Origin of the sequence: Sediminibacillus massiliensis (assembly GCF_900156915.1) — a bacterium.
Lineage (GTDB): Bacteria > Bacillota > Bacilli > Bacillales > Amphibacillaceae > Sediminibacillus_A > Sediminibacillus_A massiliensis.
The window spans coordinates 2,477,643-2,535,313 of sequence record NZ_LT732535.1 but is presented as its reverse complement, the minus strand read 5'-3'; the positions used below and the strand labels follow the sequence as shown (position 1 = coordinate 2,535,313).

General features: G+C 42.2%; 55 protein-coding genes, 1 riboswitch and 2 other annotated features (1 of these 58 only partly in view). Of the genes, 35 read left to right on the top strand and 20 right to left on the bottom strand.

Annotated elements, in window-relative coordinates:
• A protein-coding gene (locus tag CZ434_RS13285; protein ID WP_077623590.1) for an Rrf2 family transcriptional regulator crosses the window boundary here: on the bottom strand, window positions 1-9 show its 5' end (the start). It extends 438 nt beyond the left edge of the window; only the first 9 of its 447 coding nucleotides appear in the window; the start codon lies at window positions 7-9; its stop codon lies beyond the left edge, outside the window.
• 195 nt (window positions 10-204) lie between these two features.
• Between CZ434_RS13285 and hmpA the strand changes: the two genes are divergently transcribed.
• The 4 genes from hmpA (at window position 205) to CZ434_RS13265 (ending at window position 3,471) form a co-directional block, all read left to right on the top strand.
• Window positions 205-1,431, top strand: a complete 1,227-nt coding sequence (gene hmpA / locus CZ434_RS13280; RefSeq protein WP_077623589.1) for an NO-inducible flavohemoprotein — start codon at window positions 205-207, stop codon at window positions 1,429-1,431.
• 107 nt (window positions 1,432-1,538) lie between these two features.
• On the top strand, window positions 1,539-2,369 hold the full coding sequence (locus tag CZ434_RS13275) for an aldo/keto reductase (RefSeq protein WP_077623588.1): 831 nt from the start codon (window positions 1,539-1,541) through the stop codon (window positions 2,367-2,369).
• A gap of 181 nt (window positions 2,370-2,550) precedes the next feature.
• Complete coding sequence (locus CZ434_RS13270; protein WP_077623587.1) at window positions 2,551-2,790, top strand: ferredoxin family protein; 240 nt, start codon at window positions 2,551-2,553, stop codon at window positions 2,788-2,790.
• 285 nt (window positions 2,791-3,075) lie between these two features.
• Window positions 3,076-3,471: a TlpA family protein disulfide reductase gene (locus CZ434_RS13265; RefSeq protein ID WP_077623586.1), complete on the top strand. Its 396-nt coding sequence runs from the start codon at window positions 3,076-3,078 to the stop codon at window positions 3,469-3,471.
• A 10-nt stretch (window positions 3,472-3,481) separates the two neighbouring features.
• On the opposite strand, the gene CZ434_RS13260 is transcribed toward CZ434_RS13265, so the two are convergent.
• Window positions 3,482-3,808, bottom strand: a complete 327-nt coding sequence (locus CZ434_RS13260; RefSeq protein WP_077623585.1) for a hypothetical protein — start codon at window positions 3,806-3,808, stop codon at window positions 3,482-3,484.
• A gap of 112 nt (window positions 3,809-3,920) precedes the next feature.
• Window positions 3,921-4,229 (bottom strand): thioredoxin family protein, encoded by a 309-nt coding sequence (locus CZ434_RS13255; protein ID WP_077623584.1) that lies wholly within the window; start codon window positions 4,227-4,229, stop codon window positions 3,921-3,923.
• A 686-nt stretch (window positions 4,230-4,915) separates the two neighbouring features.
• Between CZ434_RS13255 and CZ434_RS13250 the strand changes: the two genes are divergently transcribed.
• A complete protein-coding gene (locus tag CZ434_RS13250; RefSeq protein WP_077623583.1) occupies window positions 4,916-5,383 on the top strand; it encodes an NUDIX hydrolase in 468 nt (155 codons plus the stop codon).
• 17 nt (window positions 5,384-5,400) lie between these two features.
• On the opposite strand, the gene CZ434_RS13245 is transcribed toward CZ434_RS13250, so the two are convergent.
• Window positions 5,401-7,197, bottom strand: coding sequence for a solute:sodium symporter family transporter (locus tag CZ434_RS13245; protein WP_077623582.1), 1,797 nt, complete (start codon window positions 7,195-7,197; stop codon window positions 5,401-5,403).
• 193 nt (window positions 7,198-7,390) lie between these two features.
• Here CZ434_RS13245 and CZ434_RS13240 point away from each other — a divergent pair, with 193 nt between their 5' ends.
• From CZ434_RS13240 to CZ434_RS13220, 5 genes are all read left to right on the top strand, one after another.
• A complete protein-coding gene (locus tag CZ434_RS13240; RefSeq protein WP_077625192.1) occupies window positions 7,391-8,179 on the top strand; it encodes an SDR family oxidoreductase in 789 nt (262 codons plus the stop codon).
• 174 nt (window positions 8,180-8,353) lie between these two features.
• Window positions 8,354-9,328: a ring-cleaving dioxygenase gene (locus CZ434_RS13235; protein ID WP_077623581.1), complete on the top strand. Its 975-nt coding sequence runs from the start codon at window positions 8,354-8,356 to the stop codon at window positions 9,326-9,328.
• A 777-nt stretch (window positions 9,329-10,105) separates the two neighbouring features.
• A complete protein-coding gene (locus CZ434_RS13230; RefSeq protein WP_179107269.1) occupies window positions 10,106-10,978 on the top strand; it encodes an HAD family hydrolase in 873 nt (290 codons plus the stop codon).
• 137 nt (window positions 10,979-11,115) lie between these two features.
• Window positions 11,116-12,099: an aldo/keto reductase gene (locus CZ434_RS13225; protein WP_077623579.1), complete on the top strand. Its 984-nt coding sequence runs from the start codon at window positions 11,116-11,118 to the stop codon at window positions 12,097-12,099.
• A 129-nt stretch (window positions 12,100-12,228) separates the two neighbouring features.
• Entirely contained in the window at window positions 12,229-13,443 is a 1,215-nt protein-coding gene (locus tag CZ434_RS13220) for an ROK family transcriptional regulator (protein ID WP_077623578.1), read from the top strand.
• 113 nt (window positions 13,444-13,556) lie between these two features.
• On the opposite strand, the gene galT is transcribed toward CZ434_RS13220, so the two are convergent.
• From galT to CZ434_RS13205, 3 genes are read right to left on the bottom strand one after another with little or no spacing between them, the layout of a single operon-like run.
• Window positions 13,557-15,047, bottom strand: coding sequence for a UDP-glucose--hexose-1-phosphate uridylyltransferase (galT, locus tag CZ434_RS13215; protein ID WP_077623577.1), 1,491 nt, complete (start codon window positions 15,045-15,047; stop codon window positions 13,557-13,559).
• A gap of 1 nt (window position 15,048) precedes the next feature.
• Window positions 15,049-16,050 (bottom strand): UDP-glucose 4-epimerase GalE, encoded by a 1,002-nt coding sequence (gene galE / locus CZ434_RS13210; protein ID WP_077623576.1) that lies wholly within the window; start codon window positions 16,048-16,050, stop codon window positions 15,049-15,051.
• Between the two features lie 16 nt (window positions 16,051-16,066).
• Window positions 16,067-17,233, bottom strand: a complete 1,167-nt coding sequence (locus tag CZ434_RS13205; RefSeq protein ID WP_077623575.1) for a galactokinase — start codon at window positions 17,231-17,233, stop codon at window positions 16,067-16,069.
• 210 nt (window positions 17,234-17,443) lie between these two features.
• Here CZ434_RS13205 and CZ434_RS13200 point away from each other — a divergent pair, with 210 nt between their 5' ends.
• Window positions 17,444-18,001: a nitroreductase family protein gene (locus CZ434_RS13200; RefSeq protein WP_077623574.1), complete on the top strand. Its 558-nt coding sequence runs from the start codon at window positions 17,444-17,446 to the stop codon at window positions 17,999-18,001.
• A 1,482-nt stretch (window positions 18,002-19,483) separates the two neighbouring features.
• Window positions 19,484-20,299, top strand: a complete 816-nt coding sequence (locus tag CZ434_RS13195) for a LysM peptidoglycan-binding and 3D domain-containing protein (RefSeq protein WP_077623573.1) — start codon at window positions 19,484-19,486, stop codon at window positions 20,297-20,299.
• 50 nt (window positions 20,300-20,349) lie between these two features.
• Here CZ434_RS13195 and CZ434_RS22660 read toward each other — a convergent pair whose 3' ends face one another.
• The gene (locus tag CZ434_RS22660) at window positions 20,350-20,481 is read right to left on the bottom strand and encodes a hypothetical protein (protein WP_281252273.1); all 132 of its coding nucleotides are present in this window, start codon (window positions 20,479-20,481) and stop codon (window positions 20,350-20,352) included.
• A 219-nt stretch (window positions 20,482-20,700) separates the two neighbouring features.
• Here CZ434_RS22660 and CZ434_RS13190 point away from each other — a divergent pair, with 219 nt between their 5' ends.
• The 9 genes from CZ434_RS13190 (at window position 20,701) to trpA (ending at window position 29,484) form a co-directional block, all read left to right on the top strand.
• Window positions 20,701-21,810: a DEAD/DEAH box helicase gene (locus CZ434_RS13190; protein WP_425442046.1), complete on the top strand. Its 1,110-nt coding sequence runs from the start codon at window positions 20,701-20,703 to the stop codon at window positions 21,808-21,810.
• Between the two features lie 13 nt (window positions 21,811-21,823).
• The gene (locus CZ434_RS13185) at window positions 21,824-22,384 is read left to right on the top strand and encodes a C40 family peptidase (protein ID WP_095742925.1); all 561 of its coding nucleotides are present in this window, start codon (window positions 21,824-21,826) and stop codon (window positions 22,382-22,384) included.
• Window positions 22,385-22,478: 94 nt separating this feature from the next.
• Window positions 22,479-22,734: a binding site (T-box leader), on the top strand.
• Between the two features lie 36 nt (window positions 22,735-22,770).
• Window positions 22,771-23,021 (top strand) — a binding site (T-box leader).
• 78 nt (window positions 23,022-23,099) lie between these two features.
• A complete protein-coding gene (trpE, locus tag CZ434_RS13180) occupies window positions 23,100-24,506 on the top strand; it encodes an anthranilate synthase component I (protein ID WP_077623571.1) in 1,407 nt (468 codons plus the stop codon).
• The gene (locus tag CZ434_RS13175) at window positions 24,487-25,086 is read left to right on the top strand and encodes an anthranilate synthase component II (RefSeq protein WP_077623570.1); all 600 of its coding nucleotides are present in this window, start codon (window positions 24,487-24,489) and stop codon (window positions 25,084-25,086) included. The genes trpE and CZ434_RS13175 overlap by 20 nt, the downstream gene beginning before the upstream one ends.
• Complete coding sequence (gene trpD / locus CZ434_RS13170; protein WP_077623569.1) at window positions 25,070-26,098, top strand: anthranilate phosphoribosyltransferase; 1,029 nt, start codon at window positions 25,070-25,072, stop codon at window positions 26,096-26,098. The genes CZ434_RS13175 and trpD overlap by 17 nt, the downstream gene beginning before the upstream one ends.
• Window positions 26,098-26,868, top strand: coding sequence for an indole-3-glycerol phosphate synthase TrpC (gene trpC, locus CZ434_RS22525; RefSeq protein WP_245830987.1), 771 nt, complete (start codon window positions 26,098-26,100; stop codon window positions 26,866-26,868). Before trpD ends, trpC begins: the two co-directional genes overlap by 1 nt.
• 12 nt (window positions 26,869-26,880) lie before the next feature.
• Entirely contained in the window at window positions 26,881-27,504 is a 624-nt protein-coding gene (locus tag CZ434_RS22520; RefSeq protein WP_077623567.1) for a phosphoribosylanthranilate isomerase, read from the top strand.
• Complete coding sequence (trpB, locus tag CZ434_RS13155; protein ID WP_077623566.1) at window positions 27,501-28,706, top strand: tryptophan synthase subunit beta; 1,206 nt, start codon at window positions 27,501-27,503, stop codon at window positions 28,704-28,706. The genes CZ434_RS22520 and trpB overlap by 4 nt, the downstream gene beginning before the upstream one ends.
• Window positions 28,699-29,484 carry a tryptophan synthase subunit alpha gene (gene trpA / locus CZ434_RS13150; protein ID WP_077623565.1) on the top strand — a complete coding sequence of 262 codons (786 nt, stop codon included), beginning with the start codon at window positions 28,699-28,701 and terminating at the stop codon, window positions 29,482-29,484. Before trpB ends, trpA begins: the two co-directional genes overlap by 8 nt.
• Window positions 29,485-29,501: 17 nt before the next feature.
• On the opposite strand, the gene CZ434_RS13145 is transcribed toward trpA, so the two are convergent.
• The 6 genes from CZ434_RS13145 to CZ434_RS13120 all read right to left on the bottom strand — a co-directional run bounded on the left by CZ434_RS13145 (window position 29,502) and on the right by CZ434_RS13120 (window position 37,756).
• Window positions 29,502-30,881: an FAD-dependent oxidoreductase gene (locus CZ434_RS13145; RefSeq protein ID WP_077623564.1), complete on the bottom strand. Its 1,380-nt coding sequence runs from the start codon at window positions 30,879-30,881 to the stop codon at window positions 29,502-29,504.
• A 1,150-nt stretch (window positions 30,882-32,031) separates the two neighbouring features.
• Window positions 32,032-33,651 (bottom strand): ABC-F family ATP-binding cassette domain-containing protein, encoded by a 1,620-nt coding sequence (locus tag CZ434_RS13140; RefSeq protein WP_077623563.1) that lies wholly within the window; start codon window positions 33,649-33,651, stop codon window positions 32,032-32,034.
• Between the two features lie 630 nt (window positions 33,652-34,281).
• Window positions 34,282-35,082 carry a phosphonate ABC transporter, permease protein PhnE gene (gene phnE, locus CZ434_RS13135; protein ID WP_077623562.1) on the bottom strand — a complete coding sequence of 267 codons (801 nt, stop codon included), beginning with the start codon at window positions 35,080-35,082 and terminating at the stop codon, window positions 34,282-34,284.
• Complete coding sequence (phnE, locus tag CZ434_RS13130) at window positions 35,079-35,870, bottom strand: phosphonate ABC transporter, permease protein PhnE (protein ID WP_077623561.1); 792 nt, start codon at window positions 35,868-35,870, stop codon at window positions 35,079-35,081. The genes phnE (CZ434_RS13135) and phnE (CZ434_RS13130) overlap by 4 nt, the downstream gene beginning before the upstream one ends.
• Entirely contained in the window at window positions 35,854-36,645 is a 792-nt protein-coding gene (phnC, locus tag CZ434_RS13125) for a phosphonate ABC transporter ATP-binding protein (RefSeq protein WP_077623560.1), read from the bottom strand. Before phnC ends, phnE (CZ434_RS13130) begins: the two co-directional genes overlap by 17 nt.
• A 172-nt stretch (window positions 36,646-36,817) precedes the next feature.
• Window positions 36,818-37,756 (bottom strand): phosphate/phosphite/phosphonate ABC transporter substrate-binding protein, encoded by a 939-nt coding sequence (locus CZ434_RS13120; protein WP_077623559.1) that lies wholly within the window; start codon window positions 37,754-37,756, stop codon window positions 36,818-36,820.
• Between the two features lie 176 nt (window positions 37,757-37,932).
• Here CZ434_RS13120 and CZ434_RS13115 point away from each other — a divergent pair, with 176 nt between their 5' ends.
• From CZ434_RS13115 to CZ434_RS13075, 9 genes are all read left to right on the top strand, one after another.
• Window positions 37,933-39,495 carry a bifunctional metallophosphatase/5'-nucleotidase gene (locus tag CZ434_RS13115; RefSeq protein ID WP_077623558.1) on the top strand — a complete coding sequence of 521 codons (1,563 nt, stop codon included), beginning with the start codon at window positions 37,933-37,935 and terminating at the stop codon, window positions 39,493-39,495.
• Between the two features lie 391 nt (window positions 39,496-39,886).
• Window positions 39,887-40,210, top strand: a complete 324-nt coding sequence (locus tag CZ434_RS13110) for a hypothetical protein (RefSeq protein WP_077623557.1) — start codon at window positions 39,887-39,889, stop codon at window positions 40,208-40,210.
• A 91-nt stretch (window positions 40,211-40,301) separates the two neighbouring features.
• A complete protein-coding gene (locus CZ434_RS13105; protein WP_077623556.1) occupies window positions 40,302-40,715 on the top strand; it encodes a hypothetical protein in 414 nt (137 codons plus the stop codon).
• 347 nt (window positions 40,716-41,062) lie between these two features.
• Window positions 41,063-43,246, top strand: coding sequence for a DNA topoisomerase III (locus CZ434_RS13100; protein ID WP_077625190.1), 2,184 nt, complete (start codon window positions 41,063-41,065; stop codon window positions 43,244-43,246).
• 151 nt (window positions 43,247-43,397) lie between these two features.
• Window positions 43,398-43,736 (top strand): lmo0954 family membrane protein, encoded by a 339-nt coding sequence (locus tag CZ434_RS13095; RefSeq protein WP_077623555.1) that lies wholly within the window; start codon window positions 43,398-43,400, stop codon window positions 43,734-43,736.
• Window positions 43,737-43,756: 20 nt separating this feature from the next.
• Entirely contained in the window at window positions 43,757-44,380 is a 624-nt protein-coding gene (locus CZ434_RS13090; RefSeq protein ID WP_077623554.1) for a PspA/IM30 family protein, read from the top strand.
• Between the two features lie 679 nt (window positions 44,381-45,059).
• Entirely contained in the window at window positions 45,060-45,785 is a 726-nt protein-coding gene (liaF, locus tag CZ434_RS13085) for a cell wall-active antibiotics response protein LiaF (protein WP_077623553.1), read from the top strand.
• Complete coding sequence (locus CZ434_RS13080) at window positions 45,782-46,834, top strand: sensor histidine kinase (protein WP_077623552.1); 1,053 nt, start codon at window positions 45,782-45,784, stop codon at window positions 46,832-46,834. The genes liaF and CZ434_RS13080 overlap by 4 nt, the downstream gene beginning before the upstream one ends.
• On the top strand, window positions 46,827-47,456 hold the full coding sequence (locus CZ434_RS13075; RefSeq protein WP_077623551.1) for a response regulator: 630 nt from the start codon (window positions 46,827-46,829) through the stop codon (window positions 47,454-47,456). Before CZ434_RS13080 ends, CZ434_RS13075 begins: the two co-directional genes overlap by 8 nt.
• A 117-nt stretch (window positions 47,457-47,573) precedes the next feature.
• On the opposite strand, the gene CZ434_RS13070 is transcribed toward CZ434_RS13075, so the two are convergent.
• Together CZ434_RS13070 and CZ434_RS13065 are read right to left on the bottom strand one after the other, a co-directional pair.
• Complete coding sequence (locus tag CZ434_RS13070) at window positions 47,574-48,185, bottom strand: YpmS family protein (protein WP_245830986.1); 612 nt, start codon at window positions 48,183-48,185, stop codon at window positions 47,574-47,576.
• Complete coding sequence (locus CZ434_RS13065) at window positions 48,178-49,134, bottom strand: SGNH/GDSL hydrolase family protein (protein WP_245830985.1); 957 nt, start codon at window positions 49,132-49,134, stop codon at window positions 48,178-48,180. The genes CZ434_RS13070 and CZ434_RS13065 overlap by 8 nt, the downstream gene beginning before the upstream one ends.
• A gap of 445 nt (window positions 49,135-49,579) precedes the next feature.
• On the opposite strand from CZ434_RS13065, the gene rpiA reads away from it, so the two are divergent.
• Entirely contained in the window at window positions 49,580-50,278 is a 699-nt protein-coding gene (rpiA, locus tag CZ434_RS13060) for a ribose 5-phosphate isomerase A (protein WP_077625189.1), read from the top strand.
• A gap of 70 nt (window positions 50,279-50,348) precedes the next feature.
• Window positions 50,349-50,549 carry a DUF2188 domain-containing protein gene (locus CZ434_RS13055; protein ID WP_077623548.1) on the top strand — a complete coding sequence of 67 codons (201 nt, stop codon included), beginning with the start codon at window positions 50,349-50,351 and terminating at the stop codon, window positions 50,547-50,549.
• A 44-nt stretch (window positions 50,550-50,593) separates the two neighbouring features.
• Here the strand turns inward: CZ434_RS13055 and CZ434_RS13050 are convergent, their stop codons facing one another.
• From CZ434_RS13050 to rarD, 3 genes are all read right to left on the bottom strand, one after another.
• Window positions 50,594-52,360, bottom strand: a complete 1,767-nt coding sequence (locus CZ434_RS13050) for a PLP-dependent aspartate aminotransferase family protein (RefSeq protein WP_077623547.1) — start codon at window positions 52,358-52,360, stop codon at window positions 50,594-50,596.
• A gap of 135 nt (window positions 52,361-52,495) precedes the next feature.
• A riboswitch (SAM riboswitch) is annotated at window positions 52,496-52,602 on the bottom strand.
• A gap of 98 nt (window positions 52,603-52,700) precedes the next feature.
• Window positions 52,701-53,210: a DUF3231 family protein gene (locus tag CZ434_RS13045; protein ID WP_077623546.1), complete on the bottom strand. Its 510-nt coding sequence runs from the start codon at window positions 53,208-53,210 to the stop codon at window positions 52,701-52,703.
• A gap of 133 nt (window positions 53,211-53,343) precedes the next feature.
• On the bottom strand, window positions 53,344-54,276 hold the full coding sequence (rarD, locus tag CZ434_RS13040) for an EamA family transporter RarD (protein WP_077623545.1): 933 nt from the start codon (window positions 54,274-54,276) through the stop codon (window positions 53,344-53,346).
• Between the two features lie 180 nt (window positions 54,277-54,456).
• On the opposite strand from rarD, the gene CZ434_RS13035 reads away from it, so the two are divergent.
• The gene (locus CZ434_RS13035; RefSeq protein ID WP_077623544.1) at window positions 54,457-55,215 is read left to right on the top strand and encodes a class I SAM-dependent methyltransferase; all 759 of its coding nucleotides are present in this window, start codon (window positions 54,457-54,459) and stop codon (window positions 55,213-55,215) included.
• On the opposite strand, the gene CZ434_RS13030 is transcribed toward CZ434_RS13035, so the two are convergent.
• Window positions 55,212-55,388 (bottom strand): gamma-type small acid-soluble spore protein, encoded by a 177-nt coding sequence (locus CZ434_RS13030; RefSeq protein ID WP_179107268.1) that lies wholly within the window; start codon window positions 55,386-55,388, stop codon window positions 55,212-55,214. The two genes, CZ434_RS13035 and CZ434_RS13030, sit on opposite strands and share 4 nt — an antisense overlap.
• A gap of 195 nt (window positions 55,389-55,583) precedes the next feature.
• Between CZ434_RS13030 and cls the strand changes: the two genes are divergently transcribed.
• Both cls and CZ434_RS13020 read left to right on the top strand, forming a co-directional pair.
• Window positions 55,584-57,029, top strand: a complete 1,446-nt coding sequence (gene cls, locus CZ434_RS13025; RefSeq protein ID WP_077623543.1) for a cardiolipin synthase — start codon at window positions 55,584-55,586, stop codon at window positions 57,027-57,029.
• 51 nt (window positions 57,030-57,080) lie between these two features.
• A complete protein-coding gene (locus CZ434_RS13020) occupies window positions 57,081-57,608 on the top strand; it encodes an acyl-CoA thioesterase (protein WP_077623542.1) in 528 nt (175 codons plus the stop codon).
• Window positions 57,609-57,671: the final 63 nt, after the last annotated feature.

Below are 57,671 nucleotides of genomic sequence, written 5' to 3'. Positions count from 1 at the left end.
CAGTTTCATTTTGTGATCATCCTTTGATTGGATTTTGTACTTAGTTTATCACAATTAGTCCATCAGCAAAGAATGAAGAATACTTGAAAAGTTTATGATAATTATGTGTCCATTCCTGAAAACATGTATTTTAGATATTGCTTTTACTCAATAATAGTGAAAAGATGTATACAAAATACATGTTAAATAATAGGAGGCATAATCATGTTAGATCAAAAGTACATTTCCATTGTTAAGTCGACTGTTCCAGTATTAGAAAAGCATGGCACCCAAATTACGACAAGGTTTTATCAAATGTTGTTTGAAAACCATCCTGAATTATTGAATATTTTCAATCATGCCAATCAGAAGAAAGGCCGCCAACAACAGGCATTGGCAAATACTGTTTATGCTGCTGCACAATATATTGATCAACTTGAAACAATCGTGCCGGTTGTCAAACAGATAGCACATAAGCATCGGAGTCTTGGTATAAAACCTGAACATTATCCTATTGTCGGTGAGCACTTGCTCATGGCCATAAAAGATGTGCTTGGAGACCAGGCAACCGATGAGATTATCGAAGCATGGGGAGAAGCATATGGGGTAATCGCGGATGTCTTCATTAAAGTCGAAGCAGAAATGTATGAGGAAGCGGCAGCTGCCGAGGGTGGCTGGAGAGATTTCCGTTCCTTCGTCGTCGATAAAAAGGTGAAGGAAAGTGATGTGATTACCTCTTTTTACCTTATACCGGAAGATGGCGGCAAGCTTCCGACTTTCCTGCCTGGACAGTATATTTCCGTGAAAGTGGATGCTGAAGGGGAAGAATACACACAAATCAGGCAATACAGCTTATCAGACGCACCAGGCAAACCTTATTACCGAATCAGCGTGAAAAGAGAAGAGGGAGCCAACACTCCAGACGGGAAGATATCGAATCATTTACATGCTCACGTCCATGCAGGGGATAAGTTGGAAATCAGTGCTCCAGCAGGTGACTTTGCCCTTGATCTTGACTCAGATGAACCAGTTGTATTAATGAGCGGAGGAGTAGGGCTTACACCGATGATGAGTATGCTGAATACCATTGTTGAACAACAGCCGGAGCGAAAAGTTACTTTCATCCACGCGGCACAGAACAGTGGCGTGCATGCGATGAATGACCATGTCAAAGAGTTGACAAAAAGACATCCGCAACTGACAAGTTATGTGGTTTATGACCAGCCGACAGACTCAGACCGTGAACAAAGCCTCTTTCATAAAGAAGGGTACGTTACGCTTGATTGGCTGAAAAACATCCTCCCATCCAATGCTGCCGAATTTTACTTCTGTGGCCCTGTTCCGTTTATGAAAGCAGTCAACAGTGCGCTGAAGGAATGGCAAGTTCCTGATGAGAAAATTCATTTTGAGTTCTTTGGTCCGGCTTTGGATTTAGAAACGCAAGCTTCTTGAATGATTGATTGAACAGTAAGGTTTTCCTCCTTCCCATGAGCAAGATACGTTTAATTGTGAAAAGAGTATGGGAAAATACCTTTGTATAGAAAAAAGGAGGAATGAACATGCCAACTAGTTTACAAGATACCACTACCTTGCATAACGGTGTGAAAATGCCATGGTTCGGACTCGGAGTATTTAAAGTAGAAGAAGGCGACGAAGTAATCCAGTCCGTGAAAGCCGCTATTGCGAACGGCTATAAAAGTATTGATACAGCTGCAGCTTATCAAAACGAAGAAGGAGTCGGACAAGCAATCAAAGAGTCAGGGATTGCACGTGAAGACCTATTTGTCACGTCAAAAGTCTGGAATGCGGATCAGGGTTATGATTCAACCATCGAAGCTTTTGAAACAAGTTTAAATAAACTGGGTCTTGAATACTTGGATCTTTATCTTATCCACTGGCCAGTGGAAGGTAAATACAAAGATACATGGAAGGCAATGGAAAAGTTGTATAAAGACGGCCGCATCAAAGCTATCGGTGTCAGCAACTTCCATGTACACCATTTAGAAGATCTTCTTCAGGATGCTGAAATTAAACCTATGGTAAACCAAGTGGAGTTCCATCCTCATCTTGCCCAAAAAGAACTACGCGACTTTTGCAAGAAACAGGATATCCAGCTTGAAGCATGGTCTCCTTTAAAGCAGGGACAGCTATTAGAAGATCCTGTGATCAACGAAATCGCAGAAAAACACAGTAAATCTGCAGCCCAAGTGATTTTACGTTGGGACTTGCAGAGCGGAGTTGTGACAATTCCAAAATCCGCGAAAGAACATCGCATTAAATCGAACGCCGATATCTTCGACTTTGAACTTTCTGCTGAAGATATGGAAAAAATCGATGGACTTAATAAGGACGAAAGAGTCGGTCCGGACCCGGATAACTTTGATTTTTAAGTAAAAGTTTATAGTTTAAAAGCCGGATCCAATACAAGCGGTCCGGCTTTTGTTTTTCCTGCTGCATACAAAAGGCTTATCGTTATTTTTCCAAATGTGTTACCATAACTCTATAAAGATTTGTTGTTGGATACCTATTGGATTTGATGATTGTCAGTATATACTTACAGGAGGAGTTAGCATGGCTTTTGTTATTACAAGCCCTTGTAAAGATGAAAAAGCAGCAGAGTGTCTAACCGTATGTCCGGTTGATTGTATAGAAGAAGGTCCGGATCAATTTTTCATTGACCCGGATATCTGTATTGATTGTGGTGCATGCAAGGCTGTATGCCCGGTCGATGCGATTGAAGAAGAGTACGACCTCACTCCAGAGCAGGAAGTCGACCTCGAGCGAGCAGAAGCATTCTTTGCCAACCGGTAAACAAACAAGCTCCTTCCCAAAATGGGAGGAGCTTGTTTTGATAAAGGGCGGTTCCTGAACAGATTACAAACACTGCAATTAGATCGTAAAGATAACTGCTGCTTAGGTAATAACCATAAACCGCGACATAACTTTTATGTGACTTCCTACCATCCTTTTCGGATTAAGTGGTAGGCCGGCGCTGCGGAAAAATACTCCCTTTCCGGGGGCAGCACCTCAGCCTCCTCTTGAGCAAAAAGCGCGCTCACTGCGGGGTCTTCGGAAGCTGCTCTTCNTCTATTTGAATTGCCCTTTATAGACAGTAATGAATTATATCAGTTGGAAGAGGATAAAGGAAAGATCGTTGTCATCACTTTCTGGGTATCCTGGTGTCCTGATTGTGCTGTCGATCTGCCGAAAAAAGAACAGCTCTACCAAACGATGGATAGAGAAAAAGTCAAAATGATGACAATTAATGTAACTGGAAGAGAACGAGAAGAGAAAGCAGGGTTATCATACAAGGAAAAATTTCTAAAACAACCAACTCTCGCAGATGAGAATCGAAAGGTATATGAACGATACAATTGTGAAGGGGTTCCCTCCACCGTCATTATTGATCAGGATGGAGAACTAAGAGGACAGTTTGGAGAGAAAGCAAACTTCCTGGAAATCGTCAAAACCATCGGCGGCTTACTTGATTGACAGTCTGCAATCATGCCAAAAAGAGCAGTGTTTCAAAAAACAAACAATCCCGGTAACTTCCATTCCAACTGGCAAGTGTATTTGGAAATGAAGTGAGCCTTCCCTGGCCCTCAAACAGTTGGACTAATATGCCTTCGCTTACTTCAATAGATAAATCGGATTTCTCTACGAACCACTCTTTTGTAACAGTGATTACACCGGATTTAAAGATAATCCAGTACTCAAGGTCATTTCGGAGTTTCAACTGTACACAAAAGTTTTTATCATGATATAAAAATAGCAAATCACCATTTGCGCTCAATCGTTTCTGCCATTGATGGATGACGGCTTCGCCCATGTAAATCCCCCCTGTGAAATAATTCTACAAAGGGGGGATTTATCCTTTAATTAGTGGATCAATTCGTCAATAATGCAAGTCTCCATCAGCTGGTTAAAGAAATATATTCATCTCATTTTTCTCGAGAAAGATAGGGAGTAATTCTTTCGATGATATTTGGAATCGAGCGGAACGCATATATTTTTTCTTTCACAACCCCAGATTGCAGGATGATGAGACACGGAACACTTTCCACTCTTTGATTTTGCATGAACTCAGGAAATAAAGAAGCATTCATTTCATAAAAATTTATATCACTATCCATCTTTTCGATTGTAGCCAGCATCTTACTTGCCAGCTGACATGTTCCACAAAAAGGAGTCTGGACAAAAAGAAAACCAGTCCCCACGGAAGCTAGCGGATCTATATCAATTCGTTTCATAAAACCCTTCCTTTAAATGCCTTAAAATTGCCGCGATTACTCGTCCAACTAAAGATACCCCGCACTGACTCAATAACCATATACTGCGACATAACTACAGAGTGGCTTCCTTCCATCCTTTTCGGATTGAGTGATGAGCCGTCGCTGCGGAAAAATACTCCCTTTCCGGGGGCAGCACCTCAGCCTCCTCTTGAGCAAAAAGCGCGCTCACTGCGGGGTCTTCGGAAGCTGCTCTTCCCCCAGGACTTTGAAAAGACATCCATGCATTTACACCGCACGCAGAAAATCGAACTTTATTTTCAAGGAGTGTCGCATTTCCCCTCCGCTTTGGGTCGTTTTTCTGTTCAGGTGAGAAGTGATCCTATAATATCTTTAACATGGAATATTCGTAGCCGAGATTCAGAGAACTCCAACCAGCGGAGGTAGAATACGTAGACTCCTGCAGGAATAGCACGCGTCCGAAGATCCCGCAAGAAGCGCTTTTGCTTCTGAGGAAGCTGAGGCCGTGCCCGCGGAAAGCGAAGTGTTCTGCCGCAGCGAGATCATACCACTCCGTTATCAACAGAACTACAGGAACAACATGAGAATAGAATTTTCACTATGTCGCAGTTTCCCTCAACTATGAAATTTAAATAGTAAAAAGAAATGATTCAAAAGCTATAAAAGATCTTATAAGGGGTAATCGAATGGATTATATTAGTTATTTACGTTCAATGGTTGGACATGAAAAGGTAATCATGGTAGTTGCTGGTGTGTTGGTTTTTGATCTAGAAGACCGCATACTTCTCCATCTTAGAGCCGACAACCAGTCATGGGGCCTCCCTGGAGGGTTCATGGAAATGGGTGAAACCGTTTCGGAAACCGCCAGAAGAGAAGTCTTTGAAGAAACTGGCCTACGTCTTGGAAGTTTAGAACTTTTCAGTCTATATTCTGGCCCGAAAAAAGAGAAAACACTTCCAAGTGGTGATGAAGTAGCAATGGTCCAATTATGGTTCACCTGTAAAGACTTCCAGGGCGATTTGGTTAAAGAAAATGAAGAAAGTTTAGATACCGGGTTCTTCGCCCTTGATAATCTCCCCGAGAAACTATTTTCCAGCCACGCAGAAATAATCGAAGAGTATTTATCAGGGAAACAGTTCCCGATTATTGACTGATGATCCAAGTCTTCCAATTAATCCGATTGGGAGACTTTTGCTTCCTGCAAGGTTTTCTCTTCATCGCTTGCTTCTCTAAATAAATAAGCCTGATACTTTTTTGTCCAACGTTTCAAAGCCCATAGATAACAAATAACGGTTAAAAAGGCTAGCGCACCGATTGCGGGCCAGAATACCGGTGATACCACCCCGGCCGGGTAAGCCAGACCGACCGGGGAGAACACGATATAGACAGCGCACATGGACGCCAGTAAGACGACGGTTATCGGTAGGGCATGCTTCCACGGTGTCATCCCCACTTTTGGATCTTTCTTGAATACATAAGCTTCTTTTCTTGGTTTCCAATATCGTAAGACAAGCATGATCAATACTTCAATGGCAAACAAAATACCATATATATGAATGTAGTTGATATTGACAGGAAATCCGAACAGATGGTCTGTACCCCATACCAACATATAATAGGAAATGATATGGAAGATGATGACAACCTTTGCGGCAATTGCCGGGACAAATTTGGAAAGTGCGCCTGCTAGTAATATGGTGACAATCGGTATATTGAAGAAACCAGTAAATTGCCTGATCAAGTTCCACAAGCCAGTCGGTGCATTCATGAGAAGAGGAGATATAAAGAAAGTGATAAAGGCGATGATTGTTCCGAATATCTTACTGACTTTGATCAACTTTTCATCACTTACTTCTTCTTTTGCACGAGGTTTATACACATCAAGCGCGAACATGGTAGCGGCACTGTTTAACAAGGAATTATAGGAACTTAGGACAGTTCCCAGCAGGACTGCCAGAAAAAAACCTGATAAGTAAGTCGGCAGTAACGCATTAACAAGAGTCGGATAGGCAAGGTCAACATTTTGTAGGTTATCTCCATATAAATGGAAAGCGATAATGCCTGGAACCATCATCATGAACGGAACCAGCAATTTATAAAAGCCTGAAAAAATAACCCCCTTTTGCCCCTCTTTCAAACTTTTCGCTCCAAGTGTTCGCTGGATTACATACTGATTAGACGCCCAGTAGAATAGATTGGCAATGACAAGTCCGGTGAAAATACTTCCGAAGGGCACATCATCATCCGGTCCTCCAATCGCATTCAGTTTTTCAGCATTATTTACCGTGATTTCCTTCATGCCGTTCAAGATATTTCCATCTCCAAGGGTGAAAAACCCCAATACAGGCATCAGAAGACCGACAATCAAAAGTCCAATACCATTTAATGTATCAGATATAGCCACAGCTCTAAGCCCTCCGAAGATAGCATAGGCAGCACCTATTAATCCTACAACCCAGACAACCAGCCATACTGCGCTCGTGAAAGATATACCGAGCAGTTCCGGGACGTTGAACAGCCTTAAAACCGCTAACGCTCCTGAATATAGCATGGATGGTATCGTTACAAATATATAACCTAACATGAATAACACAACAACAAAGAGCCGGACCGTGCTGTCAAACCGTTTATGCAAAAATTCAGGTAAGGTGGTGACAGACCCTCCTAAGTAACGTGGAAGTAGATAAAGAGCCATTATGACTATTGCAATAGGCGCCGTCACTTCCCAGGCCATATTTGACAGATTTGCGCGGTATGCCTGGCCATTTAACCCTACCAGTTGCTCAGCCGATAGATTGGTGAGTAATAGTGACCCCGCAATAAATCCACCAGTAAGTCCACGGCCTGCCAAAAAATATCCTGAAGAGTCACTTACTTGATTTTTTGTTTTCCGGTAGGCAACAAAGGCTATAATTCCCATGAAAAACAAACAGGATAGTAAAGTAAACCAAAGACTTGTATAATCCATGAAGCTTCCCTCTAATCTTAATGAAATAATAGTTAAATGGAGAATACCCTTACTTGCTTGTCCTAACACTTCAAATAAAGTTGTTTAACTACGTTAAAAGGGGAAATATATAAGGAACAAAGAGAGACATACCTTTATTCGGGGTTCCATACGAGAAGTTCATTTGAATAGCCTGCAAAACAGAGGAGGAAATATATTGAAGAACCTGGAAGGTAAAGTTGCGGTGGTAACGGGAGCCGGTTCAGGAATAGGTAAGGCGTCTGCTTTAAAACTAGCAAAATCCGGCGCCAAGGTGGGCCTGATTGATTTAAAAGAAGAGAATGCTGCTGATGTAAGGGAGGAGATCATTTCATCAGGAGGGGATGCAATCGTCGTCGACACTGATGTATCCGATTCTAAAGAAGTGGCACATGCGATTGATGTCTTTGTAAAAGAGTGGGGAAGACTGGATGTGGTGTTTGCCAATGCTGGCATAAATGGTCGAGTTGCCCCTATTGAGGATCTTGAGCCGGAAGATTGGGACCAGACATTGACAACCAACTTAAAGAGCACATTTATGACAGTGAAATATGCTGTTCCTCATTTAAAGAAACAAGGTGGAAGCATAGTGATTACAAGCTCCATCAATGGCAACAGAACCTTTTCCGGATTTGGTATGTCAGCATACAGCTCTTCCAAAGCTGGCCAGATGGCTTTTGGAAAGATGGCAGCCCTGGAACTTGCGGAATATAAGATCAGAGTCAACATTATTTGTCCGGGAGCAATTCAGACAAATATCAGCAAAAATACATTTCCCGATGAGGAAAACTTGGATAAAATAAAAATTCCTGTCGAGTTTCCGGAAGGCAATCAGCCGCTTGAACATGGAGCGGGGAAACCGGAACAAGTTGCAGATTTGGTTCATTTCCTGGCCTCTGACGCTTCTTCTCACATTACTGGAACAGAACTGTTTATTGACGGTGCTGAATCGTTGCTAAGATAAATAATTGTAGGGATGGCCGCATTTCCATGCGGCTATTTCCCGGGAAATGTCTGAAGGACAGAAATAGTGTCGATAACTGGGGATATTTTCCTGTTTGACATCCGTTACAATCTGTATTAATATATATCTTGAAATCGAGATAATTACAAACATTGAAAAGAAAGAGGGATGGGAATGGAACTGAAGGGAATTCACCATGTTTCCGCCATCACTGCTAATGCAAAAAACAATTATGATTTTTATACTAACGTTATGGGGATGCGCCTTGTGAAAAAATCAGTCAATCAGGATGATACAAGCATGTACCATTTATTTTTCGCAGATGAAAAGGGCCGTCCTGGAACTGATTTGACATTCTTCGAAATTCCAAGGGCAGGACACACTTATGAAGGGAATAATAGTATTTCTGCCACATCATTGCGAGTTAGAAACGATGAGTCGTTACATTTTTGGAAAAAGCGTTTCGAGGAAAAAGGGGTAGAACACGAAGAAATCAAAGAACAATTCGGTCGTAATGTTTTATCTTTCACTGACCCGGAAGGACAGAGACTTTTGTTGGTTTCTGATCAGAATAATCAAGGGGTGGAAGCTGGCATCCCATGGGACAGGAGTCCAGTACCACAGGATAAAGGAATAACCGGCTTGGGGCCTTCGAAACTAACGGTTCCAAATGCAGAAAAGACTGTCCAAGTACTAACAAGTATCCTTGGCTTCAAGAAAACGGGAAGCTACTCCTCGCCCGTCGCAGGAAATGCTGATATTCAAGTATTTGGGACTGGAGAAGGCGGAACAGGTGCAGAGGTGCATGTCGAGGAAAGGGTAGATGTTCCGAAAGAGCGACCTGGTCGCGGAAGTGTCCATCATGTGGCATTCCGGGTGGAAAATTATGAGGAACTTGGACAGTGGGAACAACGAATCAAGCAAGCAAGATTTCCTAATTCCGGCCTTGTTGACCGTTATTATTTCCAGTCCTTATATTTTCGGGAGCCAAACGGCATATTGTTCGAGTTGGCTACAGATGGACCGGGATTTGCGACAGACGAAGATATTGAACATCTTGGCGAAACCGTCGCCTTACCGCCATTTTTGGAAGATCAGCGCGAACAAATCGAAGCAAAACTTACCCCTTTGGATACAAGTAATCATTAAGAACAGGAGCAAAAATCCCCGCTCCTGTTCTTTTTGAAATCACTTATTATTTCAGAAAATCCATAAACTGCGGCATAACTTCAGTTTGACTTCCTTCCGTTCTTTTTAGATTGAGTGGTAAGCCGACGCTCCGGAAAAATACTCGCTTTCCGTGGGGAACGCTCCAGCCTCCTCGCCGGAAAACCACCGGCTGTGGGGTCTTCAGACTGTTCCTTTCCCACAGGAGTCTCGCATTTTTCCGCAGCTCGGTATAGGTTTCTAATTAGGTGAGAAGTGATCCTGAAATGTGTCTAACTTGGTTCTCCATATCAAATACGGAAAAAAAAACATTTACTAGGGAGGCATAGCCAGACACCTGTGATTATTTCACAGCACTCACTGCGTGTCTTGGGACTGCCTTACTCCTAAAAAGTCATCCATGAATTTACACCTCAAGACGTAAATCGAACTTTATTCCCCAAGTACTAAAAGAAATTTTCCACTGCATAGGATAGTTTTTTGATTAATTGAAAGGAAATACCACAATATGTATAACATAGGTATGCCTAACATCAAAATTCAGAAAAACCCTAACAGCGAAGTGTTCTGCCGCAGCGAGTGCATGCGCTCAACAATAAAAAGAACATCAAGAAATAAAAATTGTCACTCTGTCGCAGTTTCCCTCAATCGTGAAACCCTAATGGCAAGAACTGCAAGTATGCAAACCTTTTTGATTTAAACAAAAAGAAAAATTCGAGTATCATAGAGGAATGCAATTACTACAACGGAGGTATGGACATGAGTTTTGACGCTAAAGCAATAATCCTTGATATGGATGGAACAATGCTGGACCAATACAATGAAATAAGCGAAACATTAGTAACCGTAATTAGCCAACTTCGTGCTAGTGGCAAATTAGTATTTATCGCAACAGGCAGAACAAAAAAAGAAATAAACGACGTCGCTCCTTCCAAGCTGAAAGTTGATGGAGTAGTCTGTTCAAATGGAATGGCCGTCTATACCGAAACAGGTTATTTGATCAAAAATCGGCTGGACAAAAGTCTTGTTGATAAACTTGTCGAGAAAGCGAGAAGCAACCAAGTATATTATGAGGTTCACTCGTTAGAACGGCCCGCTGCTGCCCTCAGGGAAGACAAAAGATACTTTGAAGAGCTGATAACCGACCCGAAGCCCGAAACGGTCAAGGAAGATGAATGGCGTTCAAGAGTGGCCGCTATAGATAATATCGAATGGGGAGACCACTTACCCACGGATGATGCAGTGAAGATTTATTTTTTCAACCGGGAAAAGCAGGGAAATACAGAATGGAAGCAAACACTGGATCAGATCAAAAAGCAAAAAGATTTTAGCACTTTCTCTTCCTCAGATCATAATGTCGAAGTGATGGGGGAAAGCATCTCCAAGGCTACTGGCGTCCAATACATATTGGAAAAGTTCGATTTGGAAAATGAAGAGATTATGATGGTGGGGGATAGTGAAAACGACCTTCCATTGATGGAAATAGCCGGTTACGCTGTGGCCATGAAAAACGCTCCAGACCATGTGAAAGAAACTGTCGATGAGGTCACGGAATTCAGTCATACAGAAGACGGTTTGGCTCAATTTTTAAAGAATACATTCAATGTGGATAAGGAAAAACTCCAAGGGTAGCTGTTTGAACAGCCTTTCCCTTTCTTTGGTTTGGTGAAAGCGTTATATTTGTCCTTGTCTCCTGCACATGCCATAATTGGGTGAAGATTGATAGAATATTACAACATTTTATTTTTGGCTAAGGAGTTGTTGCAATTATGAACTATCGTCAGTTGGGCAACACGGATTTGAACATAAGTGAACTGAGCTTCGGAACTTGGGCAATCGGTGGCTCATGGGGTAATACTAATGACGAAGAGTCTCTGAAGGCACTTCAGCATGCAATGGATGCTGGTGTAAACTTCTTTGACACAGCGGATGTATATGGTGCAGGGCACAGCGAGCAATTGCTGGCCAAAGCTACTAAAGGAAAAGAATCAGAAATCCATATTGCGACAAAGTTTTGCCGGGCGGGGGACATCAACGACCCTGCGACTTATTCAGAGGAAAGTGTAACAGCTTACTGTGAGGACAGTTTACGACGATTAGAACGAGATCAAATTGATTTGTATCAAATACATTGCCCGCCCATGGAGATTTTGAAGGATGGACGTGTGTTCGAAGTACTTGATAAATTAAAAGATCAAGGAAAAATAAGGCATTACGGAGTCAGTGTTGAGACAGTAGAAGAAGGATTGTTCTGCCTTGAAAATACGAATGTAAGTGCCCTGCAAGTAATTTTTAATATTTTTCGTCAAAAGCCTCTGGAAAAGCTGTTTCCACAGGCATATGAACAAGGCGTTGGAATCCTGACAAGGGTTCCTTTAGCCAGCGGACTTCTGACCGGAAAGTTCACTGCAGACCATTCATTCCAGGCAGATGACCACCGTAATTTCAATCAAAACGGGGAAGCATTCAATGTCGGGGAAACATTTGCTGGCCTTGAATTTAACAAAGGCGTGGAATTGAGTGATCAGTTGAGTTGGATTGCCAACGACCGTGGAAGCATGTCCAAAGCAGCTTTGCGTTGGATTTTGGATCATGAACAAGTTACTTGTGCCATCCCTGGCTTTAAAACAGTGAAACAAGTGGAAGATAATCTTCAGGCACTCGAAGTTCCTAGTTTTAGCAGCGAGGAAATGGACAGACTGAACAAATTTTACGAAAAAGAAGTACACGATCATATCCGCGGAGCATATTGATAAACTGGAGGCTTGCCTGTCCTGATTGGATAGGCAAGCTTTTTATTATTTTAATAAATTAATTTAATTAACTTGATTTATGTTATAATTAGTCATTATACACAACCTGCCAGATGGAGGATTTTTACAATGCAGCACGGAAGTTTTCAGTGGATGAAGTTCCTCAATAAATCCATTATATTAAATAAGATTAGGACGGATGGACCGATTTCCAGAGCCCAAATTGCCAAGGATACAAAGCTTACACCGCCGACTGTAGGTAGTATCGTAAAGGAATTAATCGATCAGCAAATCGTGACAGAAAGCACATTAGGCAGTTCACAGGGAGGAAGAAAGCCTAAAATGCTGGTCATCAACAGCAGTGGATTTTATGTGATTGGCATAGACGCCGGACCGCGTAATATCAAATTCATATTATCTGACTTGGCTGGAAAGGTCCAGGAAGGCCATCTTATTTCCATGGAAGAGAACATGTCGAATCAGACATTTATCGACATACTAGTCCATGGTGTCAGGAAATTGTTAGTCGATTATTCCGAATCTGAACAGCAAATTGTCGGAATAGGTGTTGCGATGCATGGAGCTGTAAATGTGAAGGAAGGCATTTCTCTATACGCGCCCAATTTGAATTTGAGGAATGTAGCCATAAAGAAAGAATTAGAAAAAAACTTCGGCTATGAAGTGAAAGTCGAAAATGACGCACGTGCTATCGCTCTTGCCGAGTCCTGGTTCGGTTCCGGTGCTGAAACAAAAAGTATGCTGGCACTGAACTTGGGTAGCGGAATTGGTGCGGGGTTGATTATAGACGGAAGGCTCTATCACGGTGAATTTGATATAGCCGGAGAAATCGGCCATATGACTATTGATCTGGATGGAGATATCTGTACTTGCGGCAATCGGGGCTGCCTGCAGACGTTTGCTTCAGGGCCTGCCATTGAAAGGAAGGCAGAACAAGCGATCAATCAGGGGAAAGCACCGGTTTTGACCAGACTGATCGACGGCAATATTCATCAAATTACTGGAGAAATGGTATATGAAGCAGCAATATCAGGTGACAACGATTGCCGCAATATCCTGGAGGAAGCTGGCAGATACGTAGGAATCGGACTTACCAACCTTATCCATATCATAAATCCAGGCAAAATCATTATCGGTGGTGGAGTGGCTAATGCAGGAGAATTTTTGCTAGAGCCAATCAAAGCGACTATCGCCGAAAAAGCTCTTACAGCAGAAGCAAAGCAAACCCAAGTTACAGTGTCAGAGCTGGGCGGAAGGGCGACGGCACTCGGAGCAGTTGCCTTGCTTTTAACAGAACTCTTTGAACCTGTGAAGAACGATGGATAGGCATACCAGCCTATCCATTTGCTTGTATGGACCCCCTGAATCTTAACATCTTACATAGAAAAAAAGCTGCCGGGGGTTTCCCGACAGCATCCAATCAGCGTGTGGATAATCACTCAATTATGGTTCAAGCTGTCCACAAAGCGTTTAAATGCTTGTATTCCAGCCTCATTTTGTTTGAATACACCGGCATCCTCGAGTACTCTTGTGAACTTCTTTCCTAACTCGTGCTCAATTATGCCATTTACATTTTCGTCATTTAGTTCATGGTTTGCTTTGATTTGTTGCGCCCAATCCAAATGATAGGAAGCTACATTGCTTTTTTCACCGAGCAGGAACTTCTTTATTTCTTCTATTTCCGTTTTAAGTCTCGCTGGTAAAACTGCCAGTCCCATTACTTCAATCAATCCAATATTCTCTTTCTTTATGTGATGGACATCCTCATGCGGGTGGAAAATACCCATCGGGTGAGTTTCCGTAGTGCGGTTATTTCTCAACACCAAGTCCATTTCAAAGAGGCCCTTTTTGTTTCTGGCAATAGGCGTGATCGTATTGTGGGGCACACCGCCGCTGAATGCCAGAATGTCAGCTGTTTCATCGGTGTATGCTCTCCACTTTTTGAGTATTAAATCAGATGCTTCAATTGTTTCGGCACGGTCCGAACTATGCAGGCGGATGACGGATAACGGCCATTTTATGACGGAGGCATGTATGTTTGGAAACTTCTCAAGGGCGAAAGAAAAGAGTTTCTCCGCTTTATTCATGGCAAATTCATAACGCCCGCCTTGATAATGGTCATGACTTAAAATCGAACCACCCACAATTGGAAGGTCGGCATTCGAACCAAGGAAATAATGTGGAAACTTTTCTACAAACGCTGTCAATCTTTCAAAAGTGGTTTTGTCGATTTTCATGTCCCGGTGCTCTTCTGCAAGGACAATACTATGCTCGTTGTAATAAACATAGGGAGAGTACTGCAAATACCAATTCTCTCCGATTAGCGGCACCTTGATGATTCGATGATTGGACCTGGCCGGATGTCCCATTCTCCCCACATACCCTTCATTTTCCGCACAGAGCAGGCATTTTGGATAATGTATGTCCTGTTTCAATTCTTTTTCCCGCCTGATTTGTTCCGGGTCTTTTTCCGGCTTGGAGAGATTGATCGTAATATCCAACTGCCCATATAAGGAGTCGGATTTAAAGTGAATGTTTTTGCTGATTCGTTTTGTCTGGATATAATTGCTGTTTTTGCTCAGTTGATAAAAATAATCAGTTGCCTCTATAGGTGAATGCTCCCACTTTTCATAAAATTGTTGATGTATTGTCGAAGGAAGAGGGAGAAATACATCCATGATGTTAGCGGAAAAAATCTCTTTTTCATCTAATATATTTTCTATTAATCCTTTTTCCACAGCGTACTCCAACAGTACATCCAGTAAATCAGGAATCGTCTTATCAGTTTCCGGTAAGCCTGACGATTTGTAATCATTCAATTGTAAAAGACCGAGTAATTGGTTCCGAACATAGTAAGTGTCTTCATCTTTGATTAGATTGGTCTGAATTCCCTTGTTGATTAGCTGATCGATTGCCTGATAAATAGTCATATCAAGAATGCACTTCCCCTCGATATCCATTTGGTTTGCTGCTATGCCAATTCCAAGCATCTTTGATGATATTGTCGATTGATGTTCTGGAAGGATTCCATCCCAGAATTCGTCTTGCTTTATCAGAGGAGGCAATTAATACACCAGGGTCACCAGCCCTCCGGTTTCCTTCAATGGCTTTGATTTCCTTTCCTGTCACCCGGCGTGCGGCCTCGATGATTTCTTTCACAGAAAACCCCTGGCTGCTTCCAAGGTTGAAAATGTCGCTTTCTCCACCATCTTTTAAATAATCCAGAGCCAGAATATGGGCATCGATTAAATCTTCTACGTGGATGTAATCCCTGACACATGTACCATCCTCTGTAGGATAATCCTCCCCAAAAATGGTGATCGATTCACGCTGACCTAGAGCTGTTTGAAGAACAATTGGAATTAGATGGGTTTCCGGCTGGTGATCTTCTCCAATTTCGGCGGTTTCCCGTGCACCTGCAACATTGAAGTAACGAAGCGAAACATATTTTATCCCGTAAGCCTTATCACACCACTTCATCAATTTTTCCATCGTTAGTTTTGTTTCGCCGTAAGTGCTCTCCGGTGAAGTTCTCATGTCTTCTGTAATCGGCACAATTTCAGGCTCACCATACGTTGCAGCAGTGGATGAAAAGACGATCGACATTACATTGTGTTCTTTCATCACTTCCAATAATACTTGTGTTCCATGGACATTGTTGTCGAAATACTTAAGTGGTTCTTCCATAGACTCACCTACTAGTGAGTTTGCGGCGAAATGAAGAACGGAATCGATCTGCTCTTTTTCAAAAACACTGGAGAGAAACTGACGGTCTCGAATATCCCCATTGTAAAAGGATGCCTTGGGATGGACTGCCTCTTTGTGCCCTGTTTCCAAATTGTCAACAATTACGACGTCCTGTTTACGGTCAATTAGCTGATACACAGCATGTGAACCGATATAACCTGCACCACCAAGTACCAAAATGCTCATTTTTTATCTCTCCTTTTTAGTATTCTCTTGCTCCATCGCTGATTGTGGCAGGATAAAAGTCTGCATCATACCCCACTTTATCCTTATAAATCCGATTGACGTTTGCCTGAAAGCTTTCGATAGTTTGAGCCGGAACTAACGCAATCGCACAACCACCGAAACCTGCGCCTGTCATCCTTGCACCCAAGACACCTTCCTGTTTCCAGGCGGCCTCTACAATTGTATCAAGTTCTAGTCCAGTGACTTCATAATCATTTTTCAAGGAAAGGTGTGACTGGTTCATTAAATCACCAAACCCTGGTATGTCACCGCTTTCAAGGTATTCCAAAGCCTTTATTGTCCGCTGGTTTTCATAGACTGCGTGTTTAGCTCTTTTTCTGTCGGTCTCGTTCTTTATAAGATGCTTTTTTTGTTCGAATTGCTCAATGGAAATCCCGCCGAGACTATCAACCGAAAGCTCCGCTTGTAACTCCTTCAAAGCTCGCTCGCATTCTGAGCGTCGTTCATTGTACTTTGATCCAGCCAATTCCCGGCGCTTGTTAGTATTGATGATCATCACCACATAGTCTCTTAGTTTGAAAGGGGCATAAGAGTACTTTAACGTATTACAGTCCAACAAGATGGCATGATCCTTTTTTCCTTTACCTATGGCGAATTGATCCATGATCCCACTGTTTACGCCGATATAATGGTTCTCGACCCTCTGTCCAATCTGAATTAATTCAAGCCGGTCCAAGGTAAGTCCATAAAGAGATTCCAGTAACACTCCTGTAACTAATTCTATCGATGCGGAAGAGGATAATCCAGCCCCATTCGGAATATCGCCATAGTAAAGAATGTCGGCACCCCCATCGATGGAGTAGCCTGCGTCCATCAGGAACTTTATCATACCTTTAGAATAATTAGCCCAATCATCTTCTGGATCATAATCCAAACTTCCAAGCTCGCACTCTATTATTCCTTGCTCAGGGAAATTAAGAGAATAAAACTGAAAGACAGAATCCTCTCGTCTTCTTGCAAGCGCATATGTGCCAAATGAAATCGAAGCAGGGAACACATGACCTCCGTTATAATCTGTATGCTCTCCGATCAAGTTGATCCTTCCGGGAGCAAAAAAGCTTTGCAGATTCTCCGTTGTATCATAGACTTCTTTAAAGTGTTGGAAAAGTTGTTCTTTCTCCAATTCAGTCACCTCTCTTATAAACTTAATTAAATTAATTTATTAATTAAGTTCAGTTTACTACGACTCCTTGTAATATTCAATTATCTTTTAAATTTTTTTGAATGCGCAAAACAATTGACAGTATTACATTTTTTAGAAATAATAATGATAATGATTCTCAATAAAACTTATTTTTATGTGAAAGCACCGATACTTAAGGAGGCGGAGTAGATGAATCTTGAGGAATTGATAAAAGGAAGACGTTCGATTCAATTGTATGAAGATCGACCTGTATCAATAGATGAACTGAAAAATATGTTGGAAACAGCTGTCTGGGCACCGAATCATAAGATGACACAACCATGGCGGTTTATTTTTGTTCAGGGAGAGACGAAGAAAAAAGTAGCAGAACTCAATAGAAAGATCGGTGAAAAAGGAAAAGACGCCGAGGAACGAAAAGCAAATGGAGAAAAAGCATTCAAAAAAATAGATGACGTACCAGTCTTACTAATTGTAGCAATGAAAGAAAATCACAGCCCCAAATTCCGGGAAGAGGACTATGCGGCAACAAGTTGCGTCATTCAGAATTTCAGTCTGTTGGCATGGGAAAAAGGAATCGGTATGATTTGGAAAACAGGCCAAATTACGATAGAAGACGAATTCAGAGAACTGGTTGGTGTTCAACCAGGAGAACGTGTCGCGGGAATGCTGCAAATCGGTTACCCTGCCAAAGTGCCAAAAGCGCGCCCACGTAATGATGTTCAGTCTTTAATTACGGAATTGGACTAAAAAAAGAGGGAAAGTCTTCCCGAAAGAAAACTTTCCCTAATGAAGGGGTATTAATGTAAGTCCAATATTAACAGGCAAATGCTAATCTACTATGTATACAGGTTAAAGATATTGTAAAGAAGAAAATGATTCCAATGAAGAAAATGAAGAAATGGAACATTAAAGTTGAATAAAGCCGTTTCTGAAAGATAATTGCCTTAGGCGTAATAACCATAAACTGCGACATAACTTCAGTGTGGCTTCCTTCCATTCTGTTTAGATTGAGTGGTAAGCCGACGCTGCGGAAGAATACTCGCTTTCCGTGGGGAAAGCTTCAGCCTCCTCGCTGGCAAAAAGCGCCAACTGCGGGGTCTTCAGACTGTTCCTTTCCTACAGGACTTTGAAAAGACTTCCGCGAATTCACACCGCACGCAGAAAATCGATCTTTATTTTCAAGGAGTCTCGCATTTTTCCGCAGCTTGGTATAATTTTCTGGTTAGGTAAGAAGTGATCCTGAAATGTATCTAACATGGTTCTTCCTAACAAAAATGGAGCTAGTGTGAGGTAAAACACAAAGACTCTTGCGGGAACAGCACTCACTGCTTTCGGAAGTCCAAGGACTTAAAAATACATTCATCAATTTATACCGCAAGAAAAAAATCAAAATTTATATTCAAGGAGCGTAAGTAATTTCCACTGCCTATAATATATTAGATTTTTGATTACTTGAGATGAAATCCCATAAATTCACTAAAACCGGTATTCCTAACAACGAAATTCAGTAAATCTTGAACAGCGAAGGCAGAACACGCAGACTCCTGTGGGAACAGCGCGAGTCCGAAGACCCCGCAAGAAGCGTACTTTGCTGATGAGGAGGCTGAGGCCGTGCCCGCGGAAAGCGAAGTGTTCTGCCGCAGCGAGAATATACCACTCCATTAGCATTAGAACGAGAGGAAGTCTCACTAAAGTTAATTTTCACTATGTCCCAATTTGCCTCAAGTGTGAATCTTTAAAGCTGTTATATGTAAGGAAATGATGAATTGCAGATCCGTTAAACAGGCAGAGATAGTTTTGGATATAGACCTTTTCCAGATGAAAAGTATGTACGTACTTTTCATCTGGAAAAGGTTTTTTTATGTGCAAAGACATAAACAAACATCCAGGAAGTCCAAAAGATAGAATCGGGAAGTCGTTATTTTACAAAAAAAGGGTACAAATATAGAAAAAGGGGAAAATAATAGGGTTGAAATCTATTTTTTTAAATTTTTTATAGGAAAATATTCATGAAAAAGATGGCGGAAAAAGAGGAAAATAGTAGTTAAACGTCTTTTTTTTTACATTTGTATGATGGAAATCCAGGAATATTTCCCCAGGGTTACAAATATGACAACTCTATGTAAAAAAGAAATCTTTGTAATTTACTCTTAAACGAGTTGTAACCACAATAGGCATTTGCATGTGTTACGATAAGTCCTGTCAGAAAAAATGAGGAGGGAAACACAGATGAAGAAACTAGTAGTATCTTTAGCTGCAGGACTTATCCTTGCAGGTACAGCTGCAACATCTGCATCCGCCGCAAGTTATCAAGTAGAAAAGGGCGATACACTTTGGGGAATCGCTCAAAACAATCAAACTTCCGTAGAGAAGTTGAAAGAACTAAACTCTTTAAATTCAGACATTATCTATCCAGGCCAATCCTTAGAAATAGATGGACAAACTCAAACTCAACCAGCAAGCTATACTGTTAAAAAAGGAGATACCCTTTACAGTATCGGTCAAGAATTTGGTGTCAGCGTATCCGACTTGAAAGCATGGAACGCATTAGGCTCTGATATTATTCTGCCGGCACAACAGTTGCATTTACAGCCAACTGAAAACGTTGATGTGCTTCCAGAACAAGTAGAAGAGAAGCCTGTTAAAGAAGAGGCAAAACAAGCGGAACCAACAGAAACTCCCCAACCGGAAGAAAATACAACAGAACCAACTGTTGAACAATCAGCATCCGCACCAGCACCTGAAGAGGCTTCTGGTAAAGAAGTAACGGTGACAGCTACTGCTTATACAGCAGGTTGTGAAGGATGCTCTGGAATCACTTATACTGGAATTAACTTAAATGAAAATCCAAATGCGAAAGTAATCGCAGTAGATCCAAATATCATCCCGCTCGGCTCAAGAGTCCATGTTGAAGGATATGGAGAAGCTATTGCAGGTGATATCGGCGGTGCCATCCAAGGAAATAGAATTGACCTTCACGTACCAACCAAAGAAGAGGCTTATGACTGGGGTACAAGAACAGTCGATGTAACTATATTAGATTAATAATTTAATAGAAAAAGCAGAAGCTTCAGGAGCTTCTGCTTTTTTTTATATTAATTTAGTTTTTCCGTACCTTTGTCTGCCTCGACTTCGACTTCATCTTCTGTTGAAATAGATTGCATATATCCGGTTACTCCAAAGCTAACTACTAGAAACAGAAACAAAACGATTAACGCTTTCCTCAAATAAACTCTCTCCTTGATATTTGCTCTCTATATTGTAATAGAAATTACTGTGTTATTTCCATAGTAATTAAGAAAATAATTGCAACTATTTTCTTAATTTTTGAAGAAGGATAACCAGCAACGTATAATAAGCTGAAGAAGCAAAAAACTGTCAACCCGAGGTTACTAAAAATACAGACGGGAATAATACGGACAGTATCAATGAAAGAGGTGAGTGGCTTGTCGGATTTTTCCAAGATTGGAATATCAAGCGAGTTAGTGAGCATATTGAAACAGCAGGGAATTAAAGAACCAACTCCTATTCAGGAAAAGACAGTCCCTGTATTGTTGGAAGGGCAGGATGTCATTGCCCAGGCTCAAACCGGCACAGGAAAAACCATTGCTTTTCTCCTGCCGATATTGGAAAAAATAGAAGTGGAAAGAAATGTTGTTCAGGCCTTGATCGTGTCACCGACAAGAGAGCTGGCATTACAGATAACTGCCGAATTGAACAAGTTGACTGGTTACCTTGAAGGCCTGCATACTTTGGCGGTGTATGGCGGTCAGGACATTCAGTCTCAATTAAAAAAATTAAACAACCAACCACAAATCATAGTGGCTACACCGGGTCGATTGCTGGACCATGTACGACGGGGAACGATCGAACTAGGAAGTGTATCGATGTTTGTTCTTGATGAAGCAGATCAAATGCTGCACATGGGATTCCTTCCAGAAGTGGAAGATATAGTCGATGAATTGCCTTCTGAGCGGCAAACTATGTTGTTTTCGGCTACTATGCCCAATGAAGTACGGACACTGGCAGACAAATATATGGTCAAGCCAAGGCATATTGAGGCCAAGGGCAGTAATGTCACGTTGGAAGGTATAAAACAAATGGTGATCGAAACATCCGACCGGCAAAAACAGGAGAAATTAATAGCTGTCTTAAACCAGTTCCGTCCCTTTTTAGCCATTATTTTCTGCAGGACCAAAAGACGTGCAGCCAAATTGAACGATGCTTTGCAAGGACATGGTTTTCTTTCTGATGAATTACATGGTGATCTTTCGCAGGCTAAACGGGAAAAAGTAATGAAAAAATTCCGCGACTTGAAGATTCAATATCTGGTAGCGACAGATGTCGCAGCAAGAGGACTCGATGTTGAAGGAGTAACCCATGTAATCAATTATGATATTCCTCATGATGTGGAATCATATATTCACCGGATCGGCCGGACTGGACGTGCTGGAGTAGATGGCATTGCCATTACCTTCGCTGCTCCTAAGGACTCCCAGTATCTTCGGTTGATAGAAAAAGGCATCAAAGGCAGACTGAACAGAAAAGAAATATAAGGAGGAATGATGATTGATTTTTCCTCCTGACAAACACACTTCGATAATCCAGTTTGAAGAGTTGCAAAAAAAACAGCCGGAAGACCAAGCTGCCTGTTATCCTGGTACTAAGACAAGCATTGTGCCAGGTGATGTTCTCTATTCCTCCAAAGGATTGTCCACTTTTTTGGTCGGGCATGCAGGGATTTTGGGACCGGATTTAATGGTTTATCATTCCCATCCAAAAGGCGGTTTCCGTGATACTCTGCCTATCTACTTATCAAGGCACAAGTATGGGTCTGACATCACTGTTTTCCGGCCTGTCTCCGGTGCTGATCAGGCAGCAGCATGGGCAGCCGGAAACGTGGATAAAATCAGACGTTATTTATTCCATCCGAGGCTGGATAATATATCCTATAATTACTGTTCAAAATTCATTTGGCAAGCCTTCTGGTACACGGGGATGGGTGATCTCACGGCTAAAGGAATGACTGATGAGGTGGTACGATGGATATATCCATACCAAATTAAAAAATCGAACCTATTGGAGTTACATGCAAAAATCAGGTTAAACCCTTTAAAAAAAACGATGTAATTTAAATATTATAAAAATTTAAATTAATAAGATTTTATCCATTGACAAAAAGCTGCCGGCATAATATGATAATAACCAATATTTCATTAATAAATAGTTGGCTTTGACGAAGAGTAGTAGCCTTGTTTGATACTAAAGAGAGCTGGTGGTTGGTGCGAACCAGTGTGTTGGCAGGTGTGAATGGACTTCCGAGCCCCAGACCGAACTTCGAATTTTTTGAACAGTAGGCTTTGGCGAAAGGTCTCATCGTTATAAGAGACAGCATTGAACAAACTTGTTCAATGTGCTGAAGCGGCTGTTTACTTTTAAATAGTCAAAAAGGTGGTACCACGGGTTTCCTCGTCCTTTATGGATTGGGAAACCTTTTTTGTATTAAAAAAGAAAAAGATAACTCGTTGATTAAGAGAAGTATGCTTTATCGATTCATCAAAGAGAACCGGTGATGGTGGGATTCCGGTATGATAGAAAAGCAGAATGGACTTAAGAGAGACTTCCCGAATGTTTTGTGCTAGTAGGGAAGGACGGTTTTCCCCCGTTATCGGGATAGAGTATCGACCAGGAAAGAAGTCCGTACTCGATAAGTGGAAGGATTCTCCTTCAATTAGTGGTGGCACCGCGGCACAGACCCGTCCCTATAGAAACAAGTGTTTTGTTTCTATAGGGTTTTTTTTATCCATTACTTATTAATAGTTAAACGGAAAAGGAGAGAATGATGATGAGTGAATCGAAGTCCCCTTTATATAAAACGACGCAGTTAAATGGTGATACATTGACCCCGATTTCAGTGTTCAACAGATTGGAAGGGAAGAAAAAGTTCTTATTGGAAAGCTCGGCCAGCCATTCGGGGAAAGGTCGTTATTCCTTTATAGGGATGAACCCTTATAAAGAAATAATCGGAGATGACGAATCAACAACGGTTAAATCAGCAGCTGGACAGTTTGACGAATTGCAAGAAAGACCATTGGAAGTTCTTAGTAGACAAATTTCGAATCAGGAGCTTCTGCTGCCTTTCCCGTTTTATGGTGGAGCGGTTGGATACATCGGGTATGATGCCATCAGGCAATATGAGTATATCGGCGGGCCGTTAAGGGATGACATAAACATGCCGGATATGCACATGATGTTCTACCAGGATGTGGTCGTGTTCGATCATCTCCGGCAAACCGTTTCCATCCTGGTCATCAATTTAAACGGTAATCGTACAGAGGAAGACTTGGATCAGGCACTCCGTTTATTACAGGAGGAGATAACCAAGCCAAAAGTGGAGCCGAATCAAACATTGGAAAATGTATCCTTTGAACCTTTCATTGACCAAGAAACCTTTATGAATATGGTGGATAAAGCCAAACGGCATATCGTCGATGGAGATATCTTTCAAGTGGTTTTATCCCAACGGATGAAAGCAAGCTTTGATGTTGATCCGTTCACTTTTTACCGGCACTTACGAAGGGCCAATCCTTCTCCATATATGTTTTATCTCGATTTTGAAGATTATATTGTTTTGGGAGCATCACCCGAGAGCCTTATCAAGACGAAAGGAAGACAATTGATCACGAATCCAATTGCCGGAACAAGGCCTAGAGGGGCAACAGAGGAAGAAGATATCCGGTTAGGTGAAGAGTTGCTTGCCGATGAAAAAGAGCAGGCGGAGCATAAGATGCTCGTTGACTTAAGTCGGAATGACTTGGGCCGGGTTTGTGAAGTTGGAAGTATCACAATCCCGAAATATATGGTGATTGAGCGTTACCAACATGTCATGCACATTGTTTCCGAGGTACAAGGAAATTTGAGGCCGGAATATAACGGGATAGACGCTCTTATTTCGACACTTCCGGCGGGTACGGTCTCTGGCGCTCCAAAAATCCGGGCGATGCAGATCATCAACGAGCTGGAACAGGAAAGACGCGGAGTATATGCCGGTGCTGTCGGCTATATCAACATGAACGGCGATGTGGACCTGGCACTGGCAATCAGGACACTTGTAGTAAAAGACAAACATGCATACGTGCAAGCCGGTGCTGGAATTGTTTATGATTCGGATCCTGCATCCGAGTATCAGGAAACGTTGAATAAGGCAAAATCGCTATTGGAGGTAAACATCCATGATTTTATTAATCGATAACTATGATTCATTTACGTATAACTTGTTTCAATATATTTCCGAACTTGGCAAAGAAGTGAAAGTCGTCCGCAACGATAAAATCAGCGTTAAGGAAATCAGGGACTTGGAACCAGAAGCAGTGATCTTATCGCCAGGTCCTGGCACGCCGGAAAAAGCCGGTATTTGCATGGATATTGTAACCGAACTATCCGATAGGTTTCCGATTTTGGGGATATGCCTGGGCCATCAGGCGATCGGTGCAGCCTTTGGCGGGAAAGTCATTCATGCAAATCACATTAAACATGGAAAAACTTCTGAAATAACCCATACCGGAATCCAACTGTTCGATCAATTAAAAAAGCCGCTCGACGTAATGAGATACCATTCGCTTGTTGTTGACCGGAACAGTCTCCCGGAATGCTTAGAAGTTACGGCGTCCGCGGTGGACGACAAAGAAATAATGGCACTGCGCCACCGTCAGCTTCCGGTTTTCGGTCTTCAATTTCACCCGGAATCAATTGGCACGAAAACAGGCAAAGCAATTCTGGAGAATTTTTTCACACAGATTGGAGAGGAGAATCCATATGAAACAATTTCTTAATAAAGTAGTGGAAAACGAGTCTTTGACTATGGAGGAAATGCAGGAGGCCTCCAATCAGATGTTTGAAGCAAAAACATCAGAAACAGAAATAGGTGCTTTCCTGACAGGATTGAAAATGAAAGGCGAAAAAGCGGAGGAAATAGCCGGCCTTGTCAGTGTGATCCGAGAAAAATCTGTAGCAGCAACAAACCAGCTGACAGGAGTGATGGATAACTGCGGTACAGGTGGAGACAGATCGCAAAGCTTTAACATCAGTACCACGTCAGCCTTTGTGATAGCAGGAGCAGGAATTAAAATCGCCAAGCATGGGAATCGCAGTATTTCCAGTAAGACAGGAAGCGCGGATGTCCTCGAACACTTGGGTGTATCGCTTGAGACGACTAAAGAACATATGCTGGAGCTTTTGGAGGATAACGGAATTGCCTTTTTGTTTGCGCCAAATGTCCATCCCGATTTGAAAAGAATTATGAAAGTACGGGGAGACCTGAAGATTCCTACCATATTTAATTTGATCGGTCCCCTCACCAATCCGGTTCGTCTTGACTCCCAGCTGTTGGGGATATACCGGCGTGATATGCTCGAGATGATGGCCAGTGTACTGTATAAATTAGGCAGGAAAAGGGCAATCGTCGTCAACGGTGCAGGTCATATGGATGAGGCATCATTAGCTGGAGACAATCACCTCGTACTCATGGAAGAAGGAGAATTAATCCCGTTCACTCTTCACCCGGACGAAGTTGGACTTCCGGTCTATGAAAACAGCCGGATTATTGGAGGAGATGCAAAAGACAACGCGGAAATTCTGCACCAGGTCCTGAAAGGGCAACATGGACCATACCGCGATACCGTCGTACTCAATGCCGGTCTTGCTATTCTAGCCAATGGCAAAGCGAATACTATCCAAGAAGGAATAGCACTTGCAAAAGAAAGTATCGACTCTGGTGCGGCATTGCAAAAATTGGAGAATCTAATCGATTTCAGCAAACGTCATAAACGGGAGGTAATCAGCTGATGACTATATTGGACAAGATACTGGCAGAGAAAGAGAAAGAAGTAGCCGCGTTGAAGGAGAATTATCAACCGGGAGCGAAGGTGACAGGCAAAAAATTATCACTTTATGAAAGTTTCAAACATGCAGATAAAATGAGTATCATTGCGGAGATAAAGCGCGCTTCCCCATCTAAAGGTGACATCAAAACAGACGTCAATCCTCCCGAGCAGGCGATCCAATACGCTGACTATGGAGCGGGTGCGATTTCCGTACTGACCGACCAGCCTTTCTTTAAAGGGAGTATGGAAGATTTAAAGGCGGTCAGGGAAGCTGTTCAAGTGCCTCTTTTGAACAAGGATTTCATCATCGACGAGATCCAGATTGATAGAGCGAAAGACTATGGGGCCAATGTCATCTTATTGATTGCTGCTGCATTGCCAAAAGAAAGACTGGAAGAATTATATTCCTATGCGGTAAAAGCCGGGCTTGAAGTTTTGCTGGAAGTTCATAATGAGGAAGAGCTTTCCATTGCAAATGACATGGATGCGAAAATAATCGGCATCAATAATCGGAATTTGAAGACGTTTGAGGTTGATCTTGCCATTACAGAAAGGCTGGCTGCCCAGGTGAAAAATCCGGATGCACTGTTAATTAGCGAAAGCGGTATCCGCACTGCAGAAGATGTAGATAGGGTACGAAAAGCTGGAGCACAGGGGATTTTAGTTGGAGAAACGATGATGAAATCCGGGAATCTCAAGCAAACATTCGACCAGCTTAGAATACCGGTTTAGGGGGGCGGCCGTATGATTGTAAAAATATGCGGGATAAAAAACAAACAGGCTGCAGCTGATGCTGTCCAGGCTGGAGCGGATTTTCTTGGCTTTGTCTTTGCATCGAGCAAGCGAAGGGTGACAAAAGAGCAGGCAAAAGAAATTGCTGAAACACTGCCAAGACGTGTAAAAAAAATCGGCGTTTTTGTCAATGAGTCACCGGAAGTGATCAATGATATCGCCGAGAGTGTTGGCCTCGATTACGCCCAACTTCACGGGGATGAGTCACCAGAAGAAATGGAGGAGATAAAGGTTCCGGTGATTAAAGCCTTCCAAATTAACTCGAAAGAAGATTTTGAGCAGATAGCCAGCTATCCATGTGAATATTATTTGCTTGATAGCCCTGCCGGTAAGTATCGGGGAGGTAATGGAGAAGCATTTGACTGGTCACTTGCAGAATATATGCCAGAAGTTAACGGAAAGATTTTCCTCGCTGGGGGATTGAAACCTGGCAATGTACAGCAGGCGATAACCGAAGTAAAGCCGGCTGGTGTGGATGTTTCCAGCGGAGTGGAAACAAATGGAGAAAAAGACCGGGACAAAATAGATGCTTTCATTAGAGCAGCAAAACGTATAGAGGAGGAGAACAGAAAATGAAGACATATCAACAGCCTGATACAAAGGGCCATTTTGGCAAATTTGGGGGCAGGTTTGTGCCGGAAACGTTGATGCCGGCCGTACTTGAACTGGAGAAAGCATATCAAGAGGCGATGGCCGATCCTGCATTTTTAAAGGATGTAGACTATTATTTCAAACAGTATATCGGGCGTGAAACACCGCTTTATCATGCTGAAAACTTTTCCAGGCACCTGGGTGGGCCGAAAATCTACCTGAAAAGAGAAGACTTGAATCATACAGGAGCCCACAAGATAAATAATGCCGTCGGGCAGGCTCTTCTTACCCAAAGAATGGGCAAAAAGAAAGTGGTTGCCGAGACAGGGGCAGGCCAGCACGGGGTGGCAACTGCTACTGTATGTGCATTGCTGGATTTGGAATGTGTCATTTTTATGGGGAAAGAAGATATCCGCCGTCAGAAGTTGAATGTATTCCGGATGGAGCTCCTTGGTGCGAGAGTGGAAAGCGTCGAACAGGGCAGCGGAACATTGAAGGATGCGGTCAATGAAGCATTGCGTTACTGGGTTACCAATGTGGAGGATACCCACTATATTATCGGTTCGGTAGTAGGCCCGCATCCGTTTCCCCAAATCGTAAGGGATTTCCAAAGTGTCATCGGAACAGAAACGAAGCAGCAGATTTTGGAACAAGAAAAAAGACTGCCTGATGCGGTCGTAGCATGTATAGGCGGCGGAAGCAACTCAATGGGGATGTTTTACCCGTTCATAGAGGATGAAGAAGTGACGTTGTATGGTGTGGAAGCAGGTGGATCGGGAATTGAAACCGGCAAACATGCAGCGACATTGACCGACGGAAAAGCAGGGATTCTACACGGCACGCTAAGCTATCTTTTGCAGGATGATAACGGGCAAATAACAGAAGCCCACTCTATCTCGGCAGGACTGGATTATCCGGGTATCGGACCGGAGCACAGCCATTTGAAAGATACAGGCAGGGTAATCTATGATTCTATTACAGATGAAGAAGCGTTGGAAGCACTACAGCTGCTTTCCAAAACAGAAGGGATCATCCCGGCCTTGGAAAGCGCCCATGCGATTGCTTACAGTATGAAGCTTGCAGAAAAAATGAGTGAAGAAGAAACATTGGTTGTGTGTTTATCAGGACGCGGGGATAAAGATGTTGAAACAGTCAGAGCAGCGTTTGGAGGTAGTTCACATGAGTAAGGAATTTATAAAAGAAGCATTCCAAAAAGTGCTTCATAACGGGGATAAAGCGTTCGTACCATACATCATGGCTGGAGACGGAGGCTTGGATCAATTAGAAGACCAGTTGCTGTTTTTGCAGGAGAGCGGGGCTACAATAGTCGAACTCGGTGTCCCTTTTTCTGATCCGGTAGCAGATGGTCCAACCATTCAAAAAGCGGGTATCCGTGCGCTGGCCAAAGGCGTCAGCATGAAGTCCATTTTGGAAAAACTGGAGAGTTTTAAAGAAAAACGTGGAATTCCTGTTGTGCTTATGACCTATATGAATCCCATTTATGCATTCGGGGTAGAAGAGTTTGCTTTTGCTTGTAAACAATCCGGTGTCAGCGGGTTGATTATTCCGGATTTGCCTTTAGAAGAAGAAGACCTGATCACGCCTCAATTGAACGAAAATAATATAGCACTCATACGGTTGGCTTCTTTAACAAGCCCGGAAGACCGGCTCACAGAAATAGCGAAACGGACGGAAGGGTTTTTATATGCTGTGACCGTTACAGGAACAACAGGAGCAAGAGCAGAGTTCAAAGGGAACTTGAAGGGTCATTTACATGAATTGAAAAAGAAATGCGAGGTACCGGTATTAGCAGGGTTTGGAGTATCGACAGCAGAGCAGGTGAAGGAGCTCGGGTCCTATTGCGATGGTGTCGTGGTCGGCAGTAAGATCGTCGATTCCCTCCATCAAGATAAGAGGGAGGACATTCTCGAATTGATTCATGCATCCAAACAAAGCAAAGTTTAAAAGAAACAAGCCGCCCATTAAGAGGCGGCTTGTGCTGTTTTCTGAATTGCTTTTTTGGCATTTTCCTGTTTCATCGCCTCGATACATACTTGGTTCAAATAGTTCCAAGGTTTGTTGTAATGAGGTTGGAAGAAAAAGTCGGTCATTGCCATTTGTTCAATAGTCATCCTGTTTTGTATGCTGACACTTAGCGTGTTAATTGCCTGTGTGAAATCGGCATCGGAAATTACCTGGGCACCGACAATGCGGTGACTGTCATTCTCGTAGACAACCTTCAACTTAATCACAGCGTTTTCCGGCATGAATTCTGGACGGTACGTATCCTCGATTATTGCTGTGCTGACAGACAATCCTGCTGCTTCGGCCGCAGTTCCCGTCAATCCGGTCGCAGATATGTTGTGCTGATGGATTTTTAATCCGGAAGTACCCTGTGTACCAGGATGAGCAAGTTGTGGTTGTACAAGGTTATATGCAGCCAATGTTCCCATCCTGACCGCGTTGGTAGCAAGCGGAATGTAGGAGGGCTGCTCTGTCGGATTGTAGTTGACTGCACAGCAGTCTCCTGCAGCAAACACATCTGGAATATTGGTGCGCATGAATTCATCGACAATAATGGCTCCATTAGCGAGCATGTCCACTTGTCCCCTGAGAAGAGCGGTGTTCGGACGGAACCCGATGCACATAATGACTAAGTCAGCTTCATAACTATCTGCTGTCGTGTTGACTGTAGTAACTTTTCCATCTTTTCCGTCAAACGATTTAACGGTTTGTCGCAGGGCCAGGTTCACACCTTTTTCTGCTAAAGTAGTCTCGATAGGGCTGGTGAACTCCTCATCTAAATAACGATTCAAAATTCGATCCTCGCTATCGATCAGTGTAACGTTTTTGCCAGCTTGTTCAAAAGCTTCCACTAACTCAATTCCAATATATCCAGCACCTACGACTACAATGTTTTTAGCTTCTTTGGAACGATCAATAATTTCATTAGCATGGTGGAAATTCTTACAAAGCTGTACATTTTCAAGGTCAGAGCCTGGAATAGGCGGAGTGACAGGCCAAGATCCGGTCGTAACGATTAGTTTATCAAAAGTGTAATCGGTCGTTTCATTCGTCTTCAAGTCCATTGCCCGAAGCGTTTTGCCGGTAACATCACAATCTGTTACCACATGTTCCATGTGCATCCGTACACCGTTCTTTTCAAATTCTTCTACAGATGCATAAAACAGTCCTTCAGGGTTTTTAACTACTCCGCCAACATATAATGCAATACCGCAAGATAGAAAGGAAACATTGTCATTTTTTTCGAAAACATCAATTTCAGCTTCAGGATACATGTTCAATATATTTGAAATAGCAGCAGTACCTGCATGTGTACATCCGATAACAGCAACTCTCATTTATAAAACCTCCATTGAGTAATTTGATTATATGTGATTTATTTCACAAATATACTTATGCTTATGTGAAAATAATCACAATTGCTTATAAATTGAGTATAAAGGGTCAGGATATAAAATGCAATAGATATTGTGATATTTTTCACAAATAATTTTTGAAGAATTAACTGGCTTATAAAAACAGTGGATAACCTGTTGATTGTGGATATGATTTCACCTTATATAATCAATTACTAACAAAATGTGTATAAATCAATTTCAAGAGCAAAGAATCCGTGGATAAAGTGAAGACAAACTGCTTCTCGAAGGGAGAAAATAATTAACATGTGGATAAAAAAGTTCGTTAAGCAAGGTATGTGCATAAGTGAATGAATGATTACCCTAAGAGGCATTTTCAATTATTTGTTTTCTAAATTGGCTAGTGGACAATTACTATAAACTGCGACATAACTGCTCCCATTCTGAATCAATCGAGTGCTATACGACCGCTACGGCAGAACACTTCGCTTTCCGCGGCACGGCCTCAGCCAGGGGACTACTTGAATAAGCATCCCTGCTCCCTTTGGGACTGCGATTACTCGCCCCATCGAAGACCGTTTGCTGTTCCCACAGGATAGGGAAAGCTTCGTCAGCATGACATCGCACGAAGAAAATCGATTTATATTTTCGAGGAGTCTGCGTGTTCTGCCTTCGCTGTTTGGAATTCTCTGCATTTTGGGTAGAAAAATCTCTTATAGCGCTTAAACTGGTAATTCTTCTTACTTAAACAGAACGCCAATCCAAGCGGAGGAAAAATGCGAGACTCCTTGAAAATAAAGGTCGATTTTCTGCGTGCGCTGTATATTCAAGGAGGTCTTTTCAAAGTCCTGCGGGAAAGGAACAGTCTGAAGACCCCACAGCTGATGGTTTTCCGGCGAGGAGGCTGAAGCGTTCCCCGCGGAAAGCGAGTATTTTTCCGCAGCGTCGGATTAGCATTTAACTAACATCAGAATGAGAGGAAGTCTTCTTAGATTAATTGTCACTATGTCTCAAATTCTCTCAACTCTGAAGTTGAAATTGTAGTTTTATTAGGAGAGGAACCAACATAAATCAACAAAGTATTGCGAAGTGCATCAGAAAAAGGCTGTCCATTTGGACAGCCTTCTCAGATTTAAGCATACATTTCTTGGATCTGTTTTTGCAGGTTTTTGTCTGCTACGTATTCATCATAGCTCATTTCTTTATCAATGATCCCTTTAGGTGTGATCTCAATCAACCTGTTGGCGATACTGTGGACAAATTGATGGTCATGAGATGTGAACAAGATAGAACCTTTAAAGTTCACCAGGCCATTGTTCAAGGAAGTAATGGACTCCAAATCCAAGTGGTTGGTAGGTTCATCAAGTAAAAGAACATTTGCACTGCTCAACATCATTTTGGAAAGCATGCAGCGAACTTTTTCGCCACCGGATAGAACATTGGATTTCTTCAATGCTTCTTCGCCAGAGAACAGCATTCTTCCAAGGAAACCACGCAAGAATGTTTCTGTTTGGTCATCTGGTGAATATTGGCGGAGCCAATCAACAAGATTCAAATCACCATTTTCAAAAAACGCAGAGTTATCTTTAGGGAAGTAGGATTGTGAAGTTGTAACGCCCCACTTATATGTTCCTTCATCTGGTTCGATTTCTCCCATAAGAATCTGCAACAGCGTTGTCTTGGCAATTTCATTTTTCCCCACAAGAGCGATCTTATCATCTTTATTCATGGTAAAGCTGACATTATCCAGCACTTTTTCTCCGTCAATGGTTTTAGAGAGACCTTCAACTCTCAACAAATCATTACCTATTTCACGTCCAGGTGTGAAAGCGACATATGGGTAACGGCGGGAAGACGGTTTAATGTCATCCAAAGTGATGTTCTCCAACATTTTTTTACGGGAAGTCGCCTGCTTGGACTTTGAAGCGTTGGCACTGAATCGTGCAACGAAATTCTGAAGTTCTTTGATTTTTTCTTCTTTTTTCTTGTTTTGCTCTTGCGCCATTTTTAGTGCTAACTGGCTGGATTCATACCAGAAATCATAGTTTCCGACATATACTTCAATCTTTCCATAGTCCACGTCAGCTATATGGGTACAAACTTTGTTCAAGAAGTGACGGTCATGGGAAACTACAATGACGGTGTTTTCGAAATTGATCAAGAATTCTTCCAGCCATTGAATTGCCTGGATATCCAAGTGGTTGGTAGGCTCATCTAATAATAGAATGTCCGGATTGCCGAACAATGCTTGAGCTAGCAACACTTTTACTTTTTCAGAACCAGGTAGTTCTGCCATTTTCTTGTCATGAAGTTCTTCACCGATGCCCAATCCTTTCAACAAGACAGCAGCATCAGATTCGGCTTCCCATCCGTTTAATTCACCGAATTCACCCTCCAGCTCAGCAGCGCGCATTCCGTCTTCTTCTGAAAAGTCAGGTTTCATATAAATAGCATCTTTTTCTTGCATGATATCGTATAAACGCTCGTGTCCCATCACGACTGTTTTTAAGACTTCGTGTTCTTCATAGGCAAAATGGTCCTGTTTCAAAACAGCGAGCCGTTCTCCAGGTGATAGGGATACATTCCCGGTTTGTGGTTCTACTTCACCTGAAAGGATTTTAAGAAATGTAGATTTGCCGGCTCCGTTTGCACCAATCAAGCCATAACAGTTTCCGGGTGTGAATTTTATATTAACGTCTTCAAACAACTTTTTATCGCCATAACGTAAGCTTACATTATTAACATTGATCATAGGTTTTAACATTCCTCCAAAAAGAATTCCATCCTCATCAGGATATAGGTTTTATACAAGGAAGTCAATGCAGCCTTGATTTTCCCTGTATCTTTCTAATAGCAGTTCTTAATAACTTCTTCTCTTTCACTATAACCATAAACCACGACATAACTGCTCCCATCCTGAATCAGTCGAGTGCTATACGACCGATACGGCAGAACACTTCGCTTTCCGCGGGCACGGCCTCAGCCAGGGAACTACTTGAATTAACATCCTTGCTCCCTTGGGTCGAGGAAGCTACTACGAAGCTTAACTAGAAGACGCAGACCCATCACTCGGGGTCTTCAGACTCGCGCTGTTCCCACAGGAGTCTGCGTGTTCTGCCTCCGCTGTTTGGCATGTTCTGAATTCTGGTTGGAAATACCGCATGTTAGACATATATCAGTATTTTTCCGCAGCGCCGGGTTAGCATTCTACTAAAATCAGAACAAGGAGAAGCCACACAAAAGTAGAATTTTCACTATGTCGCAATTTCCCTCTATTGTAAGGATTCTGGGCAAGAGAATTATGATTAACTCGATGTAGTATAATGAGTCTTTTCTTATTAAAAGAAGAGACCAACCAAAGAACGGTTGATCTCCTGCGTTGTTAAACGATTTTCTTGCGCAGGTAACCGGAAATCATATCGACAATTGTTACCATAACAATGATACCTAACAGAATGACGCCGACCCGGCTCCAGTCCCGGGACTGCATGGCGAAAATCAATGGGGTACCGATTCCGCCTGCTCCGATGATTCCCAAAACACTCGCAGATCGGAGGTTTATTTCGAATCGATACAGGGTATAAGAGATAAATCCAGGCAAAACCTGAGGAAAAACTGCAAACCAGAGCGTCTGTATCGAATTGGCACCGGTTGCCTTCAATGCTTCAGATGGACCGAGGTCGATATTTTCGACTTCCTCTGAGAACAGCTTGCCTAGCATACCGATTGAATGAAGACCTAAAGCAAGTACACCGGCAAATGATCCAGGCCCGACAGCTTTGATGAACAATAAAGCCATAACCAGTTCAGGGAAAGTCCTGATGAAGCTTAGCATGAACTTACCGACAGCCGGGTTGGCACTGCTTTTACTCATATTGGTTGCAGCCCAGAAGGCAAAAGGAATACATAGGAACGCTGAAATGAAAGTACCTAGAATAGCGATTGCCAGTGTGTCGAGAAGCCCGCGCAGCAAGTCTTCTCCTTCTGGTAAATAAACATAATCCCAGTCAGGGGATAAAATACCGGAGAAAATCGCTTTGGAAATCTGGCCGGCAGTCTCTTTGAATCCTTCCATCGGAACCCCTGCCAATGCCCAGACATAGATGACGGCAAGAGATAGATAGATAAGCCAACGTTTCATATTATTCTTTTTTGGTTTTATAGGTCTAGTTGCACTGCTCATAATAAATTCTCCCGTAATTTAGTGCTGACATAGTCGATAATCAATACCACTACTAGCGTGAAGATAATAATAGTACTCACTTTGTCATATTCCAGAAAACCGAGCGTCCGGTCATAATATTCACCGATCCCGCCGGCACCGACCAATCCAAGGATTGCCGCTGCCCGTATATTAATCTCAAACGAGTAAAGCACATAGGACACATAGTATGCAGACACTTGCGGAACTACCGAAAATGAAACCCATTGTACTTTATTGGCGCCGACAGCCGTCATGGCTTCTAATGGTCCTTTGTCAATGCCCTCGATGGCTTCGTAAGTCAATTTTGCAATAATACCCGTTGAAAAAATGCCCAATGCGAAAATACCTGGGAGCGGTCCAAGACCGAAGATTGCAACGAATATTGCTGCCAGAAGAAGTTCCGGAATGGTACGGACTAAGTTAAGGACGAATCGTACCGGGTAATAAATCCATGAATTCTTTACCATATTGCTCGCTGAGAACAATGCAAACGGAATGGCAAGCAATGCGCCGATCGTTGTCCCTAGTACGGCCATGCGAATGGTATCAAGCATCGCTTGAATGATATTGTCGAAATAAGCCCAGTTCGGCGGCACCATCTGAACGAGCAAGTCTAGCATATTAGGGAATCCTTCAATCAGTTCACCTAGCGTACTGTCTGTTTGAAAGGCACTCCCCCATAGCAAAAGAATGATCAAGGCAAATGTTAAGTAATGTTTTATCTTGCTGGGAGCTTTAGGGATTTTCTGTTCATTTAGTTGATTCATGTGCAGACGCTCCCGTTTCTTCGTCTTCCTGGGTTTCAAGAGGACGGCCGTAAATTTCAGAAAATCTTTCGTCGGTTGCTTCTTCGACAGGTCCGTCGAAAACTACTTGTCCAGCCTGAAGACCGATTATTCTGGTTGCATATTGTCTGGCAATATCAATGAAATGCAGGTTTACGACAGTGGTGATGCCCAATTCCTGGTTGATTCTCTTTAGATCGTCCATTACTTGTTTCGTGGTTAAAGGATCCAAGGAAGCTACTGGTTCATCAGCCAAAATAATTTTGGCTTCCTGGGCAAGTGCTCTCGCGATAGAAACACGCTGTTGCTGTCCGCCTGAAAGCTGATCAGATCTGCTGTACGCTTTTTCCACAATGTTCACTCGCTCTAAAGCAGTCATTGCCAGGTTGACATCTTCCTTGGGAAATAAACCTAAAACTGTTCTGAGTGTCGAATGGTAGCCGACTCTTCCGGATAAAACGTTTTTTAGTACAGTAGATCTTTTAACTAAGTTAAAACTTTGGAAAATCATTCCGATATCTCGACGAATATGACGTAAATCCTTGCCTTTTGCGCTTGTGATAGATTGTCCATCGATGTTAATTTCACCGGATGTAATCTCGTGCAATCTGTTAATCGATCGGAGTAACGTCGACTTACCGGCACCGGACAGACCAACAATTACCACGAATTCCCCTTTTTCAATGGTTAAATTAATATCTTTCAGACCTTGTGTCCCATTGGGATATACTTTGGAAACATTGTTGAATTCAATCACTCTGCATACCAACCTTTTCAAATATTTCGAAATTATCAGATGAAAAATTTCTGGATTATTTTCGTTTTCTTATGAAGACATAGAAGAAAAGCCAGTACGAGAGAAAAAATCGACTGGCTGTATTTATAGGTAATCTATTAAAAGTTAAGGAAATCTATGAAACAAACTATTACTATTCTGTTTTTACTTTTTCGGAGTATTCTCTTACAATGTCGAAATTGCTGTCATCAGATTCTACATAACCTTCATGAGTATAGATTTCTTTAATGATTTGATGACCTTCTTCATCTTTACCGATGTCGATGAATGCTTCTGTGATTTTATCCTGCCATTCTGGGTCCATGTCGGAACGAACGGAAACAGTATCATTAGGGATGAATTCAGTAAAGTGGATAACTTTTGTATCTTCAAACACCGTAGGGTAATCTCCCATAACCGTGTTGCGTGCATCTTGGAATACTACTGCTGCATCAACATCTCCGTTCAGTACAGAAATGACACCTTGGTCATGCCCTTTTACTGTAACACCTTCTACATCTTCAAGTGGATCAATGCCTGCGTCCAATAGAGATGCAGCCGGCCATACATATCCAGCTGATGAAGTAACATCCTGGAATGCGATTTTCTTCCCTTTCAAATCTTCGATGCTTTCGATATCAGAATCTGCCTTTACAACGAACTCTGATTTATAGCCGTCGACTAACTCATCGGTAGGTTGTCCTGTTTCATCTTCAACCCCATAACGTTGTGCTTGTAAAAGAACTTCTGCTGCACCTTTTTCTTTCGCTAATACATATGCAGTAGGTGGTAAAAATCCTACATCAACTTGTTTAGAATCCATTGCTTCGATAATAGTATTATAGTTAGTCGATACGCTCACTTCGACAGGTATATCTAAACGCTCACTCAACAATTCTTCCAATGGCTTTGCTTTTGCTTCCAAAGTATCCGCGTTCTGAGACGGAACAAACTGAACGGTCAATTCTTCCGGAACGTAACTTTCTGAACCTTCATTCTCAGCTCCTGCAGACTCCTCTGAACTACCACAGCCGCTAACGATTCCAGCTGCCAACGCTAGGGTCGCCCCCACTGATGCAAGTTTCTTAAACATAGGATTGATACCTCCAAAAAGTTTTAATAGATGTTTCATAGGTTAATATAGCACATAATCTTGTAAAATGTTGTAAAAATTTTGTAAAAAGCAAAAAAATTTTAACAAAGGTGAAAAGAAGGGAATATTTTTCTGCTAGTATAGAAGAAGAGACAATTTTTTTTAGGAGGAAGACGATGCCTTTATCGATAAGTTTGCTTGTAACTAGCGATGTTCACGGATATATATACCCAACACATTACCGGGACCGGACAGTTCAAAATTTAGGTCTGGCAAAGGTTGCTTCAGTAGTCAAGAAAAAGAGGCAGGAAAAAGAGACCCTTTTGATAGATAACGGAGATATCATCCAGGGAAGTCCGATGACATACTATCACGCAAAGTACAAAAGAGGAGCGGCCAATCCGGTCATCAAAGCAGCCAACAAGCTTAAATACGATGCATCGGTTTTCGGAAACCATGAGTTCAACTATGGGTTGGATTATTTAAAAGGAGCCATAGAACAAGCTGATTTCCCCTGGCTGTCAGCATCTGTTCTGAACAAAGAAACAGGGGAGCCGGCTTTTGGAACTCCTTATATCATTAAAGAGGTTGGCGGAGTCAGAATTGCAATCTTGGGGGTCACAACGCATTTTATACCAAACTGGGAAGAACCCCGCAATATTGAGGAACTTGACTTTCGGGATGCTGTCGAAGCTGCAAAGCATTGGGTTGCTTACATACGAGATAAGGAAAGGCCTGATGTGATGGTCGTTTCCTACCATGGCGGATTCGAACGTGACTTAGTGACGGGTGAACCGACAGAGCGCCTGACCGGTGAGAATCAGGGCTATCAAATGTGCCAGGAACTGGAAGGGATAGATGTGCTGATTACAGGCCATCAGCACCGTTCACTGGCCGGCAACGTGAACGGTGTCACGGTTATCCAGCCTGGTAATAATGGTCAATTGCTGGGAGAAGTGGAACTTACGTTAGAAAAGAATCACACTGGATGGGTCCTTAAAGAAAGCAATCCGCAATTGATTACTATTGATGAAACTGTGGAACCTGATAAGGATGTGACCGATTTAATCGCAGATTTTGAACAGGAGACACAGGAGTGGCTTGATCGTCCAATTGGTGAGATTGTTGGCGATATGAAGATAGAGGATCCTTTTCAAGCACGTTTGCAAGATAATCCAATGATCGAGTTCTTTAATAGAGTTCAGATGAATGCGGCCGGTGTCGATATTTCCAACACTTCACTGTTCAACAATGATTCGGCAGGGTTCCGTAATGATGTAACAATGAGAGATATTGTTTCTAACTATATTTACCCTAATACACTTAATGTCATCCGGATCAGCGGTAAAGATATGAAAGATGCACTTGAGCAAAGCGCGAAATACTTCGCAGTTGAAGATGGTAAGTTGACTGTAAACCCTGCGTTTATCGAACCCAAGCCACAACATTACAACTATGATATGTGGGAAGGAATCGATTATGAATTAACCATTTCAAATCCAGTCGGTGAACGAGTGACTAAGCTGATGTATAAGGGTGAACCAGTCAAAGAAACAGAAGAGTATGATGTCGTAATGAACAATTACAGAGCAGGAGGCGCGGGGGACTTCGATATGTATCGGGGAAAACCGTTGATTAAAGATATTCCAATTGATATGACAGAACTTATCGCCAATTATATCCTGGAAAGGAAAACGATTGAAGCTTCCTGTGATGGTAACTGGCACGTGACATTATAGATAAACAAAAGTCGGATGGAGTAACCATCCGGCTTCTGCTTTATCGGAATAAAGCGAGTTTCTTCTATTAAATAGAATGTTGATTGCGCTTACAAAGAGAGGGGTATTAGTTACACCAGATTTTTCAAAAAACTTATTGATAATGAGAATCATTCTCATATAAAATGATAACAAGCATTGAGAATGATTCTCATTTTTGCTATTTGCTAAGATCCCATTGTATTTATATACCCCCCTTTTTAAATAGGGATCAAAGGTTTCTTGCCGCCACTTTCGGGTTGGTAAGAAACCATTTTTTTAAATTTGCCTTAATGGATACATTTTTTGTGGACCTCATTAAGTCTAGTGCCAAGAGAGTTATATAGAGTATGGACGAAAAAGGAGTGGTGTAATGGAACGCAGGCAACTGTTCTCATCTTTAAGTTTTTATTCCGACATTAACCAATGGAACTGGCAGACAGCTGTTCGACACTTTATTAATGGAGTGGTCCAGGAATATTCCAAGCTTCCACAAGATGCCCGTAGCACTTTGAACATATTGAAAATGATTGATAAACACTGGAAGAAAGTAAACCCTCGATTATTCGATTCAGAAAAACACTATTATCTTGTATTGGCAAAATCCACCGATTTATTGCTTCAATCCCTTACCAAAGAAGTAGAGAAGAGAATGGCCGCTTTTCCATCCATACGGAATATTCCATACATAAGGTGAAAACGGTCTTGCTAATATCAGGGGATTATTTTTAGGACTAGATGGTAAACCCTAACCCCTATAAAAACAAATCATGAGGAGGATCATTTTGATGTCCAGACACTTCATTGCAATAAAACCTTTTTCACATCAGGTCGACTGCTTCACTCCCGGGGAAGAACAGCCCCATTCCGTAGAAATAAAGAAAGCTGACATTCTGACAATCAATAGTGAAAGAAAATATATCATTGGAGCAGGGTGGTATTTTCTTATCGGGATAAATGATCATTCCAACTTTTTTATCTCTGTTTCGGACCTTGAGAAATACTATACCAGCGGAAGCTTCTCTTCTGTAACAGATATTGAATTGAACTTGATTTATTGGCAATATAAACTTAATCAAGCGCTCGATGATGCGGACGAATTACAGTTTGGGTATGTTGCAAAGGAATTAACGGAATTGGAATCCTTGAAACAGAAACTCAAGGATTTTTCAAATTCAAATAATGCCACTGCTGCAGGCTGAATAGAGGAATGCTTTCATTCCTCTATTCTTAAATCTGCACTGTAAAAACTCTTGATACGCCAGATAGATGTCCGAGAAGATACAAGTTACGGCCAATTCCCCCTTGCATGCCAAAAAGAGGATGGGTTGTTCCAAAGTCCCGATGTCTGCCCGAAAATAAGCCACCATTCCCCCCCGATCCTAAAACATACAGGGTTTGCGATGTACGCATTCAAATCGCTCATCAGTCTTATGGTTGGAAAGGTAATCTTGAGATATTAAAGACAAGCCAATCGGGCGGTGTTTCTTTCTGTATGGATGAAAAATGTGATAAAGTTAAGAAAGCAACATTCGAAAGGATGGAATTAATGGGTAAAACAGTAGTATTAGCTGAAAAACCTTCCGTTGGCAGGGATATTGCCAGAGTATTGAATTGTCAAAAGAAAGGCAATGGATATTTCGAAGGTAATCAATATATAGTAACTTGGGCTCTTGGGCATTTAGTAACTCTTGCAGATCCCGAAGTTTATGATGATAAATACAAAACATGGCGCATGGAAGATTTGCCGATGTTGCCGAATCAATTGAAACTAGTTGTTATAAAAAAGACAGGTAAGCAGTTTAGTACGGTTAAAACACAGTTGACCCGAAAAGATGTCAATCAAATTGTCATTGCAACAGACGCTGGCCGGGAAGGAGAATTGGTGGCCCGTTGGATTATCGAAAAAGCCCGCGTCAATAAACCAGTCAAGCGATTATGGATTTCATCTGTGACAGATAAAGCAATTAAGGATGGTTTTAATAAACTGAAGCCTGGCAAGCAGTATGAAAATTTATATGCTTCTGCTGTTGCCAGGTCTGAGGCAGACTGGTATGTTGGATTGAATGCTACACGGGCATTGACAACAAAATTCAATGCACAGCTTTCAAGTGGAAGAGTGCAAACGCCGACTCTGGCTATGATTGCTCACAGAGAGCAGGAAATCAAAGAATTCCGTCCAAAGGATTACTATGGAATCCAGGCTAAAACGAAACAAGGTTTCACGCTTACCTGGAAGGATCAAAACAACAATTCAAGAATCTTTTCTAAAGAGAAGGCAGAACAAATTATTGAAAGGCTGAAAACTAAGTCTGCAAAAGTTATCTCAGTCGATAAAAAACACAAGAAGAGTTTTGCCCCGCAATTATATGACCTTACAGAATTGCAGCGGGATGCAAACAAGATTTTTGGGTACTCTGGAAAACAAACTCTGACACTTATGCAGAGGCTCTATGAGCAACACAAGGTACTGACTTATCCTAGAACCGATTCCCGCTACCTCTCTTCAGATATTGTGCCTACGCTGAAAGACAGATTAAGAGCATGCGGCGTTGACCAGTATGCTAAGCTGGCTAACAAATTGCATAACCGTGACTTCAAACTCTCCAAGTCTGTAGTGGACAATAACAAGGTCTCTGATCACCATGCAATCATCCCGACAGAGCAGCCAGTCATATTGGAAGAATTGGATGATAAAGAACGAAAGATTTATGATTTGGTTGTAAAAAGATTTTTGGCCGTACTTTATCCGCCACATGAATACGAACAAACAGTGCTGACGGCCAAGATAGAGGACGAGACATTTACCGCATCAGGAAAACGCATCCTTAGCCAAGGTTGGAAAGAAGTATATAACAACCGTTTTGAAGATGAAAGTGAAGATGATACGGATAGCCAAAAACTTCCTAAAATAGATCAAGGATCCATTATAGACAATCTCCATGTCACACTTACTTCCGGAAAAACAAAACCGCCAGAACGGTTTACCGAAGGAAGTTTACTTCAGGCAATGGAGAATCCTGTTCGTTATATGTCGAGTGAAGAAAAGCATTTGGCAAAGACCATTAATAAAACAGGCGGGCTTGGAACAGTGGCTACCCGTGCCGACATTATTGAAAAGTTGTTCAACAGTTTCTATATGGAGAAGAAAGGCAAGTTTCTTTACATTACTTCTAAAGGCAAGCAATTGTTGGACTTAGTTCCAGAAGAATTACAGTCCCCAGCTCTGACTGCAGAGTGGGAGGAAAAGCTCGCCAAAATTGCAGATGGAAAACTCTCAAAAGCAGATTTCATCAAGCAAATGAAGGGATATGCAAAGGATGTCGTCCAGCAAATCAAGAATAGTGAGACGACATTTAAACATGATAATATAACCGGCAGTAAATGTCCGGAATGTGGTAAATTGATGCTTGAAATAAATGGCAGGAAAGGGAAAATGCTAGTCTGTCAGGACAGATCCTGCGGTCACAAGAAGAATATCGCCAAAAAGACGAATGCAAGATGCCCGAATTGCCATAAGCGCATGGACCTTCGCGGTGAGGGAGAAGGGCAGATGTTTACCTGCAGCTGTGGGCATAGAGAAAAACTATCAACGTTTAATGAGAGAAGGAAGAAAGAAAAGCAACAAAAGGTATCCAAAAAAGATATAAACAAGTACATGAAAAAGCAGGATAATGAAGAATTCACCAACCCGGCATTAGCCGAAGCGCTGGCCAAGTTAAAGAAAAAATAGACAGAACGAAAAGCACCCGCCACATACAGGCAAGGGTGCTTTTTGTATGTGTGGAATAAGCCTGAAGTCTTATAAAGAATTATAGCTTAGGGTCGTTATCCAAAACCCGGTCGATAGGTATGATAGAAGCATGAAAGGAGGGAACAACAAAATGAAAAAAATTCTGTTAATCTTGCTAGCAGCTACAGCCGTGATCATCACACTGGCCAATCTTGGTCCAATGATCCTTCTGGCAGTCAGTTTGGTGATTTCGTACTTTGCAGTCAAGAAATTTATACTGGCTGACTCATTCACGTATAAAGTGTTGTGGGGATTCGTCATCTTGATAGGATTGTCGATTTCGCTTGCCAATTTACCAGCACTGATTGGAGTCGCCTCCTTTATCGTACTTTACTATACCTATAAAAAATGGAAAAAAGATAAACAAGATGAACAATTTCTGGATGACGATTTATTTGCAGGAAGCGGCAAAGAATCCTGGTTGAATTAAACATATAAGGAGATGGAAACATGGGAAACTTATTTACAAGACTGAAAGATACAATTGTAGCAGACTTTAATGAAATGCTTGATCAGAAGGAACAAAAAAACCCGATTACACAGCTTAATCAGTATGTAAGACAATGCGAGCAGGAAGTGAAAAAAATTCGTGCGCTTGTAGAAAAGCAATATACGTTAAAGCAAGAGTTCACCAAGGAATTCCACCAGGCAAAGAACATGGCGGACAAGCGCAAACGGCAAGCCGAAGTGGCCCTGAATGCCGGTGAGCAAGATCTATACGAGCAAGTCCAAGAGGAACAGACCTATTATCAAGAACGTGCAGATAAGCTGGAAACAGTCAGGCAGAACGCGATAAAAGAACTGGAAACATTAGAAGCCAAGTATGTGCAAATGCGGCATAAGTTGAAAGATTTATACGTTAAACGTATGGAATTGAAAGGAAGGGAAAACGTAGCAAAAGCCCACAAAGGGATGAACAAGGTGCTGCATTCGGACATGCATGCAGAGACAAGTTCTTCTAAATTTGCAGAAATGGAAAGCTATATCGAAAGACTCGAAAACCAAGTGAATTCCGATTACAGGGTCTACACATTGGATGCAAGAATTGCAGAGCTCGAAAAGAAAGCCCAATAGAAAAAGCTGTGCCATAAACTGATTCAAAGAACACGGCGGCCGAACCCCACCCCGCCAAAACATCTGCTTTTACGCAAAACCAATAAACTGCGACATAACTTAAGTGACTTTCTCATTCTGAATAATTCGAGTACTATACAGCCGCTGCGGCAGAACACTTCGCTTTCCGCGGGCACGGCCTCAGCCAGGGGACTACTTGAATAAGCCTCCCTGTTCCATTGGGTCGAGGAATTCACTGCGAAGCTTAACTGGAAGACGCAGACCCATCACTCGGGGTCTTCGGACTCGTGGGACTGCGATTACTCGCCCCATCGAAGACCTTTGCTGTTCCTGCAGGAGTCTGCGTGTTCTGCCTCCGCTGTTAGGGATTTCTGCATTTTGGGTAGAAAAATATCTTTTAACCCGTAAACTGGTATTTTTCCGCAGCGTTGGGTTAGCACTCAACTAACATCAGAAGGAGTGAAAACTTCACAATGTAGAATTTTCACTATGTCGCAATTTCCCTCTATTGCAACCGAGTCCTTGTTAGTCCCGATGGTGCGAGTAATGGAGCAACATAACTAAGTATGCGGAAAATAAACATTCATGGTAATCTAGAAGAAGGCGTACATTATGTGCGTCTTCCATCCGTTTTGCTGGTATTACCAGACAACCCCAAAAGAAGAGGAGACAGAAAGATATGATAAATAGAAGAAATACCGACATCTTAGATTTGATTGTATTGATTGCTATTGTCATATTTATTTTTGAACTGTTCTTTGCAGGCTCCGGACTTCTCTTCATCATATTAATTTGTGCAGCTGGCATTTATTACGGGAAAAAAAAGATCGATAAAAATACCGGGAAACTGTTATTTTGGGGCGGAATCCTCTTTCTAGGCATTACGATCATCAGTACAAATACATTCAAATTCATCCTGTTATCTGCAATTGTATATATTTTCTTAAAATGGTACAGATCTAAAAAGAATCCCGTCGACCATCGCCCTGTCTTCACGGCCGTCAGAGATGACGAGCAGACAGTGAAACAGGATATTTTATTTACTAACAAATGGTTCGGGCAGCAAAAAACGAACAGCAGCTCCTATGAATGGCAGGATGTAAATATTCAGGTAGGTATTGGCGATAGCATTATCGACCTTAACAATACTGTTTTACCCCAAGGTGAAGCTGTCATCTTTATCAGAAATATCATCGGCAATATTCAAGTTATCGTGCCATATGAGATGGAGCTCAGTGTCCATCATTCCACCTTTTTTGGTTCTGCTGACATTCTTGATCATTCAGAAACCAATACGTGGAATAAAGTCATCCACTTGCAAACCAAAGGATATGCAGCCTCTAAGCAACGGGTCAAAATCCACACTTCTATGCTGATTGGCAAGATAGAGGTGAAAAGAGGATGAGAACCGTGGTGCAGCGCTCGACAGCAGTGGGGATAGTGTTCGGCTTGTTTATGTTGGCTACCCTGATGGCGGTGTTCTTTGTCGCATTTCCGGTAAATGATTGGACTGCCTTGTGGGAACGTAAAGTGATGCAGCTTCCTTTTGCCGTATTTGCTGTCTTGCTGAGCTTGCTATCAGGGGCGGCATTTGGCATCAGCGAGGGGCTGTTTTGGAGAAGGCAAATAGAGCAATTGTCTGCTTCGATCAAAAGTCTGAAACAAGGAAACAAAATGGTGCAAAGCCCTGTTCATTCCCTTGAGGAACTGAATGAATTATGGGCTGAAATTGAAAATGTCCAGACCTATATTCTTACTCAGAAGAAGCTCACCCAAAAACTGACTACGGAAAGGGTGGAGGACCAGGAAGAAAAAATCGAACAGGTCATTTCAGCAGAAAGGAATCGCCTGGCGAGAGAGCTTCATGACTCTGTAAGTCAGGAATTATTCGCTGCCTCCATGATGATGTCTGCTGTCAATGAAATGAGCGATCGAATGGAAGAGACTACTTCTGCCCAACTCAGGCAAGTAGAAACGATGATTCAACAATCACAGTTGGAAATGAGGGCGTTGCTTCTCCATTTACGTCCGGCTCCGTTACGGGATAAGTCTCTCCAAGCAGGAATGGAACAGCTGTTGGCAGAATTAAAACAAAAAGTGCCGATTGAAATTTCATGGAAGATGGATGAGGTATCCCTTAGAAGAGGAATAGAAGATCATCTTTTCCGTATTTTGCAGGAATCTGTATCCAATACGCTTCGACATGCAAAAGCGCATTCCTTGGATGTGTTGCTGTTGGAAAGAGAAGGAATGGCGATTTTGCGAGTCATGGACGACGGGGTGGGCTTCCGGTCTGAAGAACAGCCATCGGGTTCTTCCTATGGTCTGCAGAATATTAAAGAACGTGCTTCGGAAATAGGGGCGTCAGTGAAAATAGTGAGTGTGCCCGACAAAGGAACAAGATTGGAAGTAAGGGTTCCGATCATAGATATAGAGGGTGATAATGATGATTAAAGTTTTATTTGTTGATGATCATGAAATGGTGCGGATTGGAGTAAGTGCTTTTTTATCGACACAGCCTGACATAGAGGTTGTAGGAGAAGCGGGAAATGGACGGCGTGCGGTGGAACTGGCATTGGACCTTCGCCCACATGTGATTTTGATGGATTTGGTCATGGAGGAGATGGATGGAATTGAAGCCACCAGAAGAATAGTCGCTGAATGGCCGGAAGCAAAGGTTGTGGTGGTTACCAGTTTTATAGATGATGAGAAAGTTTATCCTGCGATTGAAGCAGGCGCTGCCAGCTATATCTTAAAAACCTCCAAAGCAAGTTATATTGCAAATGCTATTCGGGCTACATACCGAGGCGAAGCTGTTTTTGAACCTGAGGTGACCAATAAAGTCATGGCCAGGATGCGTTCAACTAAAGAGACATTGCCACATGAGTCATTAACAGCAAGAGAAATGGAAATTCTGCTGTTGATTGCCCAAGGTAAAACCAATCAGGAAATTGCTGACCAATTGTTCATTGCATTGAAAACCGCCAAGGTCCATGTCAGCAATGTTCTAAGTAAATTAGAGGTGCATGATCGTACACAGGCTGCTATATATGCTTATAAACAGGGTCTTGTATAAATATCAATTCAATTATTAAAAGCAGCCTTTTGTAACAATTACCTGCCAGGAGGAAATAAAAAAGCGGCTGCTCTCGTAGGTGAAAGCATGGCCGCTCGACAGTATCGTTAATTCTTTCTATAATCCAAGCGTTTCATTAGGCACTTTCAATCGGAAAGAAATATCATCGTTCGGGAGATCAAATTTCTCGGCGCGTACCTTGAAATTACTTTTGATATCTATTTGGGTAACAGCTATATAGATAGTTTCTTCTTCCGGATTGACTACGACCCAGTCTGGAGTCGGATAGCTTTTGTTGAGGTATTCCAGCACTTTTCTGTTCGGCAAATAAAGCAGCCCAAGCGAAATATCTTTTTGCTTCAGTACCAGATCTCCATTTTCCTGGACGATTGGATCCATACGGATGGTAAAAGGGATATCAGTACTGAAGGCTTTTAATGTACCGGTGATCTTCACCTCTTCTTCCAGCGAAACTTGATAGTTTCCTTCGTTATCCTTAAACATTTCATCAATATATGCGTTGACGAGTTCGCTTAAGTTTTCCTTGCTGGAGTGAATGGTGAATTCAGCTCCGGGCTGCTGTTCGATATCCTCCCAATCCATGTTAGAAGTAGTCCAGGAAGGGATGAATATCAAGAACAACAAGATTAACAGTATCACAATATTGATTCCAAGCAGGCTGAAAAAGAGCAGTTTCCATTTGTTCCTAATTCTATTCTCTTTATTCATCTTCACTTTCATCCGTTCCAGCTCTTTCTATTTCTGGTCTAATGTATTCCAATACCCTTTCAGCCATCAGTTTATAGCCGGTTGCATTTGGATGGAAATTGTCTTCATAGAGCAGATCTTCTTCCACATTGTGAAAGAGGTCACTGGTTGGAATATAATGGACCTGATCATATTCCAGCGCCACGCTGCTGCTAGTTCCGTTCCATTCTTCTACGATTTGGCTGAGTTCTTCTATATCACTAAAATATTTTTGAAAAGGATTATAAAAACCAATTAAATAAATTTCTGTCTCAGGATTCATATCAAGCATTTTATCGATAATACTCCTTAAACGTTGTCTGAAATGTTCCTGTTCTCTCATAAAAGGTTCATATTCCAGATTAGTAAAGTTATTTTTTGCTACCTTCATAATATCATTTGCGCCGATTGTCACTAAGACAAGATCGGCTTCAGATATAGAAGCGGCTATTTCAGTTTGATCAAGTCTTTTTAGAAGTTGATCAGAGCGGTTTCCTCTTTTACCATAATTGGAAATTTCAACATGCTGTCCTTCACCATCATTCAATGTGTTTTCAATAATTCCCACATATCCACCGTTGTTGGTGGTATCTCCCACACCTTGTGTCAAGGAATCGCCGATGGCCACTATCTCGAGGTCCTTTTTAATAAAAAGTCCAATTGCACTTTCCACGACCTGGGAGACCCTTTCCTTGATTTCCTCTGTAATTGGTATATCATCACCTTCCGAGCTGCCTTCCCCTTCCTGCAACTCGGTGTCCTCTGGTATTTCTTCTTTTTCTTTGAGACTATCCTCCTGAATCGAAGGGCTTACACTCACCTCCGTCTTAGAGGGTTGTGGAGTGATATATATACTATAAATAGTGAGAATTGCCAAACTAATAAGCAAGATGCCGCTTAAGATGATCATGAGGTAACGTTTCTTGCGCATCATTATCACACCCAAAAAATTAATAAAATTTCTAACATGGTTTCATTCCCTTGAAAAAGGGATGAAAAACTCATGGGCAGAATCTCTATAAATTATATTATGCCGAAAAAACAGCATATTTTAATATAAATCATAATTAGTTCTATGTTGAAACAGTATTAACTAACTAAACCAAAACACCTTCGTGTTCAAGATGCTTCTTTAAGCCTGCTTGTAACGGAAAAATGTACTACTAATATTCTATTTTAACATAAGTTCCCCTCTTAAACCTTTAGTAATATTAATATTGTCTGTCAATTTTGTTACTAAATATCGGCTGTCTGGTGTAATGGTATTCAAGCGTTTTGCGGCAACTGGATGAGCGGTGACCAGGCGCGAAAATAACGGAATGAAAAAGATGGCATCAGGGTATATGGGTAATACAAATATTTTTGAGGTGATTTATATGAAATGGAAAAATCCCCTTTCAAATTCAGTACAAAGACTGGAGGGGATAGATAATAGAAGTCAGAAGGAAGCGGTGGCCGACCGGATTGCAAACCGTGTGAACGACGGAGATGTAATAGGGGTGGGGTCTGGATCTACTTCTTTCCTTGCCATTCAAGCAATCGGTAAGCATGTCCAAGAAGATCAATTAAAGATTACTGCGATTCCTACATCGCGTGAGGCTGCTCTTAATTGTTCCGCATTGGGAATACCAGTGACAGACCTGATGCATGCCCGTCCGGATTGGGCTTTTGACGGAGCGGATGAAGTGGACCCTGACAATAACTTGATTAAAGGACGCGGAGGAGCGATGTATGTAGAAAAGTTGGTGTTAACAAGCTCACCGGAAAATTACATTCTTGTTGATGAGTCAAAATTCGTCCAGCAGTTAGGAAGCAAATTTTCTATACCGTTGGAGATAGATCCTCAGGCAATTCATGTAGTAGATTCTTCCCTTGAAAGAATGGCTGCTGAAAAAGTTGAACTTAGAAATGCTGAAGGAAAGGATGGGCCTGTCATAACCGACTCAGGAAATTTCATTTTGGATGTCCAGTTCAGAATTATAGAGGACACACTTGAAAAGGAGTTAAAGTCCATACCAGGAGTTATAGAATCAGGCCTGTTTATTAAGTACCCTGTAGAAGTCATTAGTGGCTGATCATATGAGAGGTTTTGTTTTTAATCTCGATGGGAAGAGTTCTATAAAAGAAATAAAGGAGCGATGAAAGATGAAGGAATATACAGTTACTCCAGATAAAGACGCGTCAAATTGGTATGTGAAAATAGAAGACGTCGCACCAACAGATTTATACAGCAAGAAAGACGATGCTATCGAACAAGGCAAAAAAATGGCGGAAGAAAATAAGCCGAGCCGATTAATGATTTTGGATGAAAATAAAGATGTTGTCGACGAATTAAGATATTCCTAAAAAGGAAAACCGTCCTCCCGTAAACTGGGGGACGGTTTTTTTAGTTATTGAACAGCAGCTGCTCCGGCAATGGACGTAGCATTTCTTAATCGCAATGCTTCCTGGTATGGACATTGGGCCTCAACGACAACCAAACCTGCTGCCCTGGCTTGGTCAGTAAGATCGAGACTTAGCGCATCAGTATCGAGCCACAAGATTTTGGTGTCAGGAACGCTTGTCTGGAAAGCTGTTTCGGCAAGCTCTTCGCTCCTTGTGTAGACAATGTCCAATTCTACGTCAATGGCATCTAAGTTAGATACTGTTTGTTCCCCAAGAATGGAGTCCTCTTGACTGCTTACAGGAATGATTTTAAAGCCTAATTTCTTCAGCTTAGCCGCTTTTTGATAGGTAGTCTGGTCCTGATCATTTTCGATTCCAAGCACAGCAATCGTTTTTTGCCTCAACCCATCTTCCCTTGCAAATGGAGAGTGGAGAGCCCACTTGATCGCTTTATCAGTCGTGTCAGTGATTGTTTCCTGGCTTCCTGTAGCCTTCGCTATGGCCTGGTCTAAATCCTGAATAATATCAGCAGCTGTTTCAATGCCGACTGATAGCCGGATCAATTCTTCTGTCACGCCACTTTCTTTTAAGCCTTGGGCATCCAGCTGTTGATGGGTGGTCGAAGCTGGATGGATGATCAGCGATTTGGCATCTCCTACATTGGCCACGTGCGACCATAGTTGGACATTATCGATGACCTGTCGACCTGCATCCCTTCCCCCTTTAATTCCAAAGACAAGGATGGAACCGAACTTGCCGTTGAGATATTTCTGGGCTAAATGGTGGGAAGGGTGCTGCTGAAGACCTGGATAAGAAACCCATTCCACGGAAGGATGATTGTTTAAATATTCGGCTACTTCAAGAGCATTCTGGTTGTGTTTTTCGACACGCAAATGGAGGGTCTCCAGTCCCTGAAGAAGTAAAAATGCATTTTGCGGGCTTAAGCATGCCCCGATATCCCGTAATAATTGGACACGGAACTTGGTGGCGAAAGCTGCGGGTGCCGTATCATATGCGTATCGGAGGCCGTGATAGCTTTCATCCGGCTCGGTGAATTCCGGGAATTTCGGGTTATCCCAGTCGAATCTCCCCCCATCCACTACGACGCCGCCAATGGTCGTTCCGTGACCTCCGATCCATTTGGTGGCCGAGTGAACAACGATGTCTGCTCCGAATGTAATCGGCTTAGCAAGATATGGGGTAGCGAACGTGTTATCGATGATTAGAGGAATGCCATTTTCATGGGCTATATCAGCAACAGCTTCGACATCGAATACATTCAAGCTAGGATTGGTGATGATCTCTCCGAAAACCGCCTTTGTATTTTCTGTGATGGCAGTCCGGAAATTTTCCGGATCACTTCCGTCTACAAAGCGAACATTTATGCCATACTTTGGAAGTGTCTTGACAAAAAGGTTGTATGTACCTCCATATAGATTGCTGTCAGCGACGATTTCATCTCCTGTACCCGCAATGTTCAAGATTGAAAGAGTGATAGCTGCCATTCCGGAAGAGGTGGCGACAGCTGCAACTCCATCTTCCAAAAGGGCGATACGCTGTTCGAAGGCGTCGACAGTAGGGTTCATGATTCTGGAATAGATATTGCCCGGTTCAGCGAGACCAAACAGGTTTTGGGCATGTTCTGTATCTCTGAAAACATAAGAAGTTGTTTGATAGACTGGTACAGCCCTTGAACCTGTGGAAGGGTCTGGCAGTTGTCCTCCGTGAAGTAGTTGTGTTTCTGGTCCTTGCAGGTGAAATAAATTGGCCATGTGATAATTCCTCCTAAACTGTTTTTAAGGGAAATCCGTTTTTATAGAGGTGGAGCATAGTCCGGCGTGAGAAATCCCCTTTGCTAAAAATAAGAAAACCCTCTTCTAAGAAGAGGGTTCTGTTGTCCATACCTCCTCTTATCTGCCAGATCTGAAATCTGTAGGAATTGGCACCTTTTCAAGTTGTCTTGAAGGTTGCCGGGCATCAACGGGCCTAGTCCCTCCGCCGCTCGTGATAAGAGTCTATATAGTTTTTAGAAAATAAAGTCTTTTATTGGATTATAGTGTAAAGGTTTCCATACGTCAACCGGACTGATGGAAAAATGTTCACTGCCCTACATTAATCTTCAAAATTCTGGTTATGCAGCGGAGGTGGGATCAACCAGCCTTTTTCTTTGTTCATTCTTAGCAATTTTGCACCCATTTGCGCTTTATTCATATGCATCTGGCCAAACATCATAGCAATGTCTTCGCGAATACACTGGCCGATCACCTGACTGCATGCGACGAGCCCTTGTGCCACATCCCTGGAGAGTGCAGCACTAATTTCAGGATCATTGAACCTAGCTCCTGGAGGAATCTGTTCTAGTGCCGCTTTTGCTCTTTCCGGAGGGGATGGTGGAAGTGCGATTCCGTTGTTTTTTAATACTTCCTCAATATCCTCGGATTCCTGTTTCATTGCTTGGATAGTGTCCTCGATATATTTTTTTAAATCCCTGTCACCGGTATGGTTTGCCATTGTCTGGTAACCGGCTATCATCCCTTTATTAGCTGCCAAAAAAGACCATATACCAAATACTTCACCATAGTGCAACGGTTGGTTTTTTTGATTTCCGCTCATTATGCCCATATGTTCACCTCTAGAAAATGTAATTTAGTTCCTTGAAAAGGAAACAACATGTCTAGTCTTTGTTATTAAAAAGAAACTATTCTCTCCATCAAAAAACACCAGCTTTTTCAAAAAAGCTGGTGCGTCTTCGGATTTAATGGTTGAATGATTTTTTTCGAACAAAATATTTATTCTCCAAATGATGAAACCATTTCATTCTGGAAACGGTATAGATGGTTAAAGCAGTCCAAATACAAATGAAAGATATCATATGGGCTCTTGTGAATGGTTCGTTGTATAAAAAGACTCCGATCACCAACATGAGTGTCGGTGCGATATATTGAAGGAATCCCACCATGGAAAGGGGGATTCTCATTGCACCACTTGCAAACAATAACAGCGGCACCGCCGTCGCAACTCCTCCGCCGATGAGCAATGCCATCAAGGTACCGTTCAGCTCATAAGTGGAGCCTCCGCCGACTTGAACAATCGATAAATATATAAGTGCGATAGGTGATACAATCAATGTTTCAATGGTAAGTCCGAACATTGCACTGATTTTGACCGTTTTTTTCAAAAGGCCATATATACCGAAGCTTAAGGCAAGCATAATTGACAACCAAGGAAAAACGCCGAAATTGACCGTCAAATTGACAACACCGATAGCGGCAAGCGAAAAGGAAATCAGCTGCCATTTTGTCAGTTTTTCTTTAAGAACAGCCATTCCAAGCAATATGCTTATTAACGGATTTATATAATAGCCAAGGCTTGCCTGGATGACATGGTCGCTGTTGACCGCCCAAATATATAAAAGCCAGTTCAGGCTTATGACAAGGGAAGCCAAAGTAATGCCGAGAAGTTTCTTTTTGTCTTTCCAGATTATTTTTGTTTCTTGGAAAAATGCAGGAACTTTCCGCAGTACTAGTAACAAAGCGATCATAAATACGAACGACCAGATAATCCTGTGTGCAAGAATTTCCCCGGCGGGAATTTCCTGGACAAGTTTCCAGTATATTGGCAAAAACCCCCAAAGAATATAGGAAGCTGCGGTCAGGATGATACCCGCTTTTTGATCTTGAACTTCCATTAAACGTTCCTCCTCACAGCTTGCATAATAAAACGAATAGAATCAGTTTAGAGGTCGGCTGAGGAAAAATCAATTGTTTTAACCTATGAATTTTGAAAAATTAGATATATCCGGTCTTGTTGCTGCAGGGAGTTGGGTTAAGATGGAAAAGGGGATTAGTTATGGAAGGGAGAGGAATGAATGTCTAGCTTTTATGGAAAGCTTTCTACTGAAGTATATGATTTGGATAAACCGACGGGGTATTCATTCGGGGACGTAGAGTATTACAAGGAGAGATTATCCGGGGTAAGTGGCCATATACTTGAACCCGCATCAGGTACGGGGAGAATCCTTATACCGCTGATTGAGGCTGGATTGCATGTCGAGGGACTGGATATGTCGACAGAAATGATGGAAGTATGCAGGGAGCGAGCCGGGGAAAGGAACCTGGACATAAAATTGTATGAAAAAAGCATGGTTGATTTTAAACTCCCAAAAACCTTTGAAGCAATTATTGTTCCGGCCGGCTCTTTTCTGTTGATTAAGGACAGAGCTGAATCGATTGAAGCGATCACCAATTTTTATAATCATCTGCAACCTGGCGGCAGGTTGATCCTGGATTTATTCCTTCCTGATAGTTTCCGAATAGGAGAGACAAAGTACCGCTCCTGGAAAACACAGGAAGGAGATCTGATTACCTTACAAGACACATTGGCCGAGGTGAATATGCTTGAACAATATACCCTCTCCTACGGCCGGTATGAAAAGTGGAGAGATGGGAGCCTGGTTCAAACCGAACTCGAGCCTTTTTCTTTAAGATGGTACGGGGTGGAAGAGTTCCGGCTGATCCTTGAAAACACCGGCTTCGACCATATCACTGTTTCTGCTGATTATCAGCACGGAACAATGCCGGTCAATCCAGAACAGGCCATAACTTTTGAAGCAATTAGAACCAATTAATGTTTTAATTTTTCCTTGATAAGGCCTGGATCTGTATTGGAATATCGTCTCGTTCCATGGCCTCCCGTAGTCGCTGCTATAAAGGCTTTTGCCTCATTATAAGACATTCCCGATTGTTGATTTTTCTTTTTAACTAAGTCTATATCTGTACCGGCAATCGTATATTTAGCCAATATCCTTTCTCCTTTCCTGGTGCTGATGAAAGCCTGTGGCCTTCCTTTATATTTTTCGCTCAAGCCTGTGGAGAGTATGCAGGGTTTATGGCAGGAAAGCGATGGGAAAAAGGGAAGGAATAAGAGCTAAAATCAAACGATTTATTCGTTATTAGTGTTATACTTTCGAAGGATGACTGGAGAGGGGGAGAACCAATGGCCGCAATTTTTCCCTATATTGTTAGTACTGTACTGATATTTAATATATTGCTGGCCCTGGCAATTGTCTTTCTGGAACGGAAGGATGCGACTGCCACATGGGCATGGCTGATGGTCCTGTTGTTCATTCCGATTGCGGGATTCATTTTGTATCTTATATTCGGCAGGAAACTGAGCAATAAGAAGATTTTTACATGGGATACGAAGAGCCGTTTAGGTGTCAAAACTGCTGTGCAAGCACAGCTGCGGGCATTGGAAGAAGGTAATTTCGAGTTTAAAGACAATAGCCTTTTGCCTTATAAAGATTTATTTTATTTACATTTACGAAATGACGACGCTATTTTCACACAGGATAACCAAGTGGAAGTATTCACTGATGGAGAGAAGAAGTTTCATTCCTTGATACAAGATATTGAAAATGCAGAAGATCATATTCATTTGCTGTATTATATCATCAGGCATGATCAACTCGGCCAGAAATTAGCAGAAGTGCTGATTAGAAAAGCGCAGGAAGGCGTTCAAGTCCGCGTTTTATTTGATGATATGGGATCAAGGGAACTCAGCCGGAAATTCATCAAGCGGATTCGGGCGGCAGGAGCCGAAGTAGAAGCCTTTTTTCCGCCGTTCATTCCGAAGGTCAACTTGAAGATCAATTACCGCAATCATAGAAAACTGGCGATAATCGATGGCAAGATCGGTTATATCGGCGGCTTCAATATTGGTGATGAATATTTAGGCTACAATAAAAAGTTCGGTTACTGGCGCGACACCCATCTGAAAATAATCGGAGATGCTGTCCGTAATATGCAGACGAGGTTCATTCTTGACTGGAATCAAGCTTCACGGCATGATATTTTTTATGAAGACAGGTATTATATGGCTGAACCTGCAGGTGATGTAGGAATCCAAATTGTATCGAGCGGGCCTGATTCGGACTGGGAACAAATAAAAAACGGTTATATCAAAATGATCATGTCGGCGAAGGAATACGTTTATATCCAAACTCCCTATTTCATTCCGGACGACAGCCTAGCAGACGCCTTGAAGATCGCAGTGCTGTCAGGAGTTGATGTCAAAGTGATGATTCCTAGTAAACCGGACCATCCGTTTGTTTACTGGGCGACACTTTCCAACATCGGTGAGTTATTGAAAGCAGGTGCGGATGTATATGTATATCAAAACGGGTTTCTTCATGCCAAGACAATCGTCGTTGATGGCAAAATAGCCTCCGTCGGTACAGCCAATATTGATGTAAGGAGTTTTCGCTTAAACTTCGAGGTCAATGCCTTTCTCTACGACAAGAAGGTTGCCGAGGAACTGGTCGGCAGATTTAAAGATGATATCCTGCAATCAACCCAGTTGTCGTATAAGCTATACTTGCAAAGATCCCTGTGGATTCGCTTTAAAGAGTCGATTTCCCGATTGATATCGCCTATTTTATAGCTGTTTTCACAGCAGCAGTTTATGTGCTTTACAATAAAGGAGAGGATGAGAATGGAAGCAAAACCATGTGTAGCCTCATTGACGGTGAAAAATTCCCATGTACTGCCTCCTGATACCAACAACCATGGAACACTCTTTGGCGGGAGGTTGATGGCGCATATTGATGATGTAGCTGCCATTGCTGCCAGACGGCACTCAAGGAGGCCTGTTGTAACTGCTTCAACAGACTCGGTTGACTTCTTAGCCCCTGTCAAAGAAGGGGATACAATCTGTCTGGAGGCGTTCGTCACCTGGACACATAACACTTCGATGGAGATTTTCGTGAAAGCTGTAACGGAGAACCTGGCAACAGGTGAGCGGAAAGTATGCACCACAGCATTCATCACCATGGTAGCCTTGGGGGACGATAACCGTCCGACCCCTGTGCCGCCGGTTTATCCCGAGTCGGACGAAGAGAAATTCCTGCATGAGGAAGGACCGAGACGGGCTGAACTGCGAAAGGAACGGCGAAGAAAATCCAAAGAAATGGCCCGCACCTTTGGGACTGCTTTTCCTTGGAATGAGAAGACGCGTCTATAAGAATTTGACCCGCCATTAAGAATGGCGGGGTTTCATGTTTTTGCGGATTGTCCCATTAATGCC

Coding starts and splice junctions, on each gene's coding strand:
- hmpA (WP_077623589.1), top strand. CDS start 205: ATGTTAGATCAAAAGTACATTTCCATTGTTAAGTCGACTGTTCCAGTA.
- CZ434_RS13275 (WP_077623588.1), top strand. CDS start 1,539: ATGCCAACTAGTTTACAAGATACCACTACCTTGCATAACGGTGTGAAA.
- CZ434_RS13270 (WP_077623587.1), top strand. CDS start 2,551: ATGGCTTTTGTTATTACAAGCCCTTGTAAAGATGAAAAAGCAGCAGAG.
- CZ434_RS13260 (WP_077623585.1), bottom strand. CDS start 3,808: ATGGGCGAAGCCGTCATCCATCAATGGCAGAAACGATTGAGCGCAAAT.
- CZ434_RS13255 (WP_077623584.1), bottom strand. CDS start 4,229: ATGAAACGAATTGATATAGATCCGCTAGCTTCCGTGGGGACTGGTTTT.
- CZ434_RS13250 (WP_077623583.1), top strand. CDS start 4,916: ATGGATTATATTAGTTATTTACGTTCAATGGTTGGACATGAAAAGGTA.
- CZ434_RS13245 (WP_077623582.1), bottom strand. CDS start 7,197: ATGGATTATACAAGTCTTTGGTTTACTTTACTATCCTGTTTGTTTTTC.
- CZ434_RS13235 (WP_077623581.1), top strand. CDS start 8,354: ATGGAACTGAAGGGAATTCACCATGTTTCCGCCATCACTGCTAATGCA.
- CZ434_RS13230 (WP_179107269.1), top strand. CDS start 10,106: ATGAGTTTTGACGCTAAAGCAATAATCCTTGATATGGATGGAACAATG.
- CZ434_RS13225 (WP_077623579.1), top strand. CDS start 11,116: ATGAACTATCGTCAGTTGGGCAACACGGATTTGAACATAAGTGAACTG.
- CZ434_RS13220 (WP_077623578.1), top strand. CDS start 12,229: ATGCAGCACGGAAGTTTTCAGTGGATGAAGTTCCTCAATAAATCCATT.
- galT (WP_077623577.1), bottom strand. CDS start 15,047: ATGACTATTTATCAGGCAATCGATCAGCTAATCAACAAGGGAATTCAG.
- galE (WP_077623576.1), bottom strand. CDS start 16,050: ATGAGCATTTTGGTACTTGGTGGTGCAGGTTATATCGGTTCACATGCT.
- CZ434_RS13200 (WP_077623574.1), top strand. CDS start 17,444: ATGAATCTTGAGGAATTGATAAAAGGAAGACGTTCGATTCAATTGTAT.
- CZ434_RS13195 (WP_077623573.1), top strand. CDS start 19,484: ATGAAGAAACTAGTAGTATCTTTAGCTGCAGGACTTATCCTTGCAGGT.
- trpE (WP_077623571.1), top strand. CDS start 23,100: ATGAGTGAATCGAAGTCCCCTTTATATAAAACGACGCAGTTAAATGGT.
- CZ434_RS13175 (WP_077623570.1), top strand. CDS start 24,487: ATGATTTTATTAATCGATAACTATGATTCATTTACGTATAACTTGTTT.
- trpD (WP_077623569.1), top strand. CDS start 25,070: ATGAAACAATTTCTTAATAAAGTAGTGGAAAACGAGTCTTTGACTATG.
- trpC (WP_245830987.1), top strand. CDS start 26,098: ATGACTATATTGGACAAGATACTGGCAGAGAAAGAGAAAGAAGTAGCC.
- CZ434_RS22520 (WP_077623567.1), top strand. CDS start 26,881: ATGATTGTAAAAATATGCGGGATAAAAAACAAACAGGCTGCAGCTGAT.
- trpB (WP_077623566.1), top strand. CDS start 27,501: ATGAAGACATATCAACAGCCTGATACAAAGGGCCATTTTGGCAAATTT.
- trpA (WP_077623565.1), top strand. CDS start 28,699: ATGAGTAAGGAATTTATAAAAGAAGCATTCCAAAAAGTGCTTCATAAC.
- CZ434_RS13145 (WP_077623564.1), bottom strand. CDS start 30,881: ATGAGAGTTGCTGTTATCGGATGTACACATGCAGGTACTGCTGCTATT.
- CZ434_RS13140 (WP_077623563.1), bottom strand. CDS start 33,651: ATGATCAATGTTAATAATGTAAGCTTACGTTATGGCGATAAAAAGTTG.
- phnE (WP_077623562.1), bottom strand. CDS start 35,082: ATGAGCAGTGCAACTAGACCTATAAAACCAAAAAAGAATAATATGAAA.
- phnE (WP_077623561.1), bottom strand. CDS start 35,870: ATGAATCAACTAAATGAACAGAAAATCCCTAAAGCTCCCAGCAAGATA.
- CZ434_RS13120 (WP_077623559.1), bottom strand. CDS start 37,756: ATGTTTAAGAAACTTGCATCAGTGGGGGCGACCCTAGCGTTGGCAGCT.
- CZ434_RS13115 (WP_077623558.1), top strand. CDS start 37,933: ATGCCTTTATCGATAAGTTTGCTTGTAACTAGCGATGTTCACGGATAT.
- CZ434_RS13110 (WP_077623557.1), top strand. CDS start 39,887: ATGGAACGCAGGCAACTGTTCTCATCTTTAAGTTTTTATTCCGACATT.
- CZ434_RS13105 (WP_077623556.1), top strand. CDS start 40,302: ATGTCCAGACACTTCATTGCAATAAAACCTTTTTCACATCAGGTCGAC.
- CZ434_RS13100 (WP_077625190.1), top strand. CDS start 41,063: ATGGGTAAAACAGTAGTATTAGCTGAAAAACCTTCCGTTGGCAGGGAT.
- CZ434_RS13095 (WP_077623555.1), top strand. CDS start 43,398: ATGAAAAAAATTCTGTTAATCTTGCTAGCAGCTACAGCCGTGATCATC.
- CZ434_RS13090 (WP_077623554.1), top strand. CDS start 43,757: ATGGGAAACTTATTTACAAGACTGAAAGATACAATTGTAGCAGACTTT.
- liaF (WP_077623553.1), top strand. CDS start 45,060: ATGATAAATAGAAGAAATACCGACATCTTAGATTTGATTGTATTGATT.
- CZ434_RS13080 (WP_077623552.1), top strand. CDS start 45,782: ATGAGAACCGTGGTGCAGCGCTCGACAGCAGTGGGGATAGTGTTCGGC.
- CZ434_RS13075 (WP_077623551.1), top strand. CDS start 46,827: ATGATTAAAGTTTTATTTGTTGATGATCATGAAATGGTGCGGATTGGA.
- CZ434_RS13070 (WP_245830986.1), bottom strand. CDS start 48,185: ATGAATAAAGAGAATAGAATTAGGAACAAATGGAAACTGCTCTTTTTC.
- CZ434_RS13065 (WP_245830985.1), bottom strand. CDS start 49,134: ATGCGCAAGAAACGTTACCTCATGATCATCTTAAGCGGCATCTTGCTT.
- rpiA (WP_077625189.1), top strand. CDS start 49,580: ATGAAATGGAAAAATCCCCTTTCAAATTCAGTACAAAGACTGGAGGGG.
- CZ434_RS13055 (WP_077623548.1), top strand. CDS start 50,349: ATGAAGGAATATACAGTTACTCCAGATAAAGACGCGTCAAATTGGTAT.
- CZ434_RS13050 (WP_077623547.1), bottom strand. CDS start 52,360: ATGGCCAATTTATTTCACCTGCAAGGACCAGAAACACAACTACTTCAC.
- CZ434_RS13045 (WP_077623546.1), bottom strand. CDS start 53,210: ATGGGCATAATGAGCGGAAATCAAAAAAACCAACCGTTGCACTATGGT.
- rarD (WP_077623545.1), bottom strand. CDS start 54,276: ATGGAAGTTCAAGATCAAAAAGCGGGTATCATCCTGACCGCAGCTTCC.
- CZ434_RS13035 (WP_077623544.1), top strand. CDS start 54,457: ATGTCTAGCTTTTATGGAAAGCTTTCTACTGAAGTATATGATTTGGAT.
- cls (WP_077623543.1), top strand. CDS start 55,584: ATGGCCGCAATTTTTCCCTATATTGTTAGTACTGTACTGATATTTAAT.
- CZ434_RS13020 (WP_077623542.1), top strand. CDS start 57,081: ATGGAAGCAAAACCATGTGTAGCCTCATTGACGGTGAAAAATTCCCAT.